The organism is Brevibacterium pityocampae (assembly GCF_039541555.1).
In the GTDB taxonomy this organism is placed as follows: domain Bacteria; phylum Actinomycetota; class Actinomycetes; order Actinomycetales; family Brevibacteriaceae; genus Brevibacterium; species Brevibacterium pityocampae.
Genome location: NZ_BAABGL010000006.1, coordinates 1 through 54,680 on the forward strand (window position 1 = coordinate 1; position 54,680 = coordinate 54,680).

The window sequence follows — 54,680 nt, forward strand, 5'->3', positions numbered from 1 at the left end:
CATTTCGCCGAGAACCAGACCATCGGCAACGCAGCCTGAATACAGAACAACCGTTCAGCCTCAACTAAACCCGGGATTTGACATAGGCCTCGAACGCCCATCGCACCAGCGGGGCACGGTCGGGGTCCACCTCGACGGTGCGGACCTCGCGGCCGAGTTCGTCGCGGCGGGTGACGTTGAGGTAGCCCATGGGTGCTTTGCCGTTGGTGCCGCCACTGAGCGCCTTCTGGTTCATGCCCTTGGAGACCTCGCCAGCGAGGTTGCGGGAGTAGAACTCCGCGATGGTCGACATGATGCCGTGCAGCAGCATCCCCGACGGAGTCTCGTCGATGTTCTCGGTCGCGGAGACGAGCACGACCCCGGCCTCTTTGAGGGCGAGGTGGATGGTCACGTCATCGGCGCTGTTGCGGGCGAGCCGGTCGACCTTGTGGACGATGCAGTATGCGACCTGGTGCGTTTGGACGTACTCGATCATCCGCATCAGTTCGGGCCGGTCGGCCTTGCGGGCGGACTCGCCGGCGTCGATGAACTCCTCGGTGATGACGGCGTTCAGGTCGCGGGCCTTGCGCAAATTCGCCTCCCGCTGGGCGGGGATCGAGAAGCCCTCGGCACGGCCGCCGCGTTCGGCTTGTTCCTTGGTGGACACGCGCAGGTAGGAGACGGCCATGGTGGTGGTCTCACCGATGCGGTCCAGAGCAGTAGTGGCTGGTGGTTGTGTAATGGTCACGGGTCGTGTTCCCTTCCCCGGATTGATCGGGGCCAGCACAAGCGGCGGCTACCGCTTGGTGCGGTGCGACTCGTAAAAGGGAAACACGACCCAGCCGACTCGATATCGGAGCCTGCTGGGTAAGCCACGAAGGCCAAACAGGACTGCGCACCACGACCGAACCGGAGGTTCAGTCGTTGGCTTCTTGCTGGTCCGATTCTACCTTGCTGTCCCGACATGCGCCGGGAACCGGCGACACGGCGTCCGGTGCGGGACGGGCGCGGTCTTGTTCGGCGCGGGAGCGGGCGGGACTGATGCACGGATAGGTGACACCTGATCTGGCTTGCTAACAGGCAGGTCTGGAAGGATGTCAGCATCATGCCCAAGCCCTATCCGAAAGAGTTTCGCGACGACGTCGTGCGCGTTGCCCTGAATCGGGACGAGCACACTACGATCGCGCAGATTGCCAAGGACTTCGGCGTCCACGAAGGCACCGTCACGAAGTGGATCCGAAAGGCCGAAATCGATGCCGGCAGCAAGCCCGGCACCACCACCGATGAGTCCGCCGAGTTGCGCGAGCTGCGGCGCCACAACCGGTTGCTGGAGCAGGAGAACGAGGTCCTGCGCCGCGCCGCAGCGTATCTGTCGCAGGCGAATCTGCCGTCAAAAGGCTCTACCCGCTCATGAGAGAGCTCGCCGCCGACGGGGTTCCCGTGGCGGTGACGTGTCGGGTGCTCAAGCTCTCCCGCCAGCCCTACTACCGTTGGCTCAGACAACCCATCGGGCCGGCCGAGCTGGTTGAGGCCTATCGGGCCAATGCGCTGTTCGAGGCTCATCGGGACGACCCGGAGTTCGGCTACCGACTGCTGGCCGACGAAGCCGAAGCCATCGGTGAGGCCATGTGCGTGCGCACGGCGTGGCGAATCTGCGCGGACAACTCGTGGTGGAGCGTCTTCGGCAAAGCCCGTGCGAAGAATGGGCCACCGCCGGGCCCGCCGGTCCACGATGACCTCGTCGAACGGGTATTCACCGCCACCGCCCCGAACGCACTATGGCTGACCGATATCACTGAGCACAGGACCACCGAGGGCAAGCTGTACATGTGCGCGGTCAAGGACGTCTACTCGGGGCGGATCGTCGGCTACTCCATCGACCGGCGGATGAAGGCCCGGCTGGCCGTCGATGCCCTCGAGATGGCCGTCGCCCGGCGCGGCGACGTGGGCGGCTGCGTGGTACACAGTGACAGAGGATCTCAGTTCCGGTCACGCAAGTTCCTCCGCGCGCTGGCCCGTCACGGGCTCATCGGATCGATGGGCCGGGTCGGGGCAGCAGGTGACAACGCGGCCATGGAATCGTTCTTCGCGCTCCTGCAAAAGAACGTCCTCGACCGCCGCCGGTGGACTACATATGAGCAGCTGCGGATCGCGATCGTGACCTGGATCGAGCGGACTTACCACCGCCGACGTCGTCAAGCCCGTCTCGGGAAATTGACCCCGGTGGAGTACGAAGCCATCATTGAACCCGTTGCACTTGCAGCGTGAAACCCGAAATGTCACCTATCCGTGCATCAGTCCCGCCTGTGTCAGACCGCCATGGGAAGGTTGAAGCATGGTAGCCATCTCAATCGTTGCCCTGGTCATCTCGGCCTTCGCCCTGCCATTCACCATCTGGGCAGCGCGGGCGGCCGCGAGGCAGGCGAAGGCGGCGCACGACCAGACGGAGATCCAACGCGAGCAGGCAGCCGCCGCGCGGGAGCAGACTCAACTACAACGCGATCTCGCTCATGAGGCACTACAGCCCTACGTGTGGGCGGACATCCAGCCAGATATGCAACAAGGCACCGTGATGCACGTGGTGGTGGGTAACAACGGTCCCACCGTCGCACGCAACGTGAGGGTGACGTTCGATCCACCGCTTCCAGCCGGCCAGCAACAGTCGGACAAGGTCGAGAGTGTTCAGCGGGTGCTCGCCAGCGGACTCCGCTCACTCGCGCCGAAACGGGAAATCCGGTGGACGCTCGGTGCCGGCTACGACCTCCTGTCCAGCGAGGAACCACAGGTCCGCACTGTGCGTGTCGAAGGCGAGGGCCCGCACGGTCCGCTGCCTGTCCTCGAAATTCAGATCGACATCTCAGAGTGGCGTCAGGCCAGGGACGCTCCGGACGGCTCACTGCACCATGTACGTGGCGCGATCAAAGACCTCACCAAGGCCGTGGGTGGCGTAGACAAGACGATGAAGCGTGTTGTCGATCGCTTGGATTACCCAGCGCCAGAGACGGTCGAACTCAATGAAATGAGCGACGCCTTCACCAGGCAGCAACTCGCACCGCCAGCACCCGAGGATGAGGCGGATTCCAGCACGGATCGAGCATCACTGCCACCGCCGACGGCGGAGGAACAATAGCGCCTGCGGAACTCTCAGTCGCTGGTGCTCTCGCGTGCAGCTTCGCGAATCTGTGCTGAAGGGTGCTGCGCGGCGATGGTCAGCAGTTGAGAAACGGCTGGCACCTCCGAAGGCGTGTGGAGCCCGGAAACGACCGCCGCGGCACTCCGCCTTCCGCCAGACTTCAGGACCTTCGACAGGATCGTCGCGACTCCCTCAGATGCGCGCTCGGCAACGACCAACCTGCTCAGCCCTCTGAGCGCCGCGTCACGTACGGCTTCGGTTGCGTCACCCGCTAGAGCGAGAAGGAGTTCGGACTCTGCCTTGTCTCCGAAACGTTCGATGATCCGTGCACTTGCGGCACGGCGAACGGTGTCCCCGCCAAGAAGGTCCCGTATCAACGGTTCGCGCGCGGCCTCATCTGCGAGAGCAGCGAGCGCTTCGGCGGCGAGGCCGCGGATGTCCTCGTCGTCATCGAAGAAGGTCCGCACTGGCTCTCGGTTCCGAAGCGCTGACACGGCTTCGACAAGTTGTGTCTTGATTGGGTCGGCAAGTGTCGCTCCATGGATGGCGAGTACCTGCAATGCGCCAGACTGTTGCTGAGGTCGGACCCCGGGAGCCGTCAACAGAGCTTCGATACGATCCCACCGCCCACTCGACGGGTGCCAGACACCGAGCAGGGTCATTGCATGGCCGGGGTCGAGACCGCCGACACTGTACGCCCCCTTGGCGGCATCCTCGATGAGATTGTCGATGACGCTGCACAGTCGGTCAGTAAGAGCATTGACTGCATCGGAGGGCAGCGTTCGCACGTCGTCGATGGCTTCGAAGACGATCAACTCCCCGGCCCGGGCTCGTTGAAGGACTTGCTCGCGACTCTCGGCTACTGCAGGAGCAGCGACCCTCAAGAAGGCCTCGCGTAGGTAGGCGGCGTCGCCGTCAGATCGGTTCGCCGCGCGCTGACGGTCACTCTCACGCCACGCGGATGCGGGGATCGTATGGATCAGCCGGGCGAGTGTCTGCGCGGTTCCGTCGTCGGTGACCGGGGGCTGGTCGAGGAAGTAGTCGATCACGTTGTGAAGGGCGTCCTCGCTCAACGTCCACACCATGGCCTTCAGCAGATCGATGATCTTGTAGAGCACGATGAATGTAGGCCGAGCACGTTCCAGGTAGGCCTGTGGCTCTTGGAGCATCGCCAGCGCCCACGCACAGGTTTCGTCGGCGCGTGCTGGTTCGAGAACGTCGCCGGCGGCCGTCAGCAGTTCGATATCTGCCAAAGCGGTCGTTCGAGTCGATCGAGACAAGTCCACGCTGCTCGCCGCGATCCTGGCGGCCATCGTTGGACCCGTGCGCACGATGTGTCGAGTCGCGCGCCCAGTGCTCTTGCTGTCACCGGAGAGACGGAGAAGAGTCAGCCGGCCGGCGACCCTGTCGGGATCATCCGTGGGGCCGGTGGTGACAAGGAAGTGCTCCGCGAGAGCGCCAATTGCGCCACGCCACCCGTCGTGGTCACCAGCGCACGAGGCCAGCAACGCCGCGGAAAGCAGGCGCTTGTGGGCAGTGTCCGAGCCCCCGATCCGAATCGACGCATCCTCGCTCCATCTCCGGAACTCCTCAGAGAGATGAGCGGATAGCCCATAGGACATCACCTGGGTTCTCCACCACGACGCTGGGTTGTCGCTGCGCTGGATGATGTTGGCGATGTCGCCCTGCATCCATCCGCTGGCCCTGAACGACGTCAGCGCACACGCGCCCGCGATGGCCGCAGCCGTGACGTCCGACGGTGCCTCTCGATGGATTCGCTGGGTCTTCATCGCGAGGTCGAAAGCCTCCTCGTGTCGTCCGACCTCCAGCAGCGCCCGTGCTCGTTGAGCTTCTAGCCATGCGTGATCCACTGAGGAGTAGTCGTCATGTGCCAGGGCGTCCTGAAGCACTTGGAGCGCCGTATCGGGATCGTTCTCGTCGAAGTGATAGACGCAGCGGAGCACGGATGCCGCGGAGCGTTCACTCGGCGTGGAAGCTAGGTCGACAAGCTGAAGCAGGTCAGCGGGTTCTCCCTGGTAGTGCCAGAGATGAAGGGCCGCGGTGGCGCGCCAACACCAGTCATCGGCCTCACGTGCATCGTCGAGTGACAGCCCCTTCCGCTCGGCGTCATTCTCCCCTGCGAGCGCAGGAAGGCTCATCGGTTCCAGAATCCGTTCAAGGTCGTCCCGGAAGTGCACTTGCATGGCGAGGGCTTCGAGCCCGGAGATCGAATCTGGGACCAGGTTCGGGTGGGGTGCGATGAGCCGGGGAGTGATGAGGGCATGCCGAACTTCGTCGACCGGTGCAAGATGCACCGCGCCGGTCCACGCAGTGCCGTCCCAGGTCGGAGTCGGAAGCTGCGTCAGCGCGACGTCGGAGAGTGCTTCGTTGTGGTCCGCGTCAACGGTTTGGGAGGCCGGTACAAGAATCTTGGCGCCCTTGCCGGTCGAGACGACTCGCGCAGGGGTGACGTGAACCCAGAACGAGAGGTTTCTGTCTTGATCGCGCAGGATCACCACGTGGGGCAGCGCGTGGCGCAGCCAGTAGTCGAAGTGTTCACGGTCGTCCTCGGCAAACCACCACCCAGTGATCGTGCCCTCGGCGTCCTTCTGCGGGGTCTTGAAGTAAGACGACCCGGTCTTGACCTGGGCACCCATCACGGCGCCGAGTTCGTACCGGCGGGCATCTCGCGGCCGCAGATATAGATCGGTGCCTGTGTCGTGCCGGCTATCGATCACCCCTCCCCAGCCCAAGCGCTCGAACTGCGCCAAGACCTCAGACTCACCCGAGGTTCCCGTAGCTTCGTTCTTTGGCGCCCGCACCTACGCCTCCTCCGTTGCCTCGTCCGCAACAACGCGAACGTTGCGCATCGCAGAGCCAGTGAATATGAGCGGAATGAACGAGTCTCGAAACGCGATTCCCGCTGGCCGCCTCGCAGGCCCGCCACCGGGAGGAGTGGTGAGAGGGAACCTCATTCCCACCGGAGCCTTGCCGGAAACATGGTCAGGATGTGGGCCGCCCACGGGATAACCGGGATGAGCGGGAGCGCCCAGATAGTCGGGAAGGTCTACCCGTCCTTCGAAGTGTTTCGTGGCCGCGACATGGAACATCGCCCCGTGGGCCCAGGCGATCATGTAGGCCTCGGCGAGAACGGCAGGGACATCCACCCTCAACTGCGTTAGCTCCAGCCCTTGTCGATGCCCGTCCACCTTGGGTGCCTGTGCGAGAACTTCGATGACGGGGCGGTCGAAGATGTCCACAGCGTCCGGGCCGGTCAGCACACCAACCGGGATGGTCCCATCTGCGCTGGGCGGAGTGGTGACGAATGAGACTTTGAGATCATCACGAGCGCGGACTGAGAGACCGTGCTTGACCTTGTTGTGAGCAGCGTTGAGTTGGAGCTCATGTCCCACGAGTAGGTCGATAGCGAACTGGAGCCAGTCAGCGAACACGTTGGACGCCGAAGCAAGTCGGCCCGTCATCCCGCTCTGCAAGTCCTGCTCGCGGAGAACCAGACGGACGAACTGCATCGGGGCCTCCGCCGAGGAGAAGGACTCGCGGAGCTGGCTTACGACCTGATCGAGTTGGTTTCGCCCGGCCGACAGGGCTTCCCAAACGCACGATTCGGCGACGTTCGTCCGTTGCGAGAGTGCCGCCGTCAACCGCACAAGCGACTCAGCCGCATGGTGCCGCAGGGCGTACGCGTCCGTGGCGACCTGTGTGGCAATGGACCTCGGCGAGGTCTCGGGTACGAAGCCCACCGGCCGACCAAGGAGGCGAGCGAACCGCCCACGGGTCTCGATCGCGTGCTGCTGTTCCGCGGATGCGGCCAGGGGATGCTCATCGCTGTCGACGTCCGACTCTGCCCACCGCAGCATCATGCCGATCCGAGCGCTGAAGTACCCGTACGGATCAGACGACAAAAAAGTGTCGTCAAGCTCCTGACACTGCTCGGCCGTCAGGTCCGGCCCGGCTGGTGGCGGGTACATTCAACAAGCGTATGGTCGCGAAATCGGCCTGCCCAGTCGCCTCGCCGGGCCACCGGCACGCAGCATGATCCACGCCTCATACGAGAGTAGGGCGGACGACCAGTCGGAGCGCTCCAGGACCGCGACCCTGGCTGTCCAGCTTCTTCCTTCTGACAGGAATCACCCGTAGACTGCCTGATGAGGCGGATTTCTCCTCTGTAACGCGCCGGTCTCGGCAGACCCTCGGGTCATTCTTCAACGCACTGCCTCACCAGATGCACTGTGCGATGGAGAGGAACAAGACCATGATCCGTCTGATCTGGACCGTCAGCGTCCACACCCGCTACTTCCTGCGGCGCTACATGCCCACCAACATCCTGCTGTATGCGATCCGAACCCGCCGACGCGGCTTGAAGTGGGGTATCCCCGCGATGCTGCTCGCAGTCCCGTACATCCTGATCGCGAACGCCTGTGTCCAACTCATCGACGACGGCGCCCCCGGATGGCTCCACCTCGCAGTGCTGTGGGCGATCTGGAACATGCTCAAGATGCTCTGGATCGGGCCGGTCAGCGCTGTGCTCCTAATCCGCGCCCGTGTCCGCGAGTCCATCACCGCCCGTCGCGAGCGCACCAGCTTGTCTTCCGAAGCAGACGACGCCGAAGAGCGTGCCGCGGTGGACGCGATAGGTATTCGGTGAAGTGTGAGAACTCAGGCACCGACCCGGCGACGACCGCCGGTACGGATCGTCCCGCCGCACGCGATCACCGCCGAGCGCACGGCCTCATGGCTGACTCCGAGTCGCGCGGCGACCTGAGCGAGCGTCATCCCACCCGCATAGAGTTGAGCGGCGTCCTGTCGGATCGCGTCCGGCAACTCCGGGCGACGCGCCGCCAAGCCCGCCTCCCGAGCTATCTCCCGCACAGTGCCGCGGTGCACGTTGAATCGCGTCGCCAGCTCCCGCACGGGCACACCATCGGCGTAACCGGCGATCAGCTCGGCTCGATTGGAGACGCTCAAACGGGTTTGAGACTGCCGCGAATTCTCACGCACCGGACCGCGCTCATCGGTCATCCGAGCACCCCGAGCGCGCGGCTGACGAGCCCGAGAACCCCGTAGAACACGGGAAATCAGCGATCCGAGCGGCTTCCGGGGGTTTGAGAAGCTGCTACGGAGGTCCACCGAAGTGAACAGCAGAACGGCCCCGCCACCGGCGGGGTCGTTCTCACTCCCCGACCGTTCGCAGCTCGCACCGTCATCCCCGGAGGGGCATCTCCATGACCGATCTTCTCGATTCCGCGAGCACGCTGCTGGGCTATGGCGCCATGCTCGTCCCCGGCCTGCTCCTCCTCGGGGTGTGCTTCTGGCTGGCGCGTGCGGACCGCGACTCGCTCCTGCGCATCGTCGTCCTCATCCTCGGCTTCATCCTCATCCGTGACGCGATGACTCCCACCCGGCTGTGGGAGTTCGGACTCGTCGGCGACTTCGTGCCCTGGCTGCGCATGACCGACGACCCGGTGGTGCTCGTGGCATTCGGTCTCGGCAGCATCCTCCTGGTCCTCGCCACCCTGCGTGACCCGCGCCTGCGGTCGCTCGTGCAGTGGGGGACGCCGAATCCCAGCACCCTCGGGCTGGGCATCCTCGGCGGGATCCTCGCCGCGGCTCCCATCCTCGCGGTGTCGGCCGCAGCTCCGCTGGAGGAGCGCGGCGGCGCGGTCGCTCTCGGCGTGCTCCCCGCCCTGGCGTTCATGGCGCTGGCCGGCAACCTCGGCGAGGAGGTGTTCTTCCGGGGCTACCTGCAGGGGCGGCTCGAGACCGCCATGCCGGCCGTGCGTGCCGCGCTGCTGTCGGCCGTCATCTTCGCGGCCTGCCACGCCTACCTCGCCACCACCGTGACCGACGTCGGATGGCCGCTGCTGGCATTCACCCTCTGGGAGGGTCTGATCTGCGCGTTCCTCCGCCTGCGCCGAGGCGTCATCCCGGCGGCGATCGCCCACGGCCTCGCGATCTTCCTCCTCAGCAGCGGGCTGGTCTGACGCAAGAGGCCTGCCGGGGTGCGCCGCGGGCACGGCAGTGCTCCTCGGGCCGACGGCGTTGGCCGCCGGCCCTCGGCACGGGGTCGATCGTCAGCGGGATCGCGCGAGTATATCGCGCGCTATACTCGGGTCATGGAAGACCTCAGATCTCGTCGAGTGCAGGCGGGACTCACCCAGGCGCAGCTCGCCGAACGTAGCGGTGTGCCGCAGCCGAACATCGCCGCCTACGAGCGAGGCCGGCGCCGCCCCTCGGCGGCCACCGTCGAGCGCCTGGACTCGGCACTGCGACCTTCCGCTCGCGCCGCTCTGGCCCACCATCATGACGCGATCCTGACCGTGCTCAGGGAGCACCGTATGAGCAATCCCCGGGTGTTCGGTTCCGTCGCCCGCGATGAGGATCATCCTGGCAGCGACATCGATCTGCTCGTCGATGCAGAGCCCGACCTGGACCTGCTCGACATCATCGATGCCGCAGAGCTGCTGGAGGAGCTGCTGGGCAGAGGCGTGGACATCATCACCTCGCGCTCGCTCCGTGCTGATCACGAGATCGCCCGCGCTACGGTGGCATTGTGAACCCACCGCTGACCGCTGGGATCCGCCGCGGACTCGAGGACATCATTCGGCTGTGTCGTCGCGCGGAGGCGCTGGCGGCCCGGGGCCGGGAGTGGTACGACAGCGACCCTGAGCTGGGCGTACCGCACCTCGCGGCAGACTCCCTCGTACTCAAGCTGGGAGAAGCGGTCCGCCGACTGCCCGAGGACTTCCTGCGCGACCGTGCCGAACAGCCCACCTGGCGCCGTGCCGTCGGGATGCGAAACCGGCTCGCCCACGAATACGACGCGGTCGACTACGAGATCGTGTGGCAGGTTATCTCGGTGCACGCCGCCGACCTGCGTCGCCACGTCGAAACCCTGCTCGAGGATCGCGAGGACGACCCGGATCAGTAGTCGGCTGATCCGGCAGTCCCGTTCGGTTCGCTTGTCGGTCTCACCCTACCGGCGGGTTCGGACACGGGTGGTCCGGCGCCCGGTCCGGATCAGCCCCGGCCCGCCCCGCGTGCTCGACCAGATGCTCCGCTACCGCCTCCGGCGCACCGTCCACACCCCGCGGAAGCCGGGGAAGGCGTTGACGTCGACGACGACCGGGCCGCGCGGGCCGATGACCCCGTCGACGCCGGCGAGGTGCATCCCGAGGCCGGCCGCTGCATGCCGGGCGAGGGCGGCGAGATCACCGTCTACGGCGAAGGGTTCACCTTCGGTGGTGTGCTCGTGGTCGAGAGTCGAGGGCTTGAGCAGCCCGCTCACCCACCGGCGACGTAGGCCTTGCGGTCTCTCCCGTCGTGCTCGATCCAGTCCTCGACCAGCTGGGGGCCGTCCATCGGGGGATCCGCAGGCAGCGGGTCCGACAGCACACCGCGCCTTCTCCCACCGCCGTGGACGGCCTTGACGACGACGCGGCGGTTGCGGGAGTCCGCGAACACCTCGGTCCAGGATCCCCGCACATCACCGCCCAGCGGCGGCGAATGCCGCGATCAGGTGCCGCGACTCCTCATCGAGTGACATGCATCACTTCTATCGGTGCGGATGGAACCCGTCAAGCGTTCGGGCATGCGCCGCCCACAGTCCTCACGTCCCGCAGAAGGTCCGGTAGGGTCCGAAGTCCTCGGGTGCCGGCAGCGCGTACCGCTCGAGCCCTGGGCGCTCGGTGTGCGGATCCGTCACCGCCTCGAGCAGCCGGGTGAACGGTTCCATGTCCCCGGCCTCCCCGGCGGCGAGCGCCTCCTCGACGAGGTGGTTGCGAGGGATGTAGACCGGGTTGACCCGCCGCATGAGCGCGGCATCCGGATCCAGCCCTCGCCAGGTCTCGAGCCAGTCGGCGAACTCGGGGACGTCGGCGAGCATCTCGGCGACGACGCTCGCGTCTGCACTGCCCTGCCCGGCACGACCCGCGTCATCACCGCGCGCCCCGGCACCGCCGCCGGCACTTCCCGGACCAGTCTTGCCTGCGTCCGCCAGACCCCGGAAGAATCCCGTGTAGTCGACCCGGTGGTCCCGGAGCATGAGGAGGATCGCGTTGATCGCCTCGCCCGCGGTCTCCTCGGACACCGCGTCCCGGAGCCCGAGCTTCTGCCGCATGCCGGCCGTCCACGCCGCGCTGTAGCGGGCGCGGAACCCGCCGAGCACCTCCTGGGCGGCCGCGATCCCGGCCTCCTGGTCCTCACCGAGCAGGGGGAGGAGCGCCTCGGCGAACCGGGCGAGGTTCCATTCGGCGATGAGCGGCTGGTTCGCATACGCGTAGCGCCCGCCGGTGTCGATCGAGCTGTACACGGTCGTCGGGTCGAAGGCGTCCATGAACGCGCACGGACCGTAGTCGATCGTCTCCCCGGAGATCGTCATGTTGTCGGTGTTCATCACCCCGTGGATGAATCCCACGAGCATCCACCGCGCCACGAGCTCCGCCTGCGCCGCGACGACGGCCTCGAACAGGCCGAGGTAGGGGTCGGCGGCCGCGCGTGCCTCCGGGTGGAGCCGGTCGATCGCGTGATCGGCGAGCCGGCGCAGCAGCGCGTCGTCGCCGGACAGCCGGGCGAACTGGAAGCTGCCCACCCGCACATGACTGCGCGCGACCCGGGCGAGCACCGCACCGGGCAGCGCCCGCTCGCGGCGCACCCAGCCGCCCGTCGCGACCACCGCGAGCGCCCGCGTGGTGGGGATCCCCAGTCCGTGCATCGCCTCGCTCACGAGGTGCTCCCGCAGCATCGGCCCGACCGCGGCGAGCCCGTCCCCGCCGCGAGCGAAAGGCGTGCGCCCCGACCCCTTGAGATGGATGTCGAGCAGTTCTCCGCCGGGTCCCGCCGCCTCGCCGAGCAGCAGGGCCCGCCCGTCGCCGAGGCGCGGGTTGAGCGTCCCGAACTGGTGCCCGGTGTAGGCCTGGGCCACCGGCTGCGTCCCGGCCGGCGGCGCGGTTCCCGTGAGCAGACCGAGTCCGGCACTCGAGCCGCCTCCGTCCGGGCCGCGCAGCGCCTCCGGGTCGAGGCCGAGCTGCGCGGCCAGCGGATCGTTGAGGACGAGGAGTCGGGGCTCGGGCGGCTTCGCGGCCTGCCACGGCACCGCGAGCTCCGGCAGCTCGTCGGCGAAGCGGTGGGAGAGCGTGATGCCTGCGTCCGCGCCGGTCACAGCAATCCCTCCTCCGTCAGCCAGTCCCCGGCGATCGTCGACGAGGGCAGCTCGTCGGTGACGCTGCGTGCGTTGAGATCCCGGAGCACCTCGGTGGTGAGCGCCGCGCTGACCTCGTCGACGACGGCTGCTGCGTCCTCGGACACGTTCTCGCCGGCGATCGGCACGACCTGCGAGGTGAGGAACAGTCCCTCCGGGTCCTCGAGGACGACGAGGTCGTTCTCGGTGATCGACGGGTCGGCGGTGTAGACGATCGCGAGCTGGATGTCGCCGTCCTCGAGCGCCTTGACGGTGAGCGGACCGCCGCTGTCCTCGATCGGGGAGAAGCCGACGTCGATCCCGTAGGCCTCCTTGATGCCCTGCGGTCCGTTCGGCCGGTTCTCGGCCTCCGAGTTCGCGCCCAGCGTGAGGTCCTCGTCGACCTCGGCGAGGTCCGCGATCGTGGTGAGATCGTGCTGCTCGGCGAACTCGCGGGTGACGACGTAGGAGTCCTGGTCGGTCGCCGGTGCTTGGGCGAGGGCGCGCAGGCCGTCGGGCATGGCCTCCTGCAGGGCGCTGTAGACCTCCTCGCCCTGGCGCGCCGGGGTGTCGGACTCCCAGTACTGGAGGAGCGGGCCGGAGTACTCGGGGAACAGATCGATCTCCCCGGCCTCGATCTCCGGCAGGTACACCTCCCGCTGCCCGATCTGGTACTGCCGGTCCACGGACTCGCCGGCGGCCTCGAGGGCCTGGGCGTAGGCCTCGGCGATGATCTCGTTCGAGTAGTAGGCCTGCGAGCCGATGACGATCGTGTCGCCGCCTCCGCCGCCGGTGCCCCCGGAGCCCGTGGTGTCCTCGGCGAGCGGGTCGCCCCCGCACGCGGACAGGGTGAGCAGGCCGGCGGCGGTGAGCGCGGCGAGCAGGGTGAGCGGTGTGCGATTCATGAGGAGGTCCTCTCCGGTGCGGGATGGGCGATGCGGGTGCGGGCGAGGCGCTGGGCGGCGCCGAGCAGGAGTTCGAGGAGGAGGGCGATGACGGCGACGAGGAGCGCGCCGGCGAGCATCTGATCGTACTCGCGGGATTTGAGTCCGGAGAACAGGTAGCGCCCCAGCCCGTAGTCGGCGGTGTATGCGGCGAGCGTCGCCGTCGCGACGACCTGCAGGGTCGCCGCTCGCAGCCCGCCGAGCAGCACGGGCGAGGCGAGCGGCACCTCGACCCGGAGGATGACCTGGGCCGGGCTCAGGCCGATCGCGCGGGCCGAGTCGGGGATGACCGGGTCGATCGACTGCACCCCGGCGTAGGCGCCGGCGAGCAGCGAGGGCACGGCGAGGACGACGAGGGCGAGCAGCGGCGCCTCGAGCCCGATGCCGAGCGCGAGGCCGAACAGGGTGAGCAGGCCGAGCGTGGGGATCGCGCGGGCCGCCCCGGTGAGCGCCCCGACGATCCCGGCGCCGCAGCGGGTGTGCCCGATGACGATCCCGGCCGGCACCGCGAGGACTGCGGCGATGAGCACGGCGAGGAACGAGATCCACAGGTGCTCGACTATCCGCACGCCGACGGCGTTCGGGCCCGTCCAGTGCGCGGGATCGGCGAGCCAGGACACGGCTTCGAGGAAGAGATTCATCCGCGGCTCCCCGCTCCGGCGGCCCGACGGTGGGTGCCGCGGCCGGCCTTCGTGCGCGCCCACGGGGTGAGCGCCTGGCCGAGGAGCAGGAGGAGGCCGTCGAGCACGAGCGCGAGGACGACGGTGGCGAGCACCCCGGTGACGACCTCGGCCGTGATGCCGCGCTGGAAGCCGTCGGTGAGCAGGGAGCCGAGGCCGGGCACCCCGATGAGCGCACCGATCGTCACGAGGCTCACGGTGCTCACCGTGACCACCCGCACGCCGGAGAGGAGCACGGGCACCGCGAGGGGCAGGTCGACCCGCCAGAACACGCTCGAGCGCGAATGGCCGAGCGCGATCGCCGCATCGCGGGTGCGGGCGTCGACGGCGGCGAAGGCGTCCGCGGCGGTGCGGACGAGCAGCGCGACGCCGTAGACGGTGAGCGCGACGATCATGGTCGCCCGCGAGCGCAGGGGCAACCCGAGCACGGCGGGGATGATGATCAGCAGCGGCAGCGCGGGGATCGCGTACATGAGCGAGGCGGCTCCGAGCAGCGGGGACCCCAGGCGCGGGCGGGAGAACGCGAGGCGCCCGATCGGCACCGCGATGAGCACGCTGAGGAGGATCGCGGGGATGCTGAGCACCAGGTGGGCGCCGGTGAGATCGACGACCTGGGGCCAGTTGTTGGCCAGCCAGTTCATACCGGCTTCTCCGTCGCAGTCATTCGAGGACCCCCACCGGCCGCCCGGTGGCGTCGATCGCGATGGTGCGGCCGTCGACGACCTCGGTGCGCAGCTGCCGCTCGCCGCGGTCGGCGCCGATGAAGCCCCGGAGGAAGTCGTCGGCCGGGGCGGCGAGGATCTGGGCGGGGGTGCCCTGCTGGGCGATCCGACCGCCGTCGCGGAGCACGACGACCTCGTCGCCGAGCCGGAACGCCTCGTCGATGTCGTGAGTGACGAAGAGGATCGTCTTGCCGAGCTCGGACTGGAGGCGCAGCAGCTCGTCCTGGAGCTCGCGGCGCACGATCGGGTCGACGGCGCCGAACGGCTCGTCCATGAGGAGGATGTTCGGATCCGCGGCGAGCGCCCGGGCGACCCCGACGCGCTGCTGCTGGCCGCCGGAGAGCTGGCCGGGATAGCGGGTGCCGACCGCCGGGTCGAGGCCGACGCGGCGCAGCAGCTCGCCGGCCTCGGCGCGGGCCTGCTTCTTCCCCTGCCCCCGGAGGACGGGCACGGTGGCGACGTTGTCGAGCACGGTGCGGTGAGGGAGCAGGCCGCCGTGCTGGAGCACGTAGCCGATCGAGCGGCGCAGCTGAACCGGGTCGACGCTCTGCACGTCCGTGCCGTCGATGAGCACCCGGCCGCTCGTCGGCTCGACCATCCGGTTGACCATCCGCATGAGGGTGGTCTTGCCGGAGCCGGACGAACCGACGAGCACGACGGTGCGGTGCGAGGGGATGATGAGGGAGAAGTCCGTCACGGCCGCGGGCGCACCGGGATAGGTCTTGGAGACGGATTCGAACTCGATCATGGAGCCACCACCCGGGGGTCGTCGACTGGTGCGCCGGCGGGCCGGGGGCGGTGAACTCGCCCGCCCCGGTCATCCGGCTCGGTTGCGGCAAGTCTACGTGACGGAGCCGGGGAGAACAGAGGGGCCCGGTCGACCGCTCAGGCCTTGAGGCCGTCGACGAGGATGCGGTAGACGTCGGCGGCGGCAGTGTGCTCGTCGACCCCGTGGGCGATGAGCTCCATCCCGGCCCCGATCATGCCCTGCACCAGGGAGGCGCGCCGGTGGGCCTCCTCGATCCCGAGGTCCTCGATCTTCTGGCCCCAGCTCTCGATCGCGACGAGCGCGAGGAGCTTGACGGTGATCTTCGTGTCGTTGACCTCGTTGCCGATCGGGTGCCGGAGGCCGACGAGGAGCGCGCCGGTGATGAGCATCGTCCACGCGCCGTGCATGAGCGGGGCAACGATCCGGGCCCGCGCCTCCCGCATCGCGAGTGACTGCATGATCACCCCGCCGAGCAGTGCCGCGATGCCGATGAAGTGCACGACGAGGATGACGTTCTTGAGAATCTCCAGGCCTGCCAGCTTGCTGATACGGTGTCGGATCGATCGATTTCCCGACACCGTGTCGGACCGCTCGGGCGCGCAGTGTGATGCCCTGGCCTCCGAGCAAACGTTCGGCTAGGCTCAGCGCACCACTGCATGGTTCCGAAGGAGTACCCATGACGCGCACCGACTGGCCTGCCGGACGCGGCGACCGCGCCGCTTTCACCCGGACCCACGGGGAGGAGCGCGCCGCGCGCTTCCTCACCGCGTTCCACGAGGGGGACCCCGTCGGCGACGCCCTGTTCACGGCCGACGTCCCCCGGGCCGCGCTCATGCGGCAGCTCCGCAGCGCCTTGCGCGCCGGGGAGGCCGCACCTGGTGACGCGCCCCAGGTCGCGGCCTTCCTCGACGACATGCGCGCGGGGGTGAGCGATGCGGACTGGGAGCAGATCGAGCGCGGCCGGCGGGTGTACCTGTCGATCCCCGTCCTCACCCACTCCGTGGCGCTCGGCCCGGGATCGCTCGTCAACACGTACTCGAGCCCGGCGATCTCCACCGTGCTCGTGGGCACCGGTCGGCTGGTGGACGGGGCGCTGCGTCGGCTCATCGACACCCGCAACTGGAACTACCATCTCTATGCCGCCGGCGCGCTCGAGCCGGGCGGCGGCGGCTTCGAGCACACCGGGATGGTCCGGGCGATGCACGCCTACGCGCGCGCCCAGCATCTCGAGCGGCACCCGGACACGGGGGAGTGGGGCCTGCCGATCAATGCGATCGACATGCTCCGCACGTGGTTCGACTTCACCTACATCCCGTACCGCGGTCTGGCGGCCATGGGCTACGACCTCACGGAGGAGCAGATCCGCGACGTCTACGGGATGTGGCAGGTCGTCGGGCGGCTGCTCGGGATCCCCGCCGACCTCCTCGCCGGGCTCGACGACCACGAGTCCTCCGAGCCGATGGTGCAGGCGATCGCCGCCGTCGCCGGGAAGCCCGACGACGGCTCGCGGGCGCTCGTCGACGCGCTCGTCGGGGCGACTGCCGCGCAGCTCGCGCTCGTCCTCGGTCTCCCCGAGGGGCCGCTCGTGGAGCGGACGCAGGCGCAGATCCGGATCATCCACGGCGACGAGCTCGCCGACTGGCTCGCGATCCCGCGGACCTCGATGCAGGTCGCCGAGCTCCTCCAGGTGCCGGTGGTGAGGCAGCGGTACGACTTCCTCCGGCAGCTGCCCGCTGAGCTCGAGCGGGAGATCGCGACGAACGAGGCGATGCTCACCCATCTCCTCGCCGCGACCGAGGACGGGAAGTCGGCCTACGAGACGGCGCCCGCCGGGGAGGAGACCGCCGCCTGAGCAGACGCGCCGGCTCCCCTCGGACCCGTGGCCGAGGGGAGCCGGTGTCGCGTGCGGTTCAGGCGGTGACCTGGCGCTTCGAGGAGATCACCCCGGTGTTGAAGCCGGCGAGGTGGAGCCCGCCGTGGAAGCGGGCGTGCTCGATCTTCGTGCAGCGGTCCATGACGACCTGCAGGCCGCCGGCCTCCGCGATCGCAGCGGCTTCCTCGTTCCAGGAGCCGAGCTGGAGCCACAGGGTCTTCGCTCCGATCTCCACGGCCTCCCGCGCGACCCCGGGGAGGTCGTCGTGCCTGCGGAACGCGTCGACGATGTCGGGGACCTCCGGCAGGTCGGCGAGCGAGGGGTAGACGGGGTGCCCGAGGATCTCGTCGAGCACCGGGTTGATGAAGTACACCCGGTACGGCGAGGAGGACAGCAGATAGGTCGCCACGAAGTTCGAGGCGCGCGAGGGCTTGTCCGATGCCCCCACGATGGCGATCGACTCCGCGTCGCGGAGGATCCGCAGGCGTTCGGTGGCGCTGGGTCCCACCCAGGTGCGGGTCTCGATCATCGTGCGTCCTCTCGTTCCAGTCCGGTCGCGGCGGTGAGCGCCTGATCGAAGTCCCAGATGATGTCCTCGACGTCCTCGATGCCCACCGACAGTCGGATGAGATCCTCGTGGACGCCGCCGGAGACGAGCTGCTCGGCGGTGAGCTGCTGGTGCGTGGTCGACGCCGGGTGGAGCACGAGGGTGCGGGCGTCGCCGACGTTGGCCAGGTGGCTGGCGAGCTGCGTGGCCTCGATGAACCGGGCCCCGACCTCGCGCCCGCTGAGCTCCGCGGTCGCGGTGACGCCGAAGGAGAACACCGGGCTCGTGCCCTTGGGCAGGTACTTCTGTGCGCGGGCGTGGTGCGGGTGCGAGGGCAGACCGGCGTAGTTGACGTAGGACACGCGGGGGTCGGAGTCGAGCCATTCGGCGACGGCCCGCGCGTTCGCCAGGTGGGCGTCGAGGCGCTGGGGGAGGGTCTCCACGCCCTGGAGGAGCTGCCAGGCCGACTGCGCGGAGAGGCTCGGGCCGATGTCGCGCAGCTGCTCGGAGCGCAGCCGGGTGAGGAACCCGAACTCACCGAAGTTGTCCCACCACGACAGGCCGTTGTACGAGGGCACCGGCTCGGTCATCGCCGGGAAGCTGCCGTTGCCCCAGTCGAAGCGGCCGGACTCGACGACGACGCCGCCGAGCGTGGTGCCGTGGCCGCCGAGGAACTTCGTCGCCGAATGGATCACGATGTCCGCGCCGTGGTCGAACGGCCGGCACAGGTAGGGCGGGGTGAGCGTGGCGTCGACGACGAGCGGGATGCCGGCTTCGTGGGCGATCTCTGCGAGCGCCTCGAGGTCGCTGATCTCACCGGAGGGGTTGGCGACGAGCTCGCAGTAGAGCGCCTTGGTCTCCGGGCGGAGGGCGGCGCGGTAGTCGGCCGGGTCGGTGCCGGGGACGAACGTCGTGTCCACCCCGAAGCGGCGCAGCGTGACGTCGAGCTGGGTGACGGTGCCGCCGTAGAGCTGGGAGGAGGCCACGATGTGGTCGCCGGCCTGGGTGAGCGCGGCGAAGGTGATGAACTCCGCCGCCATGCCCGAGGCCGTGGCGACCGCTCCGATCCCGCCCTCGAGCGCGGCGATCCGCTCCTCGAACGAGGCGACCGTCGGGTTGCCGATCCGGGAGTAGATGTTGCCGTACTTCTGCAGCGCGAAGAGGTTCGCGGCGTCGGCGGCGTTCTGGAACACGAACGAGGTGGACTGGTAGATCGGCACCGCCCGGGAGCCGTGCATGGCGTCGGGGGTGCCCCCGGCGTGGAGCGCCAGGGTGCGGAAGCCGAACTGATGATCTGACATCGGGTGGGGGCCTCTTCCGGTTGGTCGGTGGTGATTGGGAGTCTGGTTCAGCGGGAGCCGGTCGTGCTCGGGTGTCCCACGATCCGAGCGATCCCGTCGATCGCCTCGGGGTTCTGGAGCGAGGTGGTGTCGCCCAGCGCCGTGCCCTCGAAGAGCTGGGTGAGGAGGCGGCGCATGATCTTCCCCGACCGGGTCTTGGGCACCTCGGGCACGGGGATGACCCGCGCCGGCTTGGCGACGGGGCCGATCTCCCGGGCCACGTGGGCGCGCAGCTCCGCCTCGACCTCGGCCGGCGGCCGCGTGCGTGCGGCTTCGCTGAGGACCACGTAGGCGATCGCGGCCTGCCCGGTGAGCGGATCCGCGATCGGCGCGGAGCCGGCCTCGACGACGTCGGGATGGGCGATGAGCGCGGATTCGAGCTCGATCGTCGAGAGCCGGTGGCCGGAGACGTTGATGACGTCGTCGACCCGCCCGAGCAGGGTGATGTCCCCGTCCGCATCGCGCCGGCCGCCGTCGCCGGAGAAGAACCAGCCGCGCTCGCCGAAAGCCCTCCAGTACGAGTCGAGGTAGCGCTGCGGGTCGCCCCACACGGTGCGCGCCATCGACGGCCCGATCCGGTCGACGACGACATACCCCTGCTCGCCGTCCGGGGTGTCCGCACCGGTCTCGTCGACCACCCGGGTCGACACGCCGGGCAGGGCGCGGGTCGCGCAGCCGGGCTTCGGGGCGCTCCCGGACCCGGGATCGAAGCACGGGTCGTGGGGGCGCGGGGACATGATCGTCGACCCGGTCTCCGACTGCCACCACGTGTCGATCACCGGCAGGATGCCGCCGCCGAGCTCGCCGCGCAGCCAGCGCCATGCCTCGGGGTTGATCGATTCCCCGACAGTGCCGAGCAGACGCAGCGATGACAGGTCCCAGGCGGCGGGCAGACCGTCGGGGAAGTTCCCCATGTGCGAGCGGACGAGGGTGGGGGCGGTGTAGTAGTTCGTCACGCCGTAGCGCTCGATGATCTCGAAGTGGCGGCCCGGGTGCGGGCTGGCCGGGGTGCCCTCGTAGATCACCTGGGTGACGCCGTTGAGAAGAGGGCCGTAGATCTCGTACGTGTGGGCGGTGACCCAGGCGAGGTCCGCAGTGCACCAGTGGACAGTGCTGTCCACCCGGGCGGGGTCGTTGACCGCGGCGAGCTCGTCGTCGACGAGGTCGAAGAGCAGCGCGTGGGTGTAGGCCGTCTGCACGAGGTACCCGCCGGTGGTGTGGACGAGCCCCTTGGGCTTCCCGGTGGTGCCGGAGGTGTAGATGATGAACAGCGGGTGCTCGGCGTCGAAGGCGCGCGGGGTGTGGGTGTCCGGCTGGGCGGCGAGCGACTCGTGCCACCACAGGTCGCGGCCGGCGGTCCACGGGATGTCGTCGCCGGTCCGGGAGACGACGAGCACGTGCTCGATCGCGTTGTCACCGGCGCATGCGGCGTCCGCGGCGGCCTTGACCGGCACGGCCGCGCCGCGCCGGAACTGTCCGTCGCTCGTGACGAGCACCTTCGCCCGGGTGTCCTCGATGCGGAAGCGCAGCGCCTCGGCGGAGAACCCGCCGAACACGAGCGAGTGGACCGCGCCGATCCGGGCGCAGGCGAGCGTGATGATGATCGTCTCCGGGATCACCGGCAGGTAGATCACCACGCGGTCACCGGGGACGACGCCGAGCGCTTCGAGAGCGTTCGCCGCGCGGGACACCTCCGTGAGGAGCCCCGCATAGGTGTAGGTGCGGCGGTCGCCGGGCTCGCCCTCGAAGTGGAGCGCCACCCGGTCCCCGTGCCCGGCGGCGACGTGCCGGTCGAGGCAGTTGACTGCCGCGTTGAGCGTGCCGCCGGCGAACCACTCGATGCGCGGCACGGTGTACTCGTGGTCGCCGGGTTCGGTGACGCCGGATTCCGGGGCGGGGGTGTCGACTCGACGCGGCTTCTCGAAGGTGTGGGCGGTGTGCCAGGGGGAATCCCAGTCGAGCCGGGTGGCCTGCTTCTCCCAGAATGCGATCCGTGCGGCATCGGACTCCTGCGCCGGGTTCGCATCGGCCCTGGCGACGGGGGAGAGCACGGGGGGTGCGGAGGCGGGAGCGAAGGTGGAGTCGGTCGTCATGGCGCCCACCGCACGATCGCTTTCTTCTCCAGCCACCCGAGGAGTGCGTCGGTGATCTTGCCGAACACCGCGAGGAGCACGATGGCGAGCAGCAGCCGGTCGGTCCGGCCGTTGTTCTGCGAGTCGGTGAGGAGGAAGCCGAGGCCCATCGAGGCGCCGAGCAGCTCCGCGGCGACGAGGAACAGCCACGACTGGGCGAGTGCGAGGCGCAGCCCGGAGAACACCGAGGGCACGACGGCCGGCAGCTGCACGGTGATGAGCAGGCGCAGACCGGAGTAGCCGAAGCTCCGTGCGGCCTCGACGAGGTGGGTGTCGACGTGGCGCAGGGCGGAGGCGACGGTGGTGTAGACGGGGAAGAACGCGCCGATCGCGATGAGCGTGACCTTGGAGTCCTCGCCGAGCCCGATCCACAGGAGGAGGAGCGGGACCCAGGCGAGGGAGGGCACGGCCCGGAACGCGCCGATGGTCGGGGCGATGAGGACGTCGGCGAACCGGGACAGACCGACGAGCGAGCCGAGCAGCAGGCCGAGCACGGCTCCGGCGAGGAAGCCGAGCACGACGCGCTGGACCGAGATCGCGATGTTGATCCACAGGTCGCCGCGCTGGATGAGCTCGACGGCTGCATCGAGCACGGCGAGCGGGGGCGGGAGCTGGACGAAGGTGAAGACCCCGGTGGAGCTCAGCAGCTGCCACAGCGCGAGGAGCGCCGCCGGCAGGAGCAGCCCGAGGCCCAGCCGGACGGACCCGGGTAGGTGGCGGGGGCCGGTGCCGCTGCCGGTCGCGGGGGAGCCGGTGACGGTCGCCTCGGAGCCGACGCGCGGGGTGCGGACGGGGACGTTCGCCGCCATCAGCCCGCCGCCTCGATCGCCTCGGCCACGCGGGAGGCATCGGCACCGGCGGCGAACCGGTCGTCGACGATCGTGTCGATCGCCTCGTCGACCTGCGCCTGGTCGGACACGTCGCCGGTCTCCACAAGGGTCGGTGCGATGCGCTCGAGCACCTCGATCTGGTCGGGGCCGGGCACGGGATCGATGTCGAGGTGGGTGCGCTCGATCGTGGTGGCGGCGACATCCTCCTCGATGCTCGCCTCCGCGGCGAGGATCCGCGTGGTCTCCTCGGTGTTGGCCAGCGCCCAGTCGCGGGCGTAGGCGTAGACGTCGACGACGGTCTGCGCGAGCTCGGGGGACTCCTCGAGGAACGACTCGTCGGCATTGAGGAAGCCGTAGGTGTTGAAGTCGATGTTCCGGTAGAAGAGCGTGTTCCCGGCGCCTTCGCTCGCGGCCATGATCGGGTCGAGCCCGGACCAGGCGTCGACCTGGCCGTTCTCCAGCGCGGTGCGGCCGTCGGCGTGCTGGATGTTCTGCACCTCGACGTCGTCGATGGTGAGCCCCTCGGTGGCGAGCGCTTGGACGAGGAAGAAATACGGGTCGGTGCCCTTGGTCGCGGCGACCGTCTTCCCCTCGAGGTCGGCGACGGAGCCGATTCCGGAGTCCGGGGTGGTGACGAGCGCCGACCACTCCGGCTGCGAGTAGAGGTCGATGACGTGGATCGGGGAGCCGTTCGCACGGGCGAGGAGCGCGGCGGAGCCCGCGGTGGAGCCGACGTCGACGGCCTGGGCGCGCAGCGATTCGTTGGCCTTGTTCGAGCCGGCGGAGAACACCCACTCGACCTCGACGCCGTCCTCGGCGAGCGCGGCTTCGAGCCAGCCCTTCTCCTTGATGACGAGCGAGAGCGGGTTGTAGGTCGCGTAGTCGACCGACAGGGAATCGGGTGCGCCGTCGGCGGCGTCGGCCGGGGCGGCGTCCTCACCGGCGAGGCAGCCGGACAGGGCGAGGGAGGACACGGTGAGGAGACCGGCGGCGGTGGCGAGTCGGCGGAGAGTGGAGGTCATGATGGCCTTTCGGATGGACGGGCGGCGCGGTGGGGCCCGGTGCGGGCGGCGCGGTGGTCGTGGTCGTGGTCGGTGCGGAGGGTGGAGCGACGGGGGCGTCAGCGGGCGCGGGTGTCCACGCCGAGGTGGGTGAGGAGCTCGGCGCGGAGGTGTGCGAGCTCCGAGGCGCCGCGGTCGCGCGGGCGTTCACCCGGGACCGGCACCAGGCTGGTGATCGTGGCGGGGCCGGCGGCAGCGGGCCCGGGACGGCCGAGGACGACGATCCGGTCGGAGAGCTGGAGCGCCTCGTCGACGTCGTGGGTGACGAGCAGCACGGTGGCGGGCCGGTCCGCGTGGATGTCGAGGAGGAGGTCCTGCATCCTGATCCGGGTCAGCGCGTCGAGCGCGCCGAACGGTTCGTCGAGGAGGAGCACACCGGGGTTGCGGGCGAGTGCCCGGGCGAGCGAGACGCGCTGGGCCATGCCGCCGGAGATCTGTTTGGGCCGCAGCTCGCCCTTGTCGCCGAGTCCGGTGAGCTCGAGGAGTTCGGTGACCTGGTCCCGGGCGTCGGCCTTCGGGGTGGCGCGCGGCAGGCCGAGCTCGATGTTGCGGCGGACAGTGCGCCAGGGGAGGAGGCGGGCCTCCTGGAAGGCGACGGCGGCCCGGGTGTCGATGCCGGTGACCTCGGTCCCGTCGATCGTCACGGAGCCGGCGGTCGCCGGTCCGAGGCCCGCGGCGGCACGGAGCAGCGTCGATTTGCCGCACCCGGAGGCACCGAGGATCGAGATGATCTCTCCCGGGTGTGCGGTGAAGGACACCTCGGTGAGCACCGTGTGGGCGTCCGGGCCGGTGCCGAAGGTCTTGCCGAAGCCCTCGAAGCGGACCTCGAAGGCGCGGTGGGCCTGGGGGCCGGGAGCGGGCGCGGCTGCGGCGGGGGCATGAGTCTGGACGGTCATGTCGTCAATTGAGCCGCACGCCCGCGTCACAGCCGCCGCTTGGCGTCACACGCCGTCAGACGGCGTCGTATTCGCGCGTCATATGACGACGTATGACGGACTGTGGCGCGGGTCGCGCGGCGGGAGGTGCGCGCTGTGCTACCCGGTGCGATCGCGGCCGGACGCGTCGTGCGGACCGTGCCTCAGTGCTGCTCTGCGGCACCGGTGGGTGCGGGCTCTCCCGGCGGCCGGGGGCGGTAGACGAGGGTGACGAGGACGACGGAGATGATCATGAGGAGGAACCAGCTCACCATCTTCGACAGCGACACCATCTCCCAGCCGCCCGCCTGGTGCGGGTAGATCCAGGCCCCGGCGGCCGTCCCGATGTTCTCCGCGATCCAGATGAAGAACGCCACCCCGAGGAACGGCAGGAGGATCGGCAGGCTGCGAGCCGGCCGCTCGCGATGGTTCCGGAACAGCATGATGCACCGCCCCCATACGAGGACGACGGCGACCAGCAGCACCCAGCGGGCATCGGGCAGAAAGTGGTGGGTGAAGAAGTTCGCGTAGATGGCCGCCCCGATCACGGCGGTGAGCCACAGCGGGGGATAGCGCACGAACCGCAGGTCGAAGAGCTTGAACACGCGCACCATGTAGGAGCCGACCGCGGCGTACATGAACCCGGTGTAGAGCGGCACCGCGCCGATCGCGAGCACGCCGGCTCCGCCGTACTCCCACGATCCGGCGGCCGTCTTGAACAGCTCCATCACCGTGCCGACGAGGTGGAACAGGACGATCACCCACAGCTCGCGGCCGCTCTCCAGCCGGAGGGCGACCATGAGCACCTGGATCGCCACCGCGATGAGGACGAGCGCGTCGTTGCGGCTGAGCGCCGCACCGTCGGGGTACCACAGGGCGGTGGCGACGAGGGCTGCGAGCATGAGCGCGCCGAACACGCACGCCCAGGCCTGCTTGAGGATGAAGACGAGGAACTCGACCCCGGCCCGGCGGGCGCCTCGGGCCCCGGACTCTGCGGACAGGTGCCGGTGGGCCCAGGCGTCGAGGGCGGCCTCGACCCGGGTGAGGTCGGCGCGCGGATGCTCGGGCCGCTCCCGGGACTCGTCCGTCATCGCTCAGCGCACGACCGAGCGGAGGAGGACGTGGGTGCGGCTGTTGACGATGCCCGGCACCCCGCGGATGCGGCGGAGCACCTCGTCGAAGTTCTGCAGGCCGGTGCACTCGAGCTCTGCGATGAGGTCCCAGCCGCCGTTCGTCGTGTGGAGCGCGCTGATCTCCGGCAGTCCGCGCAGCTCGTGGATGACGCGGTCGGTGGTCCTGCCCTCGACCTCGATGAGGCTCATCGCCTGGAGGCCGCCGCCCTCCGCATCCGTGTCGACCCGCACGGTGTAGCCGACGATGATGCCGGCGTCGGTCAGCCGCTTCATCCGGCTCGTCACGGTGGTGCGAGTGGTGTGGAGGTCCGCGGCGAGCGTCGACACCGGGGAGCGCCCATCCCGGCGCAGCGCCGCGATGAGGCGGCGGTCGAGGTCGTCCATGCGGTACATGGTCAGAGTGTAAACCTGCGGTGCGCACAATGATCGCCCGGTGCGCAGATTTCGGAGGGTCTGCTCATTGTTGCTGCCCTCGGCCCGAACCTAGACTCAGACGGTACTGCGAAAACGGAACGGATCCCTGCAGGGGCGCGCCCGTAAACTGCTCCACGGACCGCGGGGTCATCCACCCCGAGGTCGTGGACCATGAGGCCCCGGCCCCGGCCCCGGCCCGCACTCATCCCCATCCCACGCATCATCGTCTGAGCAGGAGGAACCCATGACGGCTTTCGTCGGCGTCGAGAACACGGCCCGCGGGGACACCTACTCCTTCAAGTACGTCAACGGCCACCCCTTCAACCCGGCCCCGCCTTCCAGACCGTCACCGCCTTCGGCGTGCTCGCCGACGTCCACAACGGCTACCCGGTGTTCCTCGGCGAGATGACCCTCGTCACCGCCCTGCGCACCGCCGCGACCTCCGCGATGGTCGCCCGCGCGCTCGCCCGCCCCGACTCCACCCGCATGGCGCTCATCGGCTGCGGCAGCCAGGCCGAGTTCCAGGCACTCGGCATGCGCGCCGCGCTCGGCATCTCCGAGCTCGCCGTGTTCGACACCGACCCGCAAGCGATGGCGAAGCTGCGCCGGAACCTCGAGCCCCTCGGATTCACCATCACCGAGGCCGCCTCCGCCTCCGAGGCGGTCGCCGGCGTCGACGTCGTCACCACGTGCATTGCCGACAAGGCCCACTGCGTGGTCCTCGAGGCCGCAGATGTGAAGCCCGGCGTGCACATCAATTCCGTGGGCGGGGACTGCCCCGGCAAGACCGAGCTCGACCTCGCGATCCTCGACCTGGGCGAGGTGTTCGTCGAGTTCCCCGAGCAGACCCGCATCGAGGGCAAGATCCAGCTCCGGGATCCGGACTTCCCCGTCACTGAGATGTGGCAGGTGCTCACCGGTCAGGCCGCAGGGCGCACCTCGCCGCAGCAGGTGACGATCTTCGACTCCGTGGGCTTCGCGATCGCGGACTTCTCCGCACTGCGCTACGTGCGCGACGCGACCGCCGGCACGGCCTACCAGGACGACATCGACCTCGTCGCCGAGCCCGAGGACCCGAAGGACCTGTTCGGTCTCATCGGCGCGCTCTCCCCGGTCGGCTGAGGCCGCTCGGCGGCGGCCCAGCTCCCTTGCTCCGGCCGAGGTCCCGCACCTCGGCCGGGGCACCTCAGCGGCGGGTGATCCGCAGGTAGGTCGTGGCCCTGACCTGCCGCCTGTAGCGCGAGGCCGGCCGCTCGACCTCCAGCCCCGCATCGGTGAGTTCGCTGGTCACCGTGTCCAGCAATGCGGCGTCCTCGACCCCCTCGATCGACACGAGCGGGTAGGCCCGCACCTCCTTCGCCACACGGGCGAGCTCGAGGAGCGAGGCGACGTGGAAGTCCGCGTCGAACATCCCCGCGTAGGTGAAGAGCAGGTGGCTGCTCACCGCGAGGTCGAAGGCGTCGTCGGAGAACGGCAGGTGCGGCAGCGTCGCATCGATGTAGTGCGCCGGACGGGCGTTGAAGTCGTCGAGGAACTGCTGCGCGGAGTGCACGCGTGCCCGGTAGAGCTCCTCGCCGGTGCCGGACTGCTGCCAGTCGAGGCGCTCGCCGTGGGTGCGGGCGAAGTCGGCCCAGCGCTCCACCTCGTGCGCCACCCGGTCCGCGAGCAGGTGGCGGTCTCCGCCGTAGAGCGGGTCGATCGCGAAGGATTCGATGCCGCGGGCCGCGAGCTCCGCCGGAGCGCTCGCGGATCCGCCCGGACAGTCGAGGACGCACTTCCCTGCGAGGTCGTCGATGTCGAGGTCGAACATCGCGATGTACTCCTCGAGCGACCGGGCGGTCACGAGGACGTCGGACATCTGCAAGGGTTCTGTGTCGTATTCGCTCACGTGTGGAGCCTAGCGGAGGAGCGGCACCTGAGCGGAGGTGAGGTGCGTCACGCCGTCTGTGTGGCCGGGTGGAGCACCTCGACCCCGGCCTCCCGGTACTCCTCGAGGAGCGCGGGATCGCACTCATCGGTGACGAGGGTCCATCCGTGGGGCAGACGAGCCCAGGCCGGCACGCTGCGCGGGGCGAGCTTCGCGGCGTCGGCGAGGACGACGGTGCGCCGCGAGCGGGCCGCGACGCGTTCCTTCGTGTACGTCTCGTCCACGGTGGGCTCGCCGACCCCGCAGGCCGGGTCGACGGCGTCGGCACCGAGGAACGCGAGGTCGAAGGAGAAGCGGTCGATGCCCTCGAGTGCGAGCGCCCCGGTGGTGCCGTGGCTGCCGGCGGACAGGCGCCCACCGATGAGCTGCACGTCGACCCGGGGTTCCGCGGCGAGCGCGAGCGCGATCTCGAGCCCGCGCGTGACCACGGTGAGCTCCTGATCGCGTGCCAAGGACTCGACGAGCTGAGCGGTGGTGGAGCCGGCATCGACGAAGATCGTCGCCCCGGCCGGCACGAGCGCGGCCGCGATCCGGCCGATCGCTGCCTTCGCCGAGGTGCGCGCCGCTATCCGCTCGGCGAGCCCGCGCTCCCGGAACGGCGCCACCGAGGTCGCCCCGCCGTAGGTGCGGGCCAGCCGGCCGGAGCGCTCGAGCGCGGCGAGGTCGCGACGGATCGTCGACTCCGACACCCCGGCGTGCACGGCGAGGTCCTCGACGCGGTCGGTGCCGGAGCGCACGAGGCGCAGCAGCCGGTCGCGACGCTCGCGGGTGGCCGAACGGGAGGTCATCGGGGCCGTCCTGCGGTCACCGGGGGAGGTATTCGGCGCGGATGCCGTCGACGTAGGGCGCGTAGCCGACGGCGGCCCGGTAGGCCGAGCGCATGGTGCCGGGATCCGCCTTGCCGGTGCCGGCGATGTCGAAGGCGGTTCCGTGGTCCACCGAGGTGCGGAGGATCGGCAGGCCGACGGTGACGCTGATGGTGCCGTCGAAGTCGAAGGTCTTCGTCGCGATGTGCCCCTGGTCGTGGTACTGGGACAGGATCCCGTCGTAGCGGCCCTGCAGGCCGTGGTGGAACACCGAGTCCGCGGGGATCGGGCCGGCGACCTCGAGGCCCTGGGAGCGCACCCGGTCGACAGCGGGGGTGAGGATCTCGATCTCCTCGTCGCCGAACGCGCCGTTCTCCCCGGCGTGCGGGTTGATCGCGGCGGTGGCCAGCCGGGGGTTCGCCACCCCGTAGACCTCGAGCGCGCGGTGGGCGCGGAGGATCGAGTCGACCTGGGTGTCGACGGTGATCGCGTCGAGGGCCTTCCGCAGAGACATGTGGCGGGTGGCGAAGAACACCTGGAGGCGGTGGCCGGGCACGTGCGTGTTCTCCACGACGAACATCGTGTCCTGCTTGGTCACGCCGGTGAGCTCGCCGAGCATCTCCGTGTGCCCGAGGTGCTCCGAGCCGGTCTTCCAGACCGCCTCCTTGTTGATCGGCCCGGTGACGATGCCGGTGACCTGCTGGGCCAGCGCAGCCTGCGTGGCGACCTCGATCGCGGTGACCGCCGCGCGCCCGGCGCGCTCGTCGACCCGGCCCCAGTCGGGCAGGTCGGAGCCGAGCACGCCGATGTCGAACACGTCGATGACGCCCTCACCGGCTGCTGGCGTGTTCCAGGAGGACACGGCGCGCACCTCGGCGTCGAGGTCGAGCACCTGCACGGCCTTCTCCATCACCGCGAGGTCGGCCACGGCGATGCCGTGCTGGCTCGTGTCGCCGGAGAACTCGTGGAGGACGGCGGCGGTGATCTCCGGGCCGATGCCGACGGGGTCGCCGACGGTGACGGCGAGCGTGGGGGCAGCGGAGGCGGGAGCGGTCATGGGGTGTCCTTTCGAGGCGGGCTGTCAGGGGCTGGGCGTCGAGCGGTGGTCTGCGCGGCGCGGGACTGGAGGAGGCGGGTGCGCATCCGCACCATGCCGGAGAGGTGGTCGAGGCAGGCGAGCGCGGTCCCGGCATCGCCGACGAGCCCGCCCTTGGTGACGATCGGCAGTCCGGCCCACCGCCCGCCGACGAGCGCGCCGGCGGCGGCGAGCGGCACGACCTCCTCGTCGATCTCCATGCCGGCGGCACCGAGGGCGGCGAGCACGCTCGTGGTGATGTCGCCGCCGGTGGTGTAGAGGCCGCCGATCGCGGGGCCGGGCCCGGCGTCGGTCGCCGGCGCGTCATGCGCGGAGACGGCGTGCGCGGAGACGACCCGGGCTGCGATCCGGCCGAGCGCCTCGGGCAGGGCGTCGGATTCCTCGTCTCTGAGCTCGCGCACGTCCTCGGGGTGGACGACGGAGGCGAGGAGCACGATCTCCCCGGCCTGCGCACGGCGCACTGCGGTGCTGACCTCGGCGGCGGTCGCCTCGACATCGGGCACGGCGGAGCCCTCGGCCCGGGGTACGGGCCGTACGAGGGTGGTCGGGCGCTCGCCGAGCACCCGCTGGAGCTGGGCCTGGGTGAGCTCGGTGGCGGAGCCGGCGATCGCGAGCAGCGGGGGAGCTCCAGCAGCACCCTGGGCGCCCATCGCCCGGGCGATCGCGAGCGAGCCCGGCCCGGGATCGATCCCCACCCACATGACCTCGGGGTCGGCCTCGACGGCGGCCTCGGCGACATCGCGCAGGTGGGCCTCGGTGAGGGCGTCGGCGATGATGACGTCGGGCTCCTCGCTGAGCAGGGTGCGGATCCTGTCGACGAGCGCCGAGCGCGGGCCCGTGACGGCGGCGAGGTCGATGCCGAGCGCGGACAGGTGCGTGTCCTTCCGCAGCGCCTCGGCGACCGAGGAGCTCGTCATCGGGGAGCGGACGTCGTGGGCGAGCTCGGTGTGCTCGAGCCGGGTCCCGCCGAGCAGCTGGAGACCGTGCACGGTCTGCCGGTCGGCCGTGGGGAAGGCCGGCATGCACAGGCCCACCGCGCGGCGGCCGCGGGCGCGCACCCCGGTGACGACCGCCTCGGCCTCGGCGCCGAAGTTCCCGCGCAGGGTGGAGTCGGCGCGCGAGCACACGAGGTCGGCCGGCCACCCGGCATCGAGCACCGCGGTGACGGCCGCAGTGGCCCGCGCGGCCGGGAGGTGCCGGGAGTCGGTGGTGATGACCAGCGCGTCGTAGGCGTCGAGGTGGGTGCCGATCTCCGTGGCCGAGGCGTCCGCCCGCAGGGTGGCCGCGCGCAGGCCCGCCCGGGTGAAGCCCGCCGCGCAGCCGTTCCCGCCGGTGAGGTCGTCGGCGACGATGAGGATGCGAGTCATGGGGTCAGCCGATGACGAGGTTGGCGATGAACAGCAGCGGGATGCTGCCGGCCCACACGGCGGTGGTGATGCCCGACCAGCCCTTGAGGGCGGCGGTCCCGTCGAGACCGGTGAAGCGGGTGACGACCCAGAAGTACGAGTCGTTGAAGTAGCTGAACACCATCGAGCCGCACACGCAGGCCATCGCGGCCATCACCGGGGAGATCCCGAGCGACCCGACGAGCGGGGCGGTGACCGAGGCGGCGGTGATCATCGCGACGGTGCCCGAGCCCTGCGCCACGCGCACGAGCGAGGCGATGACGAAGGGCACGATGAACGCCGGCATCGGCAGCGCGGACACGGCCCCGGCGAGCGCGTCGCCCACCCCGGAGTCGCGCAGCACCTGGCCGAAGGCACCGCCGGCGCCGGTGATGAGGAGGATGAGGCCGGCGGACTCGGCGGCCTGGGCGAGCCAGGAATGGACCTTGGTGCGCGGGGTCCAGCGGGGCAGCAGGACATAGACGGCGAGGATGATGCCGATGATCAGGGCGATGACCGGGTTGCCGAGGAACAGGAACGGGATGACCCAGTCGGAGGCGGCGTACTCCTCGGCATTGATCTGACCGGTCGCGTTCTTGTCGATCGCGGCGGTCACGGTGTTGAGGACGATGAGGAGCAGCGGGACGAGCAGCGGCAGGGAGCCGATGAACGCGTTGATGCGATGTGGCTTCTTCCCCGCCGGGGTCTCGCCGAGGAAGTCCTCGGCGCGGTAGGTCTGGATCGTGTCGAGCTTCGAGTGGACGTCCTCGCCGCCGGATTCGGCGAGCGCGAGGTCGTGGTCGGCGCCGTAGACGTCAGCGGCGACCTCGGTGTTGAGCCGGGACTCGAGCTTGGGCCCCATCCACTTCGCGTAGAGCACGACGACGGGCAGCAGGAGGACGGTGAAGATCATGCCGGTGAGGATGACCGCGCCGAGGTCAGCGCCGAGCAGACCGGACACCGCGAGCGGTCCCGGGGTCGGGGGCACCATGTGGTGGGTGAGCGTCATGCCGCAGCCGAGCGCGAGGCACAGGGTGACGTAGCCGCCGCGTTTGACGCGGGCGATCGAGCGGGCGAGCGGGTTCATGATGACGAACCCGGAATCGCAGAACACCGGGATCGACACGAGCGAGCCGACGGTGCCCACGGCCCAGGGCTCCTTGCCCTTGCCGAAGCCGCGGAGGAAGGCGCGGGCGAGCGCGTCGGCGGCGCCGGAGACCTCGAGGATCTTGCCGACGGCCACGCCGAGGCCGATCACGATGCCGATGCTCGCCAGCGTGCTGCCGAAGCCGGTGGTGACGGAGTCGATGACGCCGAGGATCTCCTGACCGGCGACGAGGCCGGTGACGAGGGCGGCGATGAGCAGGGCGACGAACGCGTCGAGGCGGGTGCGCAGCACAAGGACGACGATGGTCGCGATGCCGAGCACGAGGGCGAGAATCAGCCGCACATCCATGGGCGGTCTCCTTGGGTCGAGATGATCGAACTGCGCAGGTTTGCTGAGTGAATCATGCACCTTCTCTGCGTGACCGCACAAGAGGCCGGGGAGCGCAGGGGCTGCCAGTAGCGGCACAGATCAACGTATCTGCAGATGAGGATAGGTGCATGTGCCCTGTGGTCCGCTAGCTTCGAGTCGGGTGCCGAGGGCTCGTCCGCAGCGCGTGCACCGTCAACTCCGCTCTGCCGATTCGAGGTCATCATGTCCCGCAGCCGTCCTTCCGCCTCGTTCTCCGTCCCCGCGCTCAGCGCGCTCAGCGCGCTCGCACTCTCCTCTGCCGCAGTCCTGCCGCCGGCCGCTGCGGCCGCTCCCGCGGATCCTGACCGGGGTGCTGCCGAGTACACGCTCACCCTCCTCGACCCGACCGACGGGGTGATGAGCAGCGCGCAGGGGATCAGCGAGTCCGGCGAGGTCATCGGTCTCCAGCGCCCGACGAAGAAGGCGCAGCCGCAGGAGACCGTGCTGTGGCGGGCCGGTGAGGCGACGGGGGAGGCCCTGGGCCAGTACCAGGGCACCTCGCAGTTCTCCCGCCCCTTCGACATCAGTGATGCGCGCACCGCGGTAGGGGAGGCGTTCGACGACGCAGGATCCTCGGTGCCTGTGCTGTGGGCCGATGGGGCCGCACCGGTGCGTGCGCACGACAGCTCGGGATTTGCGGTCGACATCGCGAACTCGGGCACGATCGTCGTGCAGACGGCCGAGGGTGCCTTCCGCTGGCGGCCCGATGCGCTCGAGCCGCTGCCCGCCCCGGCCGCCGAGGAGCCCGGGTCCGAGGTGACGCGGGTGCGGGTGACCGCGCTCGCCGAGGACGGTTCCGCGGTCGGCACCGCGACGATCGAGGAGGCCCACGGCGATCACTCCCACGGGGTGCGCCGCGCGGTCGTGTGGGACGGCGATACCCCGACGCTGCTCGAGGAGCCGGCCGAACACGTCTCCGCGGACCCGGCCGGGATCGCGGGCGCGGACCTCGTGGTCGGCTCTGCCCGGATCGACCGGGTGGAAACCGCCTACGTCTGGCGCGAAGGGCGGGCCGAGGCGCTCGCCACGACCCCAATGGCTGAGTACCCGCACACCAAGGCCGCGGCGGTGAACACGCAGGGGCAGGCCGTCGGGTACGCCTCCCGCTACGCCGGCAATACGAGCTTCGGCGGGTCGGCGCTCCTGTGGGACGGCGGTGGAGTCACCGCCCTCGACTCCGTGGTCGACCTCCCGGAGGGCGTGACGCTGCGGGAAGCCCGTGACATCAACGAGGCAGGCCAGATCGTCGGGACTGCGGAGACCCCCGAGGGCGCCCGTGGATACGTGCTCACCCCTACGGCCGGGGAGCCGACGGGGGAGCCGACTCCGACCGAGGAGCCGAGCGAGGAGCCGAGCGACGGGTCGAGTGATGGCCCGACCGGGGAGCCGACTGCTCCCGAGCCCACCGATCGCCCGAGCGGTGATCCGACCGAGGCTCCGGACTCGACCCCGTCGGTGTCACCGTCGCCCGACGCCCAGCCCACGCATACGTACTCTCCCACCTCGCCGGGCGGACGCGACGATGATTCCACCGACGACAGCGCCTCCGGGTCAGGTCGTGGCGACTCGCCCGGTTCGCTGCCGCGCACCGGCACCCAGGTGCTCGGGCTCCTCGGGATCGGCGCAGTTCTCGTGGCGGTCGGTGCCGTCACCGTGCTGCGCTTGCGCCGTCGCGGCTGAGGCGTACCCGGCGCGGTGCCGCGTATCCTGGGAACGATGAACACCGACCCCGCTCCCCACCTCGCGCGTGCCCGCGTGCGCGCCGCCGTCGACCGGCTCTACCAAGCCGACTCCCAGCGCTGGGAGGTGGCGTGTCAGCGAGTGATCCGCTTCCTCGAGGGGATCACCGAGAGCATGGAGCTCGCCGATCGCTCCAGGATCGTCGTCGACGGCTACCGGATCAAGGAGCCCATGCGGACGCTGGAGAAAGTGCTCAAGAAGTCCGAGGGCCAGGCGCTGCCGAGCGAGCCCGGGGAGATCGTGGAGATGATCTCCGACCTCGCCGGGGTCAAGGTGCTGTGCAAGTCCTCCCGCGACCTCGAGGCCTTCGTCGACGTGCTGCGCGCGGAGATGGGCCGGGCCAGTCGGTTCGAGGTCGTCGAGCCGGTGAAGAACTACCACCTCGACCCGAAGCCGAGCGGCTACCGCGCATTCCATGCGGTGCTCGGCGCGGAGGACTCCAAGGCGCAGCACCCTGTGCGGGTGGAGATCCAGGTGCGCACCCGGCTCCAGGACGCCTGGGGCGAGCTCACCCACGACGACCTCTACAAGCCCGGCGGACCGCTGTCGCCGAGTGATTTCCACACGCAGGTCGCGGCCTCGATGGCCAATCTCCTGTCCGAGGTCGACCGGCTCGCGGACCTGCTCGCCCAGGACATCGAGCAGACCTCGCGCGGGGATGCGCAGGACGGTGAGGGCGAGACGCAGGCCGGCGACCTGCTGCGCGTCACCGTGACGCGCACCGGTCCGGGCTATGCGATCGCCGAGGACGAGCTCGGCCGGCGCGGCCTCATCCGCGCCCGTGACGTCCGGCTGCTCGCCGAGGTCACGGGAGCTGCGGAGAAGTCGGGGGAGAACCGCAAGCAGATCAAGGTCTCCGACCTCGTCAAGGTGGGCGACGAGCTGCCGGCCGCGGAGGTCGAGTTCAAGGGCAACCGCTACTTCGCGCCGGTCGAGTTCGCCGAGCGCGGGTAGGGGAGCGGCGGGGACGTCCCCGCTGTGACGCGTCCCCGCTGTGACGCGTCCCCGCTGTGACGCGTCCCCGCTGTGACGCAGAGTTCCGAGGCCGATCCGCCGATTGTGAAACCGGGCCGTGGGTTTGCTACAGTAACGGGGTCTCGGGGCTATAGCTCAGTTGGTAGAGCGTTTCGTTCGCAATGAAAAGGTCAGGGGTTCGATTCCCCTTAGCTCCACTCGAGAAACCGTGAGACAGTGACTCGTCGATGAAGGCCCAGCCGGGATGCCGGCCGGGCCTTCGTCGCGCGCGGGGCAGATTCAGCAACGAACTCCGATGACTGGGCCGGGTGCAGAGGTCGTGCCGATGGTGTGACTTCCGTGTGTTCGACTCCACTGAGGCCGCCCTCGACGCGCTGCGATAAGTTGTGACTATCGCTCTGAGGTGGCGGGGGCCAGTACGATCGATGCACGGTAGGTCAACGCGAAGCCCGGCGGCTGAGCGACCCCGACCCTGTGCCCGCCCGAGTGTGTCCCCGACAGGAGTGCTGACGTGTCCACGCTCGACCTGTTGCTCGTGGTGGTCGGCGCCCTCGGCGTCGTCATCGTGGCCATCTCGGCCCGGCTCCACCAGTGGCCTGTCTCGGAGCCCCTCATTGCGATCGTGGCGGGTGTGCTGCTCGGCCCGGCCGTCACCGGGATCCTCGAACTGCCCGAGCTCACCGCCGAGCCCTCCCTCCTGCAGCACGGCGCGGAGGTTCTCCTGGCGGTGTCCGTGATGGGCGTGGCATTGCGCTACCCCTTCGCGGCCCTGCGGCGGAACTGGAGGTCGCTCGCCCTCCTCATCGGGGTGGTGATGCCCGCAATGGCGCTGGTCTCCACCGGGCTGGCGATGTGGCTGCTCGGCACCTCCTTCGCGCTCGCCCTGCTGCTCGGCGCGGCCGTCTGCCCTACCGACCCGGTGCTCGCGTCCAGCGCGGTGACCGGCCTGGACGCCGAGGAGGACCTCCCGAAGCGCGATCGCCAGATCCTCTCCCTCGAGTCCGGCGCCAACGATGGCCTCGCCATGCCGCTTGTCCTGCTCGCGCTCGCTGTGGCGGGGCCGCTCTCCGCGGGACAGGCCGTGCTGGAATCTGGGTGGCAGGTGCTCGGCGCGCTCGTCGTGGGTGTGGTGGGCGGCGTGGTCGCGGCGAAGGCCCTGCACCTGGCGCAGCGCCACAAGACCACCGAACAGGGCCCGATGCTGCTCTACACGATCCTCCTGGCGCTGCTGGTCCTCGGCGTCTGCGGCCTCGCAAACCTCAACGGCGTCTTCGGGGCCTTCTGCGCCGGGTTGGCGTTCAACCTGGTGAGCACCGGCGCCGAGCGCGAGACTGAGGTGCAGATCGATGAGGCTGTCAACCAGTTCGCCGTCCTGCCCTTCTTCGTCGCCCTGGGCGCCATGCTCCCCTGGGCCGAGTGGAGGGCGCTCGGGTGGACGGGCGTGGCGCTCGCGGTTGCGGTGCTCGTCCTGCGCCGCCTGCCGCTGATCCTCGGCCTGGCCCGCCCCCTGGGGATGCCGCTGCACAGCGCGGCGTTCCTCGGTTGGTTCGGGCCCGTCGGCGTGGCCGCGATCTTCTACCTCACGATGGAGGTCGAGTACGGCAGCGTCCACCCGGAGATCCTCGCCGCCGGCACACTCATCGTCGTCGCGAGCACCCTCGCCCACGGGATCTCGTCGGCACCCGGGCGCGCGTGGTTCCGGAAGGTGGAGCGGGCGCGCGCCGACTGACGACCACAGGGCAGTCCGGGGGCGCATATGGCATCCGGGAGCTGGAGTCGGGCCGCATCCGGCCCGAGTGGTCCGTCCTGGCGATCGACGAGTCCGGCGCAGTCATCGAGCGGCGATGGTGGACGAGCGCCGACCTCGTCACGAAACTCTTGGCGATGCTTGTTGCAGCTGCCGCGTTCAGGTTCGTCAGGCGACCTTCGAGCTGTAGCGCTGTCGGGCGGCTTCGCCGGAAGTGCCGACGAAGGAACCGATGGTGGACCAGGGCATGCCGGCCTCTCGGGCGGTGCGGACAGCATCGACCATGTGGCGTTCGGCTTCAGAGCGTTCGGCGACGGCAGCGCGGAGCAGCGCGACTGCGTCGGCGTCGAGTTCGGCGGCGGGGTTGGGCTCGTAGTCCTCGAACCGGGTGGCCAGCTCCTCGGCGTGGGCCAGGATCTCCTCGACCGTGCGTGGCATATTCATCACCTCAGGAACTTCTCGCGGGCAACCATGGCGTGGACGATGACGTGGATCTGCTCGCCATCGACGTAGCCGACCTCCAGAAGGATCGCCGCCCGGTTGGGGCCGACGATCATGGTGAACCCGTCACCCAGATCCCAGATTCGGACGGGGTTTCGGTAGGCGTGGAGAATGTCGGTTTCTTCCAGTCCGTGCTTGAGTGCGGACGGAGCGATGAGCGGTTCATCCGGCACCCTTCCAAGATAACTTGCAGAAGCGGCGTGGTCAACAGTCTTTCACGTATCCGCGCGCAGAGCTGGACGGCAGGACTCGCGCCGAGTGATCCGCGACGCCCGGCGTCGGCGTGCGAGTACATCCCTCGGCTCTGGAGTACGGGATCGATGCTGGATGCTCGTCCTGCTCCCGTAGTGGGTGAGCTGTCGGCTACCGCACGAGCAGCTGCCGGCGGGCGAGGTCGCGGTAGAGGTCGCTCGTCTCGAGGAGCTCGGCATGGGTGCCGGTGGCGGTGACCCGGCCGTCGTCGAGCACGACGATCTGATCCGCGTCCGCGACGGTGGCGAGGCGATGCGCGATGATCACGACCGTGCGTCCGATCGATGCGGACTCGATGGCGCTGCGCATCGCCGATTCGTTCCGCGTATCGAGGCTCGCTGTCGGTTCGTCGAGCAGGAGCAGGGGAGTGTCGGCGATGAGCGCGCGGGCGATCGACAGCCGCTGGCGCTCCCCGCCGGACAGACCCGCCCCGTCATCGCCCACGACCGCATCGAGGCCCAGCGGGTGCTGGTCGATGCGGTCGAGCAGGTTGACCTCGGCGAGCACCCGCCGGCACCGGGCCTCGTCCGCCTCGGGGGCGGCGAGGAGGAGGTTGTCCCGGATAGTCCCGGCCAGCACCGGCGCATTCTGCTCGACGTAGCCGATCCTGGCGCGGAGCTCTGCGCGCGGCATGTCGCGGATGTCCGTCCCGTCGACGGAGATCGACCCGTCGGCCGGATCATAGAAGCGCTCGATGAGCGCCAGGGCCGTCGACTTCCCCGCCCCGGACGGCCCGACGAGGGCAGTCGTCGAACCGTGGGGGACTGCGAAGCTCGCCTCTCGGAGAACGGGCTTTCCGTCCCGGTAGGCGAACGAGACGCGGTCGAACTCGACCTGATTGACAGAGGCTGGCTGCGCGATTCTGTCCGCCGACCGCAACGCTGGGGCATCGTCGTCGCTCTCGGAAGGGAGATCGAGCACCTCCTCGATGCGGGAGAGAGCGCCGAGCGCGGTCCGCACGGTGATGACCGCCCCGAACGCGGTGCCCAGCGGCATGAGCATCATGAACAGGAAGAGGATGAAGGTGACGAGATCCGCCACCGACAGGGTGCCCGAGGCGACGCGGTAGCCGCCGACGCCGAGCACCGCGAGGAACGCCCCCTGGATAGCGAGGCCGCTCACCGGCCACAGCAGGGCGCTGATCCGCACGATCCGGACCCCGAGGCGATATGCGGCCCCCGCATCGGCGACCAGAGCGGCCTCCTCCCGCGCCGTGGCGCCGGAGGCGCGGATCGTGCGCACCCCGGAGATGGCCCGCTCCACCCCGGAGGAGACCCGGCCCAGCGCTTCCTGGGACTCCAGGGTGAGTGCCTGGATACGCGAGCTCACCAGCGTCACGCAGAGGACGGCAACGAGAACGACGGCGGCCGTGATGCCGAGCAGGGTCAGGTCTAGCAGAGCCATGGCGATGAGCGCGCCGACGAAGACGAGCGCACCGCTCACCGCCTCGATCAGACCGCCGGTGAGCGCCTCGCGCACCATGGTCGTGTCCGAGCCGACGCGGGAGACGAGGTCTCCGGTCCGGCGGGTGTCGTACTCCTTCACCGGCAGCCTGAGCAGACGGCCGAGCAGGCGCCGCCGGGCGCTGAACACGACTCCCTCGGCGGTCCGCCCCAGCAGGTACTGCTGCACGGCTTCGGTGATTCCTGCGGCGACGACGAGGGCGACGAGGATGATGACCGTGCCGCCGATCGCCGTACCCGCGCCCACGCCGTCGATGACCCGGTTGACCATGACCGGCTGAGCGAGGCTGAGTCCGGCACTGACCAGGGAGATGACGAGGACGACGATGAGTACGCCGCGGTGCTCGGCGAGGTAGGAGAAGAGGTCCCGCAGTCGTGCGGGCGGGGGAGAGGTCTGGTCGTCCGTCACGTCTGTTCCACCTTCTGGTCATTCATCGCCAGCGCCTCATGAGTGGCGCTGAGAACGGTCGACTGTAGATGCGCAACCGCCGCTCCTCGATCTACTCGTCCTCGACCCGCTGGCGCAGCGTCGCTGCACCCGCGCCGTCGAGCCGGTCGAGGTGGCTCGGGCGCACCGCCATCGCCATGACGAGCGACAGCAGCGGGCCCACGACCTCGGGTCCGGTGCCATGGGTGAACGGGGTATCGCTCGCGCGCAGGCGCAGACCTTCGACCATGGCGTGGCTCGGCACGGCGAAGTCCTTGGCCGCGTAGAACTCCGCGACCGCCGTGAGCGCCTCGGCCGAAGGCGTCGTCGTCAGCCCGAGGGGTTCGCGGATGTCCTGCGCATGGACGACGACCTCCCCGAGGAAGGCCGTGATGTCCGAGGTCGGCGCGATCCGCGCGTCGATGACGGCCCGGAACGCCTCGAGGGTCTGCTGCGGGGTGGCGCCGAGGTGCTCGGCCAGCCGGCGCTCGTTGTGCATCGCCGGCCGGAAGCGGGCCGCCGCCATGCTCCGCAACCACCCGAAGCGGGTCGTCGTGGCGGCCGCCGTGAGGTGGGCGACGACATTCTCCACGTCCCACTCACCGCACAGGCTGGGACTGCGCCACTGCTCGTCGGTGAGACCTTGGAGGTCGCTGAGCAGGGCGGCGCGCTCGGCGCGGACGAGGGTCCAGAGGGCATCGGTCTCACGTCGCGTCATGGGGCGAGCATAGCCGGGGTCGAGCGCCGGCAGGAGAGGATCCGACGTGACGTCGCGCCCCGGTTTCATCGGGTCGCGCCGACCGGATCCCGCGTCGGGGCCGCACCCGTGCCCGGCCCGTCCGCCACCGCGCCCGAGGCGGGCTGCCGTGCATCGCGGAGCAGGCACCCGGTGAGCAGGCAGCTGAGTCCGCGGGGGTCGACGGCGACGGCGAGGAGGGCGGCTGCACCCAGCGGCAGGACGAGGAGCGCGGACGGGAACCCGCAGAACAGGGCCGTGACCATCGCGCCGTGCACCGTGAGCGCGCGGGCGAGGAGCCGCACCCGCGATCCGTTCTTCGCCACGGGGGCGAGGTAGACGGTGCGCTGACCGAGCGAGGCACCGGTGCCGATGACTGCCGGCACGACGATCACGCCGAGTGCGGCGATCCACGCGCCGGTGACGATGGTCCGCTCGAGCGCGAGGTACTGCTCCGGGCTGAGAGCACCGTCGGGACCGCTCTGGGCGAGGGTGAAGAGCGTCGACCCGGCGGTTCCCCCGAGCACCGCGGCGAGTACGAGGAACCAGCAGTCGAGGACCATGCCGAGCCCCCGGCGGCCGCGGGTCACCGGACGCGCCCGCTCCCGGTGGGCGAACAGGTGCGCCTTGGTGGACAGGAGCCGCGGGGTGATCGCCGCGAGGCCGAGCCCGGCGACCGCGCCGGTGGTGTTGGTGAGGAGGTCGGTGGTGTCGGCGAACCGGTACGCGCACGGCGCTAGGCCCCAGTTGCCGGTGAGCTGGGTGAGCTCGATGAGGAGCGAGGTGCCCAGCGCCGCGGCGAGGACGGTGCCGCGCGGCCACTCCATGACGCGGCGCACGATCAGCCCGAACGGGACGAACAGCACGATGTTGAGCACGAACTCCCACACGAGCCCATCGCCGATGACCGCCCGCGGCCCCTGGGACCGGACGAGCTCGACGAGCTCGCGGGGGAACCGCAGCGGGTCGAGCAGCGGCCGCGTGCCGTGGGCTGCGCAGTAGCCGTCGGTGAACTCCGGCAGCGGGAACACGGTGAACGCGACGATGGCGGTGGCGTAGACGAACCCGGCGGTGGTCCACAGCATCCGCAGCGCATCGAAGCGGCCGTAGCGGCGGTACTGCCACACGAGCAGCGGCAGGAACAGCAGTGCTGAGACGATGAGGCCGACGAGGATCGACCCGAAGAACTGCGCGGTCATGGCGACTCCTCTCTCCCTGTGCGGTCGGTGATTCCACGACGCGCGTCAGGCGCCGAGGACGATCGAGCGGACGCGGTCGATGGCCTCGTGGAGCTCGGCGTAGTCCCGGATCGCCGGGCCGGCGACCCCGAGGTTCCACACGACCGCGGCACCCAGCAGGACCACGAACAGCAGTGTGGACACGACGAGCCCGGTGACGGCGACACCTCGGCCGTGGGTCGCCCCGCGCAGCCCGGTGGCGGCGAGGACGATCCCGGCCGCGGCGGCGAGCGCCGGAGCGAAACCGATGGAGGGGAGGAGCAGGAGGACCGGTGCGGTGAGCAGCGCGACCCCGGAGAGCACGAGGGCGAGGACGCCCCCGCCGGTCGCGGACCCCTGCGGTGCAGGCGCCGCACTGTTCCGGGACGTCGCCGCCTGCTCACGGTGGCCGGCGGTGCTGGGGGTGAGATGCGTGGTGGACATGGTGGCTTCCTTTCGCTGGAGCGTTGTCGTGTCCACCACTCTCGCGGAATGCCGCGCCCCGATCGTCTCCCTCGGGGCCGATCTTCCGCGTATGCCTCAGGGCATAGCCGGCCGCCCCAGCACAAGGTCAGCCGGCCGCCTCCTGTTCGGCCGCCCAGGCGGCGATCCGGCGGCTGCTCTCCTCCTCGGAGAGGTCCTCCACCCGGGACATGATCGACCAGCGCACCCCGAACGGGTCCCGGATCGAGGCGTACCGGTCGCCGGAGACGAAGGTGCTCACCGGCTCACGCACCACCGCCCCGGACTCCTCGGCGCGCTGTACGACCGCATCGACGTCCGAGCAGTACAGTCCCAGCGAATAGCAGGCCCGATCGCCGCCCGGGGCCGGAACCATGCCGTAGTCCGGGCTGGGCTCGCCGATCTGGAGCCTGCCGGTACCGAGGTCGAGCTCGGCGTGGACGACGACGCCGCCCATCTCGGTGGCGTCGACGACGCGGGCGCCGAACACCGAGCGATAGAATTCGAGTGCATCACCTGCACCCTCGATGGCGAGGAACGGGGTGAGGCTCGTCGAGCCGTGGGGGATTCCGTCGGTCGTGTGGTCTCCTGTGACTCCGAAACGGAGTGTGTCATGTGTGTTCATGGAATGAGCGTACGAGTGAGCCTGACGTCGACGCTTGGAGATTCACGACGACTTCCCGGAGGGACGGTGCGATGACCGACCCGAGCGATGAGCGGGGGATCCTGTACCCGGCAGCGCTCCCGCGCTTCCACCGGTACCCGGCTCCCGTCGACCTCAGCGATCGGATCCGCTGGCTCTGGAACCCGGTGTGGGACCTCCCGCCGGGGGAGAGCTCGCGGCAGAACCTGCTGCCGTTCCCTGCCTCGAACCTCGTCGTCGATCCCACCGGAGTGTCCCTCGTCGGGCCCACCACGGGGGCCTCCCATCGCGAGCTCAGCGGCAGCGGGTGGGCGTTCGGGGCGCTGCTGCGGCCGGCCGGGATCGCAGCCCTTCACCCCGATCCCCGCGCAATCGCCGACTCCGAGGTGCCCTTCGCGGCACCCGCATTGCACCGGTCGGTGACCACCGCGATGCAGGACGGCGGCGAGGAGCACGACCGTGATCGTGCCGCCGAGTCGTTCACCGCGTGGCTCCGCGAGAACCTCGCACCGCCGGACGAGGGCGGTCTCCTCGCCAACGCGATGGAGGACCTCATCGCCGCCGACCGCTCCCTCGTCCGCGTCGACGAGGTCGCAGTCCGCCTGCGCATCTCCGTGCGCGGTGTGCAGAGGATCGCGCAGCGGTACGTCGGACTGCCGCCGCTGACCATCATCCGCCGGTACCGGCTCCAGGAGGCCGCGCAGCGACTCCGCGAGGACCCGACGCTGTCGATCGCGCGGGTCGCCGCGGAGCTCGGCTACGCCGACCATGCCCACCTGAGCACCGACTTCCGCCGCGTGCTCGGATTCACTCCGCTGTCCTACCGCGGTGATCCGATCCATTCGCCGAGGCACCGGACGGAGTCCGGTGGACGATGACCGACGCACCGCTCGCATGAGATGGAAGGAGAAGTTCATGCGCATCCTCATCACCGGGTCGACCGACGGCCTCGGCCGGGCCGGCGCCGCATCACTCCTCGATGACGGCCACGAGGTCGTCGTCCATGCCCGCAGCCCGCAGCGGCTCGCCGTCGTCGCGGAGCTGACCTCCCTCGGGGCCGAGGCGATCGTCGGCGACCTCGCCCGCCCCGACGAGGTGGCATCACTGGCCGAGGACGTATCCCGGTTCGGGCCGATCGACGCCGTCATCCACAACGCCGGGATCATCGACGGGCCGGACGTGCTGCCGGCCAACGTCATCGCACCCTATCTGCTCACCGCGCTCGTCCCGGCCGCGCGGGTGATCTACCTCAGCAGCGGCATGCACCGAGGCGGCCGGGCTGAGCTCACCGGAATCGAGCAGCCAGGTGAATCGGTGTCGTACTCCGACAGCAAGCTGCTCGTCACCGCTCTCATGGCGGCCGTCGCGCGGCGCCGGCCCGACGTCATCTCCCACGCCGTGGATCCCGGATGGGTGCCGACGAAGATGGGCGGGCCGTCCGCGACCGACGATCTGGCGCTCGGACACGTGACCCAGGCGTGGCTCGCGGCCACGGACGACCCCGCGGCACGCGACTCCGGAGGCTATTGGCGCCACCAGCGGATCGAGGAGCCGCATCCGACGGTCCAAGACGAGCAGTTCCAGGACGAGCTGTGCGCCGCCCTCGAGCGCCCTACCGGGGTCAGCCTGCCGCGACCGTGAAGTGCCGGTCCTCCCCGGGGTGCTCGAGCTCGTTGACCACGGCGATCGCGAGGTCCGGGGCCGTGATGCGCGAGCGCCCGTGCGCGTCGGTGAGCAGCGTCGTGGTCCCGCGCCGGTACACGCCGGTGCGCGCACCGGGCTCGAGCACGGCCGGCGGGCTGAGATAGGTCCACCCGGTGAAGGCATGCCTCCGGCATACGCGGTACTGCGCCAGACTCGCCGCGGCGACCGCCCGCCACGCCTCGGGCACGTGTTCCGGGTCGTCGATGAGGAGGCGCCCGGGATCTCCCGGGGAGCGCAGCGGCGCGGAGCCGCCGACGATGAGGACCCGGGTGCCGGACCGCTCCGCGGCATCGAGCACCCCGCGGGTGAGCCCGGCGACGGCGGACTCCTCCCCGGGTGGCAGCCGGATGGCGAGCACCGCGGCGTCGACCTCGGCGAGCACTGCCTTGACCGCCGCGTGGTCGGCGATGTCGACGGCACGGGATTCGCACCCCGGCCGGTCCGGCTCCGCGCCCGGCCGGCGGGAGAGGGCGAGGACGGAATGGCTGCGGCTGAGCGCCTCGGCGACGGTGGCGCTGCCGACCATGCCGGTGGCGCCGAATACGGCGATTCTCATGATGGTCGAGTCTCCTTCTGTGGGATGTCGGGTGTCGGGTTCGAACGGGTGGGTGAGGGGAGCTGACCGGCGACCATCGCGGTGAGTGCGACGGCGAATCCTGCCAGCTGGACCGGGGCGAGGGCCTCGCCGGCGATCGCTGCGCCGAGGACAGCGGCGACGAGCGGGGAGAGGAGGCCGAGGAGCGCGGTCGCGGTGACGGGCAGGCGCCGGATGCCGGAGAACCACAGGGTGTACGTCAGGAGCGCGCCGACGAGCCCCAGCCACAGGTACCCCGCGACCGCCGGGGCATCGATGCCGGCGGGCACCCCGTCGATGACGAGTGCCGGGACGAGCAGCACGAGCCCGCCGGCGGTGAGCTGCCAGCTGGCAAGGCCGAGCGAGGACACCCCGGGTGGGCGGCCCCAGCGCTTGGTGAGCACGACTCCGGTGCCCATCGACACGGCCCCGGCCATCCCGGCGAGCACGCCGAGCGGACTCAGCGCGGCGGTGGGCCCGAGGACGACGAGGCCGATGCCCACGACGCCGATGATTCCCCAGGTCACGCGCCACGCGGAGAGCCGTTCGTGGAGGATCGCGACGGCGAGGAACGCGACGACGAGCGGCTGGGTGGCACCGAGCGTGGCGGCGACCCCGCCGGGCAGGAGCTGCGCGGAGAGGAACAGGAGGGGGAAGAACGCGCCCATGTTGAGCGTGCCGAGGACCAGGCTCTTCCACCACCACGTGCCGTGCGGCAGCTGCCCGACCAGCAGCACCGCGAGGAGGCCGGCGGGGAGCGAGCGCATGAGCGCGGCGAACAGCGGGTGGCCCTCGGGCAGCAGGTGCGTGGTGACGATGTACGTCGTTCCCCAGACCGCCGGGGCGAGTGCGGCGAGCGCCGTCCAGCCCGCGCGGGTGCTTCCGGTCAGGTCGGCTGCCGGAGCGGTGGAGCGGGGCGGGGTCGGTGTCATGCGTCCATCGTCGGACCTCCCCCGAGGATGAGTCCAACACATTGTTGTCATGCTAAGGATGAACAGCCATCATGGATGGATGGAGCTCCAGCAGATGCGGTACGTCGTCGCTGTCGCCGAGGAGCGCAGCTTCACCCGGGCGGCCGAACGCTGCTTCGTCGTGCAGTCCGCGCTCAGCCACCAGATCAAGGCGCTCGAGCACGAGCTCGGCGTCACCCTGTTCGCCCGGTCGAGCCGCCGGGTCGAGCCCACGCCCGCCGGCCGAGCGTTCCTCCCGCAGGCGCGGGCGAGCCTCGAGGCCGCCGAGCGCGCGGTGGCCGATTCCGCCGCCGCGATCGGACGCATCAGCGGCACCCTGACCCTCGGGGTGATCCCCACCGTCACCGCGCTCGACATCGCCGCGACGCTCGGCGCCTTCCACCGGGCGCACCCCGAGGTACGGATCACGCTGCGCGGCGGCGGCAGCGACACGTTCGCCTCCGCCATCGCGGACGGACGGATGGACGTCGCGGTGCTCGGCCTGCCTGACACCGGGCCGCCGCAGGGAGTCGCCTCCCGGGTGCTCGCACGGCAGCGTCACGTCGCCGTCGTGTCCTCCCATCACCGGCTTGCCGGGCGGAAGCGCATCGAGCTCGCCGACCTCGCCGGAGAGGCGTTCGTCGACTTCGCGCAGGGCACGCCCGGGCGCACCCAGTCCGACCTCGCGTTCCGGGCCGCCGGTCTGCGCCGCGAGGTCGCGTTCGAGGCGATGAGCGCCGAGCTCATCCTCGACCTCGTCCGCGAAGACCTCGTCGTCACCCTGCTTCCGCCCGCGGTGGTGCCCGAGGACCCGGGGCTGAGCACGGTCACCGTCGCCGGCGGGCCCACCCGCATCGAGTACCTCGCCTGGAGCGGCTTCAACCCCTCACCGGCGGCGCTGGCGTTCCTTGGCGGAATCCAGCCGCCGGAGTGCCGGGGCGGCATCTTCATCCGCCGGGAAGGGCGATCCGTGGGACCATGAGTCCATGGCGTCCGACGCCCCGCTCGACCCGCCCGCAGATCCGCCCCCGCAGGGGTCCGGACCCGCTGGAACCGGGCCCGAGGCGCCGCGGGCTCACCATGCGGCCCGCGGTCCGCTCGCCCTCAGCGCACTCGGCATCGTGTTCGGCGACATCGGCACCAGCCCGCTGTACTCGCTGCAGGCGGTGTTCAGCGTCGACCACAACTCCGTCGCACCCACGCGCGGCGACGTGTTCGGCATCATCTCGATGGTGTTCTGGGTCATCACCGTCATCGTCTCCGTCAAGTACATCGCCCTCGTCATGCGCGCCGACAACGACGGCGAAGGCGGGATCCTCGCGCTCGTCGCCCTCATCCTGCGCAGGCTAGGGGAGCGCGGCAGGCTCACCGGCACCGCGCTGATCCTCGGCATGGTCGGTGCCGCCCTGTTCTACGGCGACTCGCTCATCACCCCGGCGATCTCCGTGATGTCGGCCTTCGAGGGCCTCGCGGTGGTGCGGCACGGGCTGTCCGGGTGGGTGCTGCCGCTGTCGGTGGGGCTGCTCGCCGTGGTCTTCTGGGTGCAGCGGTTCGGCACGACCGCCGTCGGCCACCTCTACGGGCCGATCACGGTGGTCTGGTTCCTCACGCTCGCCGTGCTCGGGGTGCCGCACATCCTCGGCACCCCGGAGATCCTCGGCGCGCTGCTGCCTCACCACGCGATCGTCTTCGCCGTCGAGCGCCCCGGCGTGGCGTTCATCGCGATGGGTGCGGTGGTGCTCGTCATCACCGGTGCCGAGGCGCTCTACGCCGACATGGGACACGTCGGCCCCCGGCCCATCCGGCTGGCGTGGTTCGGTCTCGTGTTCCCGACGCTCACGCTCAACTACCTGGGGCAGGTCGCCGTGATCCTGGGCGATCCGACCGCGATCGACAACCCGTTCTTCCGCCTCGCCCCGACCTGGGCGACGCTGCCGCTCGTCGGCCTCGCCGCGCTCGCGACCGTCATCGCCTCGCAGGCCGTGATCTCCGGGGCATTCTCCGTGTCCCGCCAGGCTGCCCGCCTGGGGATCCTGCCGCGCCTGACCATCAGGCACACCTCGCGGCGGGAGGGCGGGCAGATCTACATCGGCTCGGTCAACTGGGTGCTCTTCGCCGGAGTCCTCGTCCTCATCGCGCTCTTCCGCTCCTCCGTGGCCCTCGCCGCGGCCTACGGGCTGGCGGTGACCGGCACGCTCGTGCTGACCTCCGTGCTGTTCACGGTGTTCGCCCGTCGGGTCCTGGGTGCGGCCTGGTGGCAGCTCGTGGTGTTCCTCGTGCTCGTCATGGGAGTCGAGCTCGTGCTCCTCGCGGCGAACCTCACCAAGCTGCTCCACGGCGGCTGGCTGCCGGTGACGATCGCGATCGTGCTCGTCACCGTAATGGCGACGTGGCGGTGGGGAGCGGCGCGCGCGGCGGCCGGCCGCGCCCGGCTCGAATCGCCCCTCGACGCGTTCCTCTCCGGCACCGACGCACAGGCGGACCGCGTGCCGGGGGTCGCGGTGTTCCTCCACCAGGATCCCGCGACGACCCCGCTGCCGCTGCGCGACACGGTGACGTTCAACCGGGTGCTCCACGCGCAGAACGTCATCATGACCGTCGTCAACGCCGACGTGCCGCACATCAGGCACGCCGAGCGCGTCGTGGTGGAGCGGCTGCCACACCCGGGGTTCATCCACGTCATCTGCCGGGTCGGTTTCATGGACCCGCAGGACGTGCCCCGGGCGCTGGCGCGGGCGCAGGCTCTGGTCCCGGACCTCGATCTCGACGTGCACCGCGCCCGGTACTTCCTCTCCATCGTGCGCCTGACCACAGCTCATCCGCCCTCGTGGCGCCGGTGGCGCACCGCGGTGTTCCTCTGGCTCGCCGGGACCGCCGCGGACCGGACGACGGCGTTCCACCTGCCGCCCGACCGGACCGTGATCATGGGCGGCCGGCTCGTGCTGTGAGGGCGCGGGAGCAGCGCCGTGCCGGTCGGACGAACGCTCCGGCGACACCGACGAGCGCAGCGGCGGCGAAGGCGAGCGGCGGACCGATGGCTGTCGACAGCGACCCGACCAACGGTGCTCCTGCCGCCTGCCCGAGGGCGAGGACGAGGAAGGCGAGGCCGACGCCGGTGGCGGGGGAGCGCGGGTGCACCTGGGTCCTCCAGATCAGCAGGATCCCGGTGAGACCGATGTAGGTGGCGCCGAACACCGCCGCCGCACCCCAGGCGATCGGCACGCACGAGCGGTTCTCCGTCGGGATCATCGACAGCGGATCGACGCTGTTCTCCGGCGCGGTTGGTGACCCGGTCCGCCTGGTGCCCGGGGACGTCATCCTCATCCCCGCGGGCTTCGTCCACGCGTGCAACCCCGACGGCGGTCGCTGGGAGTACCGGATGATCCACGCCGATGAGGCCTGGCTCGCCGCGCTCGTCCCGGACGATCACTCCGAGCTCCTCGCCGCTGGCCTGGCGGCAGAATGACCGGGTCATCCGCGGCCGGGAGATGCTGCGCGCCGGAACCTCTGTCGTGGAAACCGCGATCGCCCTGGGGTTCGTCGACCAGAGCCACTTCCACCGGGTGTTCCGGGCCCACGTGGCCGCACTGCCCGGTGCCTACCGCGGCTGACCGCCGCGCCCGGCACACCTGCAACTTCGTACAAGACCGCGCCTCACTGCTCCGGCCATGCTCGATGCAGATCATCGTCGAGCCCCGGAGGTCCCGTGGAGCAGTTCCTCGCCGTCGCCCTGGCCAACGGCCTCATCATCGCCGCGGCCTTCTCCGGCATGGCGCTCATCACGAACGATGCGGTGCTCCACGTCATCCAGGCAACAGGGGGGATCTTCCTCGTGCACATCGGGATCGTGTTCCTGCGCTCCCGCACAGCACTCGACCCGGCCGAGGTGCACCGGGCCGCCCGGACCACGTGGACGCGCAACCTCGGCCTGGGCCTCGCCTCCGGTCTGCTCAACCCCAAGAACGCGCTGTTCTACGTCAGCCTCGCCTCTGCGGTGACCACCGCGAGCCCGGCTGCGCTCGTGCTCTACGGCGGGTGGATGTTCACCCTCGTGCTCGTCTGGGACCTGTTCGTCGCCATGGCGCTCGGTTTCCGGCGGGCTGATCGCCGGCAGCGGGATGAAGGATGAACCGCAGTCGCTCGGGTAGTCTGCTCGAAACGTTTTGGAGACCGGAACCGAGCTATCCTCCGTTCTCAGCGAGTATCGATTCGTAGTCTCGCCCGCCGTAGAAGATGCCGATGATTGCGACCACCTCTTCGAGCACGGCGAACGCGATCACCACTCGTCTTCTGTAGCCGATCGTGCGGAGCCCCGGTCTGATGTCATCGCGTTCGGAACCACGGAAGGGAAGTCTCCAAGCCCCTCGCAGAAGTCGACGATTGCATTGGTGAATCGCAATGCGGTGTCGGGTGAATCAGCATCGGCGATGTAGTCGTACAGGTCATCGAGCTGACTGAGCGAGTCGCGGCCGAAGACGACGCGGTAGTCGTTCACGTCTCGCGGGAGTGCCGAGATGCAAGGCGGGCTCGAACCTCATCCGGACTCGCGGCTTCGGCAGGTGATTCGACCGCGGAGTCGTAGGCGGCGGCGACCTCGTCCTGCAACCACCGTTCGATCGCAATATCGCGGGCGAACAGAGCACGCAACCCATCTCGGACGACTTCGCTCTCACTCGCGTACTCTCCCGAGCGGACCCGCTCGCGGAGGGCGTCGGCCATGTCGTTGGGGAGCGTGATGCTCAATTGACGGGTGGTCCGCATGATCGACCTCCGAACTCCGATGGGATTCCATCCTACTCAGGGCGAGGCCTGCAGGCGAGGCTCGTTCGAGAGGATTTCGACGGTGCCGCGGGCGACGCTCGAGGGTGAGCTGTGCCTCAGTGCTGCATCGACCGTAGGAACCGCGCGGAGGACGCTCCGTGGGTAGGATCGGAACCGGCCGCGACGACGAGGCACCTTCCGCTGCGAGGGGCTCTCCGGTCGGGGCGGAGAGGAGAGCACGCATGCGCAGGTCGTCCGACGGATCCGCCCCGCCCCGGCTCGGACGGACGGGCTACTTCTGGGCGGCAGCCTCTGTCCTCGCACTCGGCCTGTGGTCCTCCGGGTCGCCGAGCGTCCTCTACCCGATCTACGCGGACCGGTGGGACCTCGCGCCGGTCGTCGTGACGTCGGTGTTCGCCACCTACCAGCTCTCGCTCATGGTCGTGCTGCCGTTGTTCGGCAATCTGTCCGACCTCTACGGCAGACGACGGGTGATGATCGTCGGCATCGCTCTGATCGGGCTCTCAGCACTCGTCTTCGCGCTCGCCCCGAACGTGGTGTTCCTCTACGCCGGGCGCGTCCTCCAGGGTGCGGGAACCGGGCTCACGGTGGGCGCAGCCACTGCGGCGCTGACGGAGAACAACCCCACTGCGAATCCGCGCTTCGCGAGCACCACCGCCACCGTCGCGACCGCCACCGGTCTCGCCTGCGCCCTGGTCCTCAGCGGTGTGCTCGCCGAGCATTTCCCGCTGCCGCTGGTGTGGAGCTACATCGTTCTCCTCGGCCTTGCTGCAGTGTCGATCATCGCGCTCGTGCTCAGCCCGGACGACCGGCCCGCCGCCCGGGCGAGGTGGCGCCCGCAGGCCCCGTATGTGCCGGCGGGGATGCGCCTCGGGTTCCTCATCGCGACCCTGTCCGCGGCGCTCGCGTACTGCGTCGGAGCGCTCTTCCTCTCCCTCGGCGCGACGATGATCGACCAGTTCACGAGCACCGACAACACCGCAGTCGTCGGCGGTCTGCTGGGAGCGTCGGCCGCCTGCATCGGACTCACCGGGCTGTTCCTCGGACGTGCGCGCGCCGGCGCGCTCGTCGCCGCCGGAGCGCTGGCCACCGTACTCAGCGTCGGACTCATGGCCGTGGCGAGCGCATTCGAGTCCCTGCCGCTGTTCTTCGCCTGGTGCATCGTCGGCGGCATCGCCTACTCGCTGGCATTCACCGGCGGGCTCGGCGTCATCAACCGGATCGCTCCGGATGAGCACCGCGGTGCCGTGCTCTCCCTGCTCTACCTCGTCGCCTACACCCTCCAGGCGGTGGCCGTGCTCGGTGTCGGGGTGCTCGCGACCGCCGGCTCGCTCGGCGCGGCAGTGGGTATCGCCGCCGTCGTACTCGCCGTCGTCTGCGTCACCGTGCTCGCGCTCCTCCTCGTCGATCGGCGGGCAGGAGCAGCCTGAGGGTCAGTTCGCAGGTTCGTCGAAGCCGACGAACACCGCCGCCTCGTCCACCGACTTGCGGGCGGACACGACGCTGTTCGCCGGGAAGGACTCGTCCGGGTGGCCGATGGCGATCGCGATCATGATGACCTGGTCCTCGGCGATGCCGGCGTGCTCCCGCACGACGGGGGACTGCATGATGCCCTGCGAGTTGACGCAGCAGCCGAGGCCCCGGGACCACGCCGCGTTGACGAGCGCGGTGGCGACCGCTCCGCAGTCGAACACCGGCACGTCCCCGCCGTGGAGGTCCCGGTCGTAGGTGACGATGATGCAGGCCGGGGCGTCGAACTGCCGGAAGCCGCGCAGCACCCAGTCCTGGCGCGCCGGTTTGTCCTCGCGTGCGATGCCCATTGCGGCGAAGAGCTGCTTGGCGACGCCGATCTGTCGCTCCCGGTGCTTGCCCTGGTACGGGTCGGAGCCGCGGAACTCCCGCGACTCCGGGATGCCGGCGAGGTTGCGCTCGACGTTGCCGGCGCGGATCCGCTCGAGGGGCTCGCCGGTGATGACGTAGAAGTTCCACGGCTGGCTGTTGAGTGAGGACGGCGACCGGATCGCCAGGCCGATGATCTCCTCGATCACGGCCCGTGACACGGGTTCGTCGGTGAACCCGCGGATCGTCCGGCGTCCGAGCACCACCTCGTCGTAGGTCATAGGGAGGGGCTGCAGGGTGCGCTCCGCACTCCTCGGTGCTGTTCTCGGTGAGACGACTGTGTCCATCCCTCATCACTATCACATCGCCGGCAGGATCATCCGCCGCCGGTCCCCGTCGAGGTGGTCGAGCCGGTCGACGGCCGCGAGCTCGGCATCGCGGCGGAGGCCCAATCGCTGTGATCGTCGATGGTGTAGGACTGCACCATGCACATCACGGGACCACGGCCACGATCCGCACGACGGGTTCGGCCGATGAGCGCCGCCGAAGAGTGGCCGCCGATCGTCGACCGCGCCGTCTGGGACGACGCACGCGCCGTGCTGCTGCAGCAGGAGAAGGCGCTCACCCGGATGAAGGACGCGATCAGCGCCGCCCGGCGCCGGATGCCCATGGTCGAGGTGCGCTCCGATTACCGTTTCCACGGCCCGGACGGCACCGTGACGCTGCTCGACCTGTTCGACGGGCACCCGCAGCTCATCGTCCAGCACTTCATGTTCGGACCCGACTGGCAGGAGGGGTGCGACGGGTGCTCGATGATGGCCGAGCACATCGGGCCGCTCTCCCACCTCCACGCTCGCCGGACCGCATTCGTGCTCAGCTCGCGCGCTCCGCTCGAGCGCCTGCACGCCTTCCGCGAGCGCATGGGCTGGGACCTGCCGTGGTACTCGACCGAGGGCGACGCCTTCAACATCGACTTCGGGGCGACCGTCGACGGCGCAGAGCAGCAGGCGATCAGCGTGTTCCTGCGCCGCGGCGACCGCGTGTTCCACACCTGGTCGACCTACGCCCGCGGTGAGGAGCCCTTCATGATGGTGTTCGACCTCCTCGACCTCACCCCCTTCGGGCGGCAGGAGGAGTGGGAGAGCTCGCCGCCCGGGGTGCCGCAGGAGCCGACGTACTCGTGGATGCGGCTCAGCGACAGCTACGACCGCACCGGACAGCCCTGCACCTGCCACGACTCGGATCCCCCGGGGACCGCGGAGGAGACGATCGGCGCGGAGGACGGGCCTGCACCTCGGCCCTCATGACCACTCGGCCCTCATTGCCTCCCGGTCCTCATGGTCTGCTGATCCTCACGGCCGTCGGCGCTCGACGATGACGGTGTCGCGCCACTGCCCGGCCTGCGGACCGTAGGTCATGAGCGCGATCCGCTCCCGGCGGCCCACGACCCGGAACCCGGCGCGCGCGTGGAGCCGGACGCTCGCGGTGTTCTCCGGGAACAGCGAGCCCTGGATCGTCCAGACGCCGTGCGCGTCGGCGACCCGGATGAACTCGGCCAGCAGCCGTGCGCCGAGGCCGCGGCCGAACTCCTCGGGGTGGACGTACACCGAATGCTCGACGACGCCCCGGTACACCGCGCGGGCCGACACCGGCGTGGCGGCCGCCCAGCCGCGCACCCGCTCGTCGTCATCGACGGCGACGAGGCGCAGCGCGGGGATCCGGCGCTCCGCGAACTCCTCCCAGCTCGCCGGGGGTGCGGAATCGAAGGTCGCCTGCCCGGTCGCGATCCCGGCCCGGTAGATCTCCTCCACCGCCGGCCAGTCCGCCTCCGTCATCACGCGGAAGCGCACCCCCGGGCCCGAGGCGCCGCTCATGCGTGCGACCGCTGTCCGCTGCGCCCGTGCGCGGTGCCCGTGGGGATGCCGAGCGACACCGGGGCCGCCGGTGGGCAGCACGCGCTCACCGGCGGGCAGCACACGGAGTCGGCATCCGTGCCGCTGTCGCCGGAGTCGGCGCAGTCGGGGGTGTCGCAGCCGCCCTCGTCTCCGTCCACGGAGCCGAGGTCGGTCGAGCACACCCCGGTCTCCGGCAGCACGAGCTCGACGCGCTCGGCGGCCTCCCGGTCGCCGGCGAGCGCGGCCGCGATCGAGCGCACCTGCTCGTAGCCGGCGGCCATGAGGAACGTCGGTGCCCGGCCGTAGGACTTCATCCCGACGATGTAGAAGTCCGGATCCGGGTGGGCGAGGAGCGCCGCCCCGTGCGGGGGCACGG

Annotated in this window: 59 protein-coding genes, 1 tRNA gene and 1 pseudogene (1 of these 61 running past the window's edge); 21 read left to right on the forward strand and 40 right to left on the reverse strand. The window is 70.1% G+C overall.

What is annotated here, in order from left to right; all coding sequences use genetic code 11:
• Positions 1-64 precede the first annotated feature (64 nt).
• Positions 65-667, reverse strand: a complete 603-nt coding sequence (locus ABD883_RS06025) for a recombinase family protein (protein ID WP_345030699.1) — start codon at positions 665-667, stop codon at positions 65-67.
• Positions 668-1,084: 417 nt separating this feature from the next.
• Here ABD883_RS06025 and ABD883_RS06030 point away from each other — a divergent pair.
• Positions 1,085-2,247, forward strand: a protein-coding gene (locus ABD883_RS06030) for an IS3 family transposase (RefSeq protein WP_295688669.1) whose coding sequence is annotated in 2 segments (ribosomal slippage) — positions 1,085-1,369 and positions 1,372-2,247 — 1,161 coding nt in all. Because the reading frame shifts where the segments join, the coding sequence is not laid out codon by codon here.
• Between the two features lie 67 nt (positions 2,248-2,314).
• Positions 2,315-3,109: a hypothetical protein gene (locus ABD883_RS06035; protein WP_295688667.1), complete on the forward strand. Its 795-nt coding sequence runs from the start codon at positions 2,315-2,317 to the stop codon at positions 3,107-3,109.
• Between the two features lie 14 nt (positions 3,110-3,123).
• Here ABD883_RS06035 and ABD883_RS06040 read toward each other — a convergent pair whose 3' ends face one another.
• The gene (locus tag ABD883_RS06040; protein ID WP_295688665.1) at positions 3,124-5,934 is read right to left on the reverse strand and encodes a DUF4365 domain-containing protein; all 2,811 of its coding nucleotides are present in this window, start codon (positions 5,932-5,934) and stop codon (positions 3,124-3,126) included.
• Positions 5,935-7,101 (reverse strand): hypothetical protein, encoded by a 1,167-nt coding sequence (locus tag ABD883_RS06045; RefSeq protein ID WP_295688663.1) that lies wholly within the window; start codon positions 7,099-7,101, stop codon positions 5,935-5,937.
• Between the two features lie 284 nt (positions 7,102-7,385).
• Between ABD883_RS06045 and ABD883_RS06050 the strand changes: the two genes are divergently transcribed.
• Positions 7,386-7,778, forward strand: a complete 393-nt coding sequence (locus ABD883_RS06050) for a hypothetical protein (protein WP_295688662.1) — start codon at positions 7,386-7,388, stop codon at positions 7,776-7,778.
• Between the two features lie 11 nt (positions 7,779-7,789).
• Here ABD883_RS06050 and ABD883_RS06055 read toward each other — a convergent pair whose 3' ends face one another.
• Positions 7,790-8,152, reverse strand: a complete 363-nt coding sequence (locus ABD883_RS06055) for a helix-turn-helix domain-containing protein (RefSeq protein WP_295688661.1) — start codon at positions 8,150-8,152, stop codon at positions 7,790-7,792.
• 203 nt (positions 8,153-8,355) lie between these two features.
• Here ABD883_RS06055 and ABD883_RS06060 point away from each other — a divergent pair, with 203 nt between their 5' ends.
• The 3 genes from ABD883_RS06060 to ABD883_RS06070 all read left to right on the forward strand — a co-directional run bounded on the left by ABD883_RS06060 (position 8,356) and on the right by ABD883_RS06070 (position 10,061).
• Complete coding sequence (locus ABD883_RS06060) at positions 8,356-9,114, forward strand: CPBP family intramembrane glutamic endopeptidase (protein WP_295688658.1); 759 nt, start codon at positions 8,356-8,358, stop codon at positions 9,112-9,114.
• A gap of 132 nt (positions 9,115-9,246) precedes the next feature.
• Positions 9,247-9,687, forward strand: a complete 441-nt coding sequence (locus tag ABD883_RS06065; protein WP_295688656.1) for a helix-turn-helix domain-containing protein — start codon at positions 9,247-9,249, stop codon at positions 9,685-9,687.
• Entirely contained in the window at positions 9,684-10,061 is a 378-nt protein-coding gene (locus ABD883_RS06070; RefSeq protein WP_247618699.1) for a HepT-like ribonuclease domain-containing protein, read from the forward strand. The genes ABD883_RS06065 and ABD883_RS06070 overlap by 4 nt, the downstream gene beginning before the upstream one ends.
• A 129-nt stretch (positions 10,062-10,190) precedes the next feature.
• On the opposite strand, the gene ABD883_RS06075 is transcribed toward ABD883_RS06070, so the two are convergent.
• The 8 genes from ABD883_RS06075 to ABD883_RS06110 all read right to left on the reverse strand — a co-directional run bounded on the left by ABD883_RS06075 (position 10,191) and on the right by ABD883_RS06110 (position 16,001).
• Positions 10,191-10,418, reverse strand: coding sequence for a hypothetical protein (locus tag ABD883_RS06075; protein ID WP_247618698.1), 228 nt, complete (start codon positions 10,416-10,418; stop codon positions 10,191-10,193).
• Positions 10,415-10,615: a hypothetical protein gene (locus tag ABD883_RS06080; RefSeq protein WP_247618697.1), complete on the reverse strand. Its 201-nt coding sequence runs from the start codon at positions 10,613-10,615 to the stop codon at positions 10,415-10,417. The genes ABD883_RS06075 and ABD883_RS06080 overlap by 4 nt, the downstream gene beginning before the upstream one ends.
• A gap of 124 nt (positions 10,616-10,739) precedes the next feature.
• The gene (locus ABD883_RS06085) at positions 10,740-12,290 is read right to left on the reverse strand and encodes a protein adenylyltransferase SelO (protein ID WP_295688653.1); all 1,551 of its coding nucleotides are present in this window, start codon (positions 12,288-12,290) and stop codon (positions 10,740-10,742) included.
• Positions 12,287-13,213 (reverse strand): ABC transporter substrate-binding protein, encoded by a 927-nt coding sequence (locus tag ABD883_RS06090; RefSeq protein WP_247618695.1) that lies wholly within the window; start codon positions 13,211-13,213, stop codon positions 12,287-12,289. The genes ABD883_RS06085 and ABD883_RS06090 overlap by 4 nt, the downstream gene beginning before the upstream one ends.
• The gene (locus ABD883_RS06095) at positions 13,210-13,893 is read right to left on the reverse strand and encodes an ABC transporter permease (RefSeq protein ID WP_295688651.1); all 684 of its coding nucleotides are present in this window, start codon (positions 13,891-13,893) and stop codon (positions 13,210-13,212) included. Before ABD883_RS06095 ends, ABD883_RS06090 begins: the two co-directional genes overlap by 4 nt.
• Positions 13,890-14,573 (reverse strand): ABC transporter permease, encoded by a 684-nt coding sequence (locus ABD883_RS06100; RefSeq protein ID WP_295688649.1) that lies wholly within the window; start codon positions 14,571-14,573, stop codon positions 13,890-13,892. Before ABD883_RS06100 ends, ABD883_RS06095 begins: the two co-directional genes overlap by 4 nt.
• 19 nt (positions 14,574-14,592) lie before the next feature.
• Entirely contained in the window at positions 14,593-15,402 is an 810-nt protein-coding gene (locus tag ABD883_RS06105; protein WP_295688647.1) for an ABC transporter ATP-binding protein, read from the reverse strand.
• Positions 15,403-15,539: 137 nt separating this feature from the next.
• Positions 15,540-16,001: a hypothetical protein gene (locus ABD883_RS06110; RefSeq protein WP_295688645.1), complete on the reverse strand. Its 462-nt coding sequence runs from the start codon at positions 15,999-16,001 to the stop codon at positions 15,540-15,542.
• 98 nt (positions 16,002-16,099) lie between these two features.
• Between ABD883_RS06110 and ABD883_RS06115 the strand changes: the two genes are divergently transcribed.
• Positions 16,100-17,275, forward strand: a complete 1,176-nt coding sequence (locus tag ABD883_RS06115; RefSeq protein WP_295688643.1) for an oxygenase MpaB family protein — start codon at positions 16,100-16,102, stop codon at positions 17,273-17,275.
• A 58-nt stretch (positions 17,276-17,333) separates the two neighbouring features.
• On the opposite strand, the gene ABD883_RS06120 is transcribed toward ABD883_RS06115, so the two are convergent.
• The 8 genes from ABD883_RS06120 to ABD883_RS06155 form a co-directional block, all read right to left on the reverse strand.
• Positions 17,334-17,825 (reverse strand): CoA-binding protein, encoded by a 492-nt coding sequence (locus ABD883_RS06120; protein WP_295690746.1) that lies wholly within the window; start codon positions 17,823-17,825, stop codon positions 17,334-17,336.
• Complete coding sequence (locus tag ABD883_RS06125; RefSeq protein WP_295690743.1) at positions 17,822-19,144, reverse strand: O-acetylhomoserine aminocarboxypropyltransferase/cysteine synthase family protein; 1,323 nt, start codon at positions 19,142-19,144, stop codon at positions 17,822-17,824. The genes ABD883_RS06120 and ABD883_RS06125 overlap by 4 nt, the downstream gene beginning before the upstream one ends.
• Before the next feature lie 47 nt (positions 19,145-19,191).
• A complete protein-coding gene (gene acs, locus ABD883_RS06130; protein ID WP_295690739.1) occupies positions 19,192-21,276 on the reverse strand; it encodes an acetate--CoA ligase in 2,085 nt (694 codons plus the stop codon).
• On the reverse strand, positions 21,273-22,124 hold the full coding sequence (locus ABD883_RS06135; RefSeq protein ID WP_295690736.1) for an ABC transporter permease: 852 nt from the start codon (positions 22,122-22,124) through the stop codon (positions 21,273-21,275). Before ABD883_RS06135 ends, acs begins: the two co-directional genes overlap by 4 nt.
• Positions 22,124-23,167 carry an aliphatic sulfonate ABC transporter substrate-binding protein gene (locus ABD883_RS06140; RefSeq protein WP_295690733.1) on the reverse strand — a complete coding sequence of 348 codons (1,044 nt, stop codon included), beginning with the start codon at positions 23,165-23,167 and terminating at the stop codon, positions 22,124-22,126. Before ABD883_RS06140 ends, ABD883_RS06135 begins: the two co-directional genes overlap by 1 nt.
• Before the next feature lie 98 nt (positions 23,168-23,265).
• Positions 23,266-24,102 carry an ABC transporter ATP-binding protein gene (locus ABD883_RS06145; RefSeq protein ID WP_345030729.1) on the reverse strand — a complete coding sequence of 279 codons (837 nt, stop codon included), beginning with the start codon at positions 24,100-24,102 and terminating at the stop codon, positions 23,266-23,268.
• A gap of 182 nt (positions 24,103-24,284) precedes the next feature.
• Positions 24,285-25,211 carry a DUF817 domain-containing protein gene (locus ABD883_RS06150; protein ID WP_247618690.1) on the reverse strand — a complete coding sequence of 309 codons (927 nt, stop codon included), beginning with the start codon at positions 25,209-25,211 and terminating at the stop codon, positions 24,285-24,287.
• Positions 25,212-25,214: 3 nt separating this feature from the next.
• On the reverse strand, positions 25,215-25,646 hold the full coding sequence (locus tag ABD883_RS06155) for an Lrp/AsnC family transcriptional regulator (protein WP_137319498.1): 432 nt from the start codon (positions 25,644-25,646) through the stop codon (positions 25,215-25,217).
• Between the two features lie 292 nt (positions 25,647-25,938).
• Here ABD883_RS06155 and ABD883_RS06160 point away from each other — a divergent pair.
• Positions 25,939-26,789, forward strand: a pseudogene (locus tag ABD883_RS06160) (ornithine cyclodeaminase); the annotation flags it as partial.
• A 64-nt stretch (positions 26,790-26,853) separates the two neighbouring features.
• Here the strand turns inward: ABD883_RS06160 and ABD883_RS06165 are convergent.
• From ABD883_RS06165 to ABD883_RS06185, 5 genes are read right to left on the reverse strand one after another with little or no spacing between them, the layout of a single operon-like run.
• Positions 26,854-27,555: a hypothetical protein gene (locus tag ABD883_RS06165; RefSeq protein WP_295690272.1), complete on the reverse strand. Its 702-nt coding sequence runs from the start codon at positions 27,553-27,555 to the stop codon at positions 26,854-26,856.
• A 47-nt stretch (positions 27,556-27,602) separates the two neighbouring features.
• On the reverse strand, positions 27,603-28,382 hold the full coding sequence (locus ABD883_RS06170; protein WP_295690271.1) for a DeoR/GlpR family DNA-binding transcription regulator: 780 nt from the start codon (positions 28,380-28,382) through the stop codon (positions 27,603-27,605).
• 16 nt (positions 28,383-28,398) lie between these two features.
• A complete protein-coding gene (gene pdxA / locus ABD883_RS06175) occupies positions 28,399-29,457 on the reverse strand; it encodes a 4-hydroxythreonine-4-phosphate dehydrogenase PdxA (RefSeq protein ID WP_345030738.1) in 1,059 nt (352 codons plus the stop codon).
• Positions 29,454-30,863, reverse strand: a complete 1,410-nt coding sequence (locus ABD883_RS06180; protein ID WP_345030741.1) for a four-carbon acid sugar kinase family protein — start codon at positions 30,861-30,863, stop codon at positions 29,454-29,456. The genes pdxA and ABD883_RS06180 overlap by 4 nt, the downstream gene beginning before the upstream one ends.
• A 4-nt stretch (positions 30,864-30,867) precedes the next feature.
• Complete coding sequence (locus ABD883_RS06185; protein ID WP_345030744.1) at positions 30,868-32,337, reverse strand: GntP family permease; 1,470 nt, start codon at positions 32,335-32,337, stop codon at positions 30,868-30,870.
• A 243-nt stretch (positions 32,338-32,580) separates the two neighbouring features.
• On the opposite strand from ABD883_RS06185, the gene ABD883_RS06190 reads away from it, so the two are divergent.
• The 4 genes from ABD883_RS06190 to ABD883_RS06205 all read left to right on the forward strand — a co-directional run bounded on the left by ABD883_RS06190 (position 32,581) and on the right by ABD883_RS06205 (position 36,841).
• On the forward strand, positions 32,581-34,077 hold the full coding sequence (locus ABD883_RS06190; RefSeq protein WP_345030746.1) for a hypothetical protein: 1,497 nt from the start codon (positions 32,581-32,583) through the stop codon (positions 34,075-34,077).
• 36 nt (positions 34,078-34,113) lie between these two features.
• Complete coding sequence (locus tag ABD883_RS06195; protein ID WP_247618685.1) at positions 34,114-35,091, forward strand: GTP pyrophosphokinase; 978 nt, start codon at positions 34,114-34,116, stop codon at positions 35,089-35,091.
• Between the two features lie 145 nt (positions 35,092-35,236).
• Positions 35,237-35,309: transfer RNA gene (locus ABD883_RS06200), tRNA-Ala, on the forward strand.
• Positions 35,310-35,623: 314 nt separating this feature from the next.
• Positions 35,624-36,841 (forward strand): cation:proton antiporter domain-containing protein, encoded by a 1,218-nt coding sequence (locus ABD883_RS06205; protein ID WP_247618676.1) that lies wholly within the window; start codon positions 35,624-35,626, stop codon positions 36,839-36,841.
• Positions 36,842-37,027: 186 nt separating this feature from the next.
• Here ABD883_RS06205 and ABD883_RS06210 read toward each other — a convergent pair whose 3' ends face one another.
• From ABD883_RS06210 to ABD883_RS06240, 7 genes are all read right to left on the reverse strand, one after another.
• Positions 37,028-37,297, reverse strand: coding sequence for a hypothetical protein (locus tag ABD883_RS06210; RefSeq protein ID WP_247618675.1), 270 nt, complete (start codon positions 37,295-37,297; stop codon positions 37,028-37,030).
• Between the two features lie 5 nt (positions 37,298-37,302).
• Positions 37,303-37,533 carry a hypothetical protein gene (locus ABD883_RS06215; RefSeq protein WP_345030749.1) on the reverse strand — a complete coding sequence of 77 codons (231 nt, stop codon included), beginning with the start codon at positions 37,531-37,533 and terminating at the stop codon, positions 37,303-37,305.
• Between the two features lie 190 nt (positions 37,534-37,723).
• Positions 37,724-39,484: an ABC transporter ATP-binding protein gene (locus ABD883_RS06220; RefSeq protein ID WP_345030751.1), complete on the reverse strand. Its 1,761-nt coding sequence runs from the start codon at positions 39,482-39,484 to the stop codon at positions 37,724-37,726.
• Positions 39,485-39,575: 91 nt separating this feature from the next.
• Positions 39,576-40,220, reverse strand: coding sequence for a maleylpyruvate isomerase family mycothiol-dependent enzyme (locus ABD883_RS06225; protein WP_137319521.1), 645 nt, complete (start codon positions 40,218-40,220; stop codon positions 39,576-39,578).
• Between the two features lie 65 nt (positions 40,221-40,285).
• Positions 40,286-41,437: a VanZ family protein gene (locus tag ABD883_RS06230; protein WP_137319522.1), complete on the reverse strand. Its 1,152-nt coding sequence runs from the start codon at positions 41,435-41,437 to the stop codon at positions 40,286-40,288.
• Between the two features lie 45 nt (positions 41,438-41,482).
• Positions 41,483-41,899 carry a hypothetical protein gene (locus ABD883_RS06235; RefSeq protein ID WP_137319523.1) on the reverse strand — a complete coding sequence of 139 codons (417 nt, stop codon included), beginning with the start codon at positions 41,897-41,899 and terminating at the stop codon, positions 41,483-41,485.
• 127 nt (positions 41,900-42,026) lie between these two features.
• Positions 42,027-42,542, reverse strand: coding sequence for a VOC family protein (locus ABD883_RS06240; RefSeq protein ID WP_137319524.1), 516 nt, complete (start codon positions 42,540-42,542; stop codon positions 42,027-42,029).
• A gap of 71 nt (positions 42,543-42,613) precedes the next feature.
• Between ABD883_RS06240 and ABD883_RS06245 the strand changes: the two genes are divergently transcribed.
• The gene (locus ABD883_RS06245) at positions 42,614-43,438 is read left to right on the forward strand and encodes an AraC family transcriptional regulator (protein ID WP_137319525.1); all 825 of its coding nucleotides are present in this window, start codon (positions 42,614-42,616) and stop codon (positions 43,436-43,438) included.
• A 37-nt stretch (positions 43,439-43,475) separates the two neighbouring features.
• Entirely contained in the window at positions 43,476-44,201 is a 726-nt protein-coding gene (locus tag ABD883_RS06250; RefSeq protein ID WP_137319526.1) for an SDR family NAD(P)-dependent oxidoreductase, read from the forward strand.
• Here the strand turns inward: ABD883_RS06250 and ABD883_RS06255 are convergent.
• Positions 44,182-44,820, reverse strand: a complete 639-nt coding sequence (locus ABD883_RS06255) for an NAD(P)-dependent oxidoreductase (protein WP_137319527.1) — start codon at positions 44,818-44,820, stop codon at positions 44,182-44,184. The genes ABD883_RS06250 and ABD883_RS06255 overlap by 20 nt on opposite strands.
• Positions 44,817-45,770 carry an EamA family transporter gene (locus ABD883_RS06260; protein ID WP_137319528.1) on the reverse strand — a complete coding sequence of 318 codons (954 nt, stop codon included), beginning with the start codon at positions 45,768-45,770 and terminating at the stop codon, positions 44,817-44,819. The genes ABD883_RS06255 and ABD883_RS06260 overlap by 4 nt, the downstream gene beginning before the upstream one ends.
• Positions 45,771-45,849: 79 nt before the next feature.
• On the opposite strand from ABD883_RS06260, the gene ABD883_RS06265 reads away from it, so the two are divergent.
• Both ABD883_RS06265 and ABD883_RS06270 read left to right on the forward strand, forming a co-directional pair.
• Complete coding sequence (locus ABD883_RS06265) at positions 45,850-46,770, forward strand: LysR family transcriptional regulator (protein ID WP_345030758.1); 921 nt, start codon at positions 45,850-45,852, stop codon at positions 46,768-46,770.
• A gap of 4 nt (positions 46,771-46,774) precedes the next feature.
• Entirely contained in the window at positions 46,775-48,736 is a 1,962-nt protein-coding gene (locus tag ABD883_RS06270) for a potassium transporter Kup (protein ID WP_345030760.1), read from the forward strand.
• On the opposite strand, the gene ABD883_RS06275 is transcribed toward ABD883_RS06270, so the two are convergent.
• Entirely contained in the window at positions 48,711-48,983 is a 273-nt protein-coding gene (locus ABD883_RS06275) for a hypothetical protein (protein ID WP_345030762.1), read from the reverse strand. The genes ABD883_RS06270 and ABD883_RS06275 overlap by 26 nt on opposite strands.
• Here ABD883_RS06275 and ABD883_RS06280 point away from each other — a divergent pair.
• The 3 genes from ABD883_RS06280 (at position 48,970) to ABD883_RS06290 (ending at position 49,917) form a co-directional block, all read left to right on the forward strand.
• A complete protein-coding gene (locus ABD883_RS06280) occupies positions 48,970-49,254 on the forward strand; it encodes an AraC family ligand binding domain-containing protein (protein ID WP_345030764.1) in 285 nt (94 codons plus the stop codon). The two genes, ABD883_RS06275 and ABD883_RS06280, sit on opposite strands and share 14 nt — an antisense overlap.
• Positions 49,255-49,276: 22 nt before the next feature.
• On the forward strand, positions 49,277-49,399 hold the full coding sequence (locus ABD883_RS06285) for a helix-turn-helix domain-containing protein (RefSeq protein ID WP_247618665.1): 123 nt from the start codon (positions 49,277-49,279) through the stop codon (positions 49,397-49,399).
• A 95-nt stretch (positions 49,400-49,494) separates the two neighbouring features.
• The gene (locus ABD883_RS06290) at positions 49,495-49,917 is read left to right on the forward strand and encodes a LysE family transporter (RefSeq protein ID WP_345030769.1); all 423 of its coding nucleotides are present in this window, start codon (positions 49,495-49,497) and stop codon (positions 49,915-49,917) included.
• Positions 49,918-50,064: 147 nt separating this feature from the next.
• Here ABD883_RS06290 and ABD883_RS06295 read toward each other — a convergent pair whose 3' ends face one another.
• The gene (locus tag ABD883_RS06295) at positions 50,065-50,283 is read right to left on the reverse strand and encodes a type II toxin-antitoxin system RelE/ParE family toxin (protein ID WP_345030772.1); all 219 of its coding nucleotides are present in this window, start codon (positions 50,281-50,283) and stop codon (positions 50,065-50,067) included.
• Positions 50,280-50,531, reverse strand: coding sequence for a ribbon-helix-helix domain-containing protein (locus ABD883_RS06300; RefSeq protein WP_345030773.1), 252 nt, complete (start codon positions 50,529-50,531; stop codon positions 50,280-50,282). The genes ABD883_RS06295 and ABD883_RS06300 overlap by 4 nt, the downstream gene beginning before the upstream one ends.
• Positions 50,532-50,791: 260 nt before the next feature.
• On the opposite strand from ABD883_RS06300, the gene ABD883_RS06305 reads away from it, so the two are divergent.
• Positions 50,792-52,000, forward strand: a complete 1,209-nt coding sequence (locus tag ABD883_RS06305; protein WP_345030775.1) for an MFS transporter — start codon at positions 50,792-50,794, stop codon at positions 51,998-52,000.
• Positions 52,001-52,003: 3 nt separating this feature from the next.
• Here ABD883_RS06305 and ABD883_RS06310 read toward each other — a convergent pair whose 3' ends face one another.
• Positions 52,004-52,690 (reverse strand): nitroreductase, encoded by a 687-nt coding sequence (locus tag ABD883_RS06310; protein WP_265808671.1) that lies wholly within the window; start codon positions 52,688-52,690, stop codon positions 52,004-52,006.
• Positions 52,691-52,942: 252 nt separating this feature from the next.
• On the opposite strand from ABD883_RS06310, the gene ABD883_RS06315 reads away from it, so the two are divergent.
• On the forward strand, positions 52,943-53,716 hold the full coding sequence (locus tag ABD883_RS06315; protein WP_345030779.1) for a DUF899 domain-containing protein: 774 nt from the start codon (positions 52,943-52,945) through the stop codon (positions 53,714-53,716).
• A gap of 45 nt (positions 53,717-53,761) precedes the next feature.
• Here ABD883_RS06315 and ABD883_RS06320 read toward each other — a convergent pair whose 3' ends face one another.
• A complete protein-coding gene (locus tag ABD883_RS06320) occupies positions 53,762-54,283 on the reverse strand; it encodes a GNAT family N-acetyltransferase (protein ID WP_345030782.1) in 522 nt (173 codons plus the stop codon).
• Positions 54,280-54,680, reverse strand: the 3' end of a protein-coding gene (locus ABD883_RS06325) for an FAD-dependent oxidoreductase (RefSeq protein ID WP_345030784.1). The gene runs 1,054 nt beyond the window's last position; 401 of the gene's 1,455 nt are visible here — the last part of the coding sequence; its start codon lies off the right edge, out of view — the gene reads right to left on this strand; its stop codon occupies positions 54,280-54,282. The genes ABD883_RS06320 and ABD883_RS06325 overlap by 4 nt, the downstream gene beginning before the upstream one ends.

Bases quoted from the DNA above. Each gene is read 5' to 3' on its own strand.
- ABD883_RS06025 (WP_345030699.1), bottom strand. From the start codon at position 667: ATGGCCGTCTCCTACCTGCGCGTGTCCACCAAGGAACAAGCCGAACGC.
- ABD883_RS06310 (WP_265808671.1), bottom strand. From the start codon at position 52,690: ATGACCTACGACGAGGTGGTGCTCGGACGCCGGACGATCCGCGGGTTC.
- ABD883_RS06090 (WP_247618695.1), bottom strand. From the start codon at position 13,213: ATGAATCGCACACCGCTCACCCTGCTCGCCGCGCTCACCGCCGCCGGC.
- ABD883_RS06135 (WP_295690736.1), bottom strand. From the start codon at position 22,124: ATGGCGGCGAACGTCCCCGTCCGCACCCCGCGCGTCGGCTCCGAGGCG.
- ABD883_RS06060 (WP_295688658.1), top strand. From the start codon at position 8,356: ATGACCGATCTTCTCGATTCCGCGAGCACGCTGCTGGGCTATGGCGCC.
- ABD883_RS06270 (WP_345030760.1), top strand. From the start codon at position 46,775: ATGGCGTCCGACGCCCCGCTCGACCCGCCCGCAGATCCGCCCCCGCAG.
- acs (WP_295690739.1), bottom strand. From the start codon at position 21,276: ATGACGACCGACTCCACCTTCGCTCCCGCCTCCGCACCCCCCGTGCTC.
- ABD883_RS06050 (WP_295688662.1), top strand. From the start codon at position 7,386: ATGATCCGTCTGATCTGGACCGTCAGCGTCCACACCCGCTACTTCCTG.
- ABD883_RS06240 (WP_137319524.1), bottom strand. From the start codon at position 42,542: ATGAACACACATGACACACTCCGTTTCGGAGTCACAGGAGACCACACG.
- ABD883_RS06230 (WP_137319522.1), bottom strand. From the start codon at position 41,437: ATGACCGCGCAGTTCTTCGGGTCGATCCTCGTCGGCCTCATCGTCTCA.
- ABD883_RS06140 (WP_295690733.1), bottom strand. From the start codon at position 23,167: ATGACCTCCACTCTCCGCCGACTCGCCACCGCCGCCGGTCTCCTCACC.
- ABD883_RS06265 (WP_345030758.1), top strand. From the start codon at position 45,850: ATGGAGCTCCAGCAGATGCGGTACGTCGTCGCTGTCGCCGAGGAGCGC.
- ABD883_RS06190 (WP_345030746.1), top strand. From the start codon at position 32,581: ATGTCCCGCAGCCGTCCTTCCGCCTCGTTCTCCGTCCCCGCGCTCAGC.
- ABD883_RS06125 (WP_295690743.1), bottom strand. From the start codon at position 19,144: ATGTCAGATCATCAGTTCGGCTTCCGCACCCTGGCGCTCCACGCCGGG.
- ABD883_RS06305 (WP_345030775.1), top strand. From the start codon at position 50,792: ATGCGCAGGTCGTCCGACGGATCCGCCCCGCCCCGGCTCGGACGGACG.
- ABD883_RS06155 (WP_137319498.1), bottom strand. From the start codon at position 25,646: ATGTACCGCATGGACGACCTCGACCGCCGCCTCATCGCGGCGCTGCGC.
- ABD883_RS06105 (WP_295688647.1), bottom strand. From the start codon at position 15,402: ATGATCGAGTTCGAATCCGTCTCCAAGACCTATCCCGGTGCGCCCGCG.
- ABD883_RS06210 (WP_247618675.1), bottom strand. From the start codon at position 37,297: ATGCCACGCACGGTCGAGGAGATCCTGGCCCACGCCGAGGAGCTGGCC.
- ABD883_RS06045 (WP_295688663.1), bottom strand. From the start codon at position 7,101: ATGTACCCGCCACCAGCCGGGCCGGACCTGACGGCCGAGCAGTGTCAG.
- ABD883_RS06035 (WP_295688667.1), top strand. From the start codon at position 2,315: ATGGTAGCCATCTCAATCGTTGCCCTGGTCATCTCGGCCTTCGCCCTG.
- ABD883_RS06150 (WP_247618690.1), bottom strand. From the start codon at position 25,211: ATGACGGACGAGTCCCGGGAGCGGCCCGAGCATCCGCGCGCCGACCTC.
- ABD883_RS06055 (WP_295688661.1), bottom strand. From the start codon at position 8,152: ATGACCGATGAGCGCGGTCCGGTGCGTGAGAATTCGCGGCAGTCTCAA.
- ABD883_RS06250 (WP_137319526.1), top strand. From the start codon at position 43,476: ATGCGCATCCTCATCACCGGGTCGACCGACGGCCTCGGCCGGGCCGGC.
- pdxA (WP_345030738.1), bottom strand. From the start codon at position 29,457: ATGACCGCTCCCGCCTCCGCTGCCCCCACGCTCGCCGTCACCGTCGGC.
- ABD883_RS06115 (WP_295688643.1), top strand. From the start codon at position 16,100: ATGACGCGCACCGACTGGCCTGCCGGACGCGGCGACCGCGCCGCTTTC.
- ABD883_RS06195 (WP_247618685.1), top strand. From the start codon at position 34,114: ATGAACACCGACCCCGCTCCCCACCTCGCGCGTGCCCGCGTGCGCGCC.
- ABD883_RS06100 (WP_295688649.1), bottom strand. From the start codon at position 14,573: ATGAACTGGCTGGCCAACAACTGGCCCCAGGTCGTCGATCTCACCGGC.
- ABD883_RS06180 (WP_345030741.1), bottom strand. From the start codon at position 30,863: ATGACTCGCATCCTCATCGTCGCCGACGACCTCACCGGCGGGAACGGC.
- ABD883_RS06065 (WP_295688656.1), top strand. From the start codon at position 9,247: ATGGAAGACCTCAGATCTCGTCGAGTGCAGGCGGGACTCACCCAGGCG.
- ABD883_RS06120 (WP_295690746.1), bottom strand. From the start codon at position 17,825: ATGATCGAGACCCGCACCTGGGTGGGACCCAGCGCCACCGAACGCCTG.
- ABD883_RS06320 (WP_345030782.1), bottom strand. From the start codon at position 54,283: ATGAGCGGCGCCTCGGGCCCGGGGGTGCGCTTCCGCGTGATGACGGAG.
- ABD883_RS06185 (WP_345030744.1), bottom strand. From the start codon at position 32,337: ATGGATGTGCGGCTGATTCTCGCCCTCGTGCTCGGCATCGCGACCATC.
- ABD883_RS06315 (WP_345030779.1), top strand. From the start codon at position 52,943: ATGAGCGCCGCCGAAGAGTGGCCGCCGATCGTCGACCGCGCCGTCTGG.
- ABD883_RS06225 (WP_137319521.1), bottom strand. From the start codon at position 40,220: ATGACGCGACGTGAGACCGATGCCCTCTGGACCCTCGTCCGCGCCGAG.
- ABD883_RS06170 (WP_295690271.1), bottom strand. From the start codon at position 28,382: ATGACCTCCCGTTCGGCCACCCGCGAGCGTCGCGACCGGCTGCTGCGC.
- ABD883_RS06260 (WP_137319528.1), bottom strand. From the start codon at position 45,770: ATGACACCGACCCCGCCCCGCTCCACCGCTCCGGCAGCCGACCTGACC.
- ABD883_RS06095 (WP_295688651.1), bottom strand. From the start codon at position 13,893: ATGAATCTCTTCCTCGAAGCCGTGTCCTGGCTCGCCGATCCCGCGCAC.
- ABD883_RS06235 (WP_137319523.1), bottom strand. From the start codon at position 41,899: ATGTCCACCACGCATCTCACCCCCAGCACCGCCGGCCACCGTGAGCAG.
- ABD883_RS06245 (WP_137319525.1), top strand. From the start codon at position 42,614: ATGACCGACCCGAGCGATGAGCGGGGGATCCTGTACCCGGCAGCGCTC.
- ABD883_RS06285 (WP_247618665.1), top strand. From the start codon at position 49,277: ATGCTGCGCGCCGGAACCTCTGTCGTGGAAACCGCGATCGCCCTGGGG.
- ABD883_RS06255 (WP_137319527.1), bottom strand. From the start codon at position 44,820: ATGAGAATCGCCGTATTCGGCGCCACCGGCATGGTCGGCAGCGCCACC.
- ABD883_RS06145 (WP_345030729.1), bottom strand. From the start codon at position 24,102: ATGACCGTCCAGACTCATGCCCCCGCCGCAGCCGCGCCCGCTCCCGGC.